This window comes from Pseudomonas sp. PDM16, assembly GCF_014851865.1.
In the GTDB taxonomy this organism is placed as follows: Bacteria; Pseudomonadota; Gammaproteobacteria; order Pseudomonadales; family Pseudomonadaceae; genus Aquipseudomonas.
Window position 1 is genome coordinate 56668 of the sequence record NZ_JACVAM010000006.1, and the last position, 56056, is coordinate 112723.

The following is a 56056-nucleotide window of genomic DNA, read 5'->3' on the forward strand; positions in this document are numbered from 1 at the left end:
GGGCAGCGCCCAGCCTGAACATCAATGATCTCGGCGCTGACGCCTTTCTCGGCCAGCACCAGACGCACGCGATGGGAATAGTGATCGGCAGGGTCGGAATAACAGGCCAGCTTATTGGTCGCGGCCATAGCGCCCCTCCTGGTTTTTTGAAATGGCAGAAACAGAAAAACGCACGCGCCCTTGAGGGGCGCGTGCGTTGACAGCGGTGACGCAGTGTATCAGTGCACGTCCTTCCAGTACTCGCGCTTCAGCAGATAGGCGAATACGAAGAAGAAGGCCAGGTACAGCAGGACGTAGGTACCGATGCGCTGGCTTTCCAGCTTGACCGGGTTGGCCGAGTAGGCGAGGAAGGTCACCAGGTTGTGTACCTTCTCGTCGAATTCGGCTTCGGTCAGCTTGCCAGTATCAGGCACGACAGTCAGCTGGTCGCAGGCTTCGTGCGTGATCGGTGCACCGGTCAGCGGGTCGTACTGCTTCTTCCCGTCCTCGACCACCTGGACCTGTTTGCAACCAACCACCTGGCGCCCCTGAAGGCCGACCAGCACGTTGGGCATACCGACGTTCGGGAATACCTTGTTGTTGGCGCCCAGCGGACGCGTCGGATCTTCATAGAAGGTGCGCAGGTAGGTGTACAGCCAGTCAGTGCCGCGTACGCGGGCAACCAAGGTCAGATCGGGCGGAGCGGCACCAAACCAGACTTTGGCGTCTTCCGGCTTCATGCCGATCTTCATGTGGTCACCGATCTTCGCGCCAGTGAAGACAAGGTTGTCCATCATCAGCTCATGCGGGATGCCGATGTCATCGGCAACACGCTCATAACGCTGGAACTTGGCACTGTGGCAACCCATGCAGTAGTTGGCAAACGTGCGCGCACCATCCTGCAGAGCAGCTTTGTCGGTCAGGTCGATATCGACCTTGTCCAGCTCAACGCCATGGCCGCCAGCGGCAAAGGTGAAGGCCGGCAGAGCAGCGAATACAAATGCAGCAAATAGCTTTTTCATCAGCCAGTCACCCTTTCCGGAACCGGTTTAGTCTTCTCCATCCGGGTGTAGAACGGCATCAGGATGAAGTAGGCGAAATACAGCGCGGTACAGATCTGCGACAGCAGGGTACGACCCGGGGTCGGCGACAGTACGCCCAGCACGCCAAGGATCACGAAGGATACGCAGAACACCAGCAGCCAGATCTTGCTCAGCCAGCCCTTGTAGCGCATGGACTTGACCGGGCTACGGTCGAGCCACGGCAGCACGAACAGCACGGCGATGGCGGCGCCCATGGCGATCACGCCCAACAGCTTGTCCGGCACGGCGCGCAGGATGGCGTAGAAGGGAGTGAAGTACCAAACAGGAGCAATGTGTTCAGGTGTCTTGAACGGGTTGGCCTGTTCGAAGTTAGGCTTCTCGAGGAAGTAACCACCCATCTCCGGGAAGAAGAACACGATGGCGCAGAACACGAACAGGAAGACCACCACGCCAACGATGTCTTTCACCGAGTAGTAAGGGTGGAAGGCAATACCGTCGAGCGGGATGCCGTTCTCGTCCTTCAGCTTCTTGATATCGACGCCGTCCGGGTTGTTCGAGCCAACTTCGTGCAGCGCCAGGATGTGCAGCACGACCAGGCCGAGCAGAACGATCGGCAACGCGATCACATGCAGAGCGAAGAAGCGGTTCAGGGTGATGCCGGAGATCAGGTAGTCACCACGGATCCACTGAGTCAGGTCATCGCCGATCACCGGAATGGCACCGAACAACGAGATGATCACCTGGGCACCCCAGTAGGACATCTGGCCCCACGGAAGCAGGTAGCCCATGAACGCCTCGGCCATCAGGGCGAGGTAGATCAGCATGCCGAAGATCCACACCAGCTCGCGCGGCTTCTGGTAGGAACCGTAGAGCAGACCGCGGAACATGTGCAGGTAGACCACCACGAAGAACGCGGAAGCACCAGTGGAGTGCAGGTAGCGGATAATCCAGCCGAACTCCACGTCGCGCATGATGTACTCGACGGAAGCGAAGGCTTCCTCGGCGGACGGGGTGAAGCTCATGGTCAGCCAGACGCCTGTAAGGATCTGGTTGACCAGCACCAGCAGCGCCAGGGAACCGAAGAAGTAGAAGAAGTTGAAGTTCTTCGGAGCGTAATACTTGCTCAGATGGTCTTCCCACATCTTGGTCGCGGGGAAGCGCGCATCGACCCATTCCATGAACTTATTCATCATGCCTTCTCCTGGTCCACGCCGATGACGATGACTTCATCGGATTCGTAGGAATGCGGCGGAACCGGCAGGTTCAGCGGCGCGGGCTGGGCCTTGTAGACACGACCGGCGAGGTCGTACTTGGAGCCGTGGCAGGGGCAGAAGTAACCGCCGACCCAGTCTGCACCGAGGTCGGCCGGCGCCACCTCCGGACGGAAGGAAGGCGAGCAACCCAAGTGAGTGCACAAGCCGACCAGCACCAGCAGCTCGGGCTTGATCGCACGGGTCTTCTTGTCGACGTACTCCGGCTGCACGGAAGCAGCAGATTCCGGGTCAGCGACGATACTCTCGAGCTTACCCAGATTGGCCAGGATCTCGTCGGTACGACGTACGATGAATACCGGCTGACCGCGCCATTCGGCGATCATCTGCTGGCCAGGTTCGACCTTGGCGATATTCACTTTCACCGGTGCCCCGGCCGCTTTGGCCTTGGCACTGGGGAACCATGACCCCACGAACGGAGTCGCAGCACCCACCGCTCCGGCAGCACCAACCACCGAAGTGGCCGCCACCAGGAAGCGACGCCGGCCTGCATTCACGCCGTCATTGCTCATTCAGTCGTCTCCCATCAGCTTTGTGGCCTGTGGTCAGGCCTCTACTAAGTAATAAATCGGGCCGCACAAAAATTTGCCGAATGGTAAAGAAAAGCCCCTTTTCTGACAAGGCAATTACCGGATACAAAATCGTCGCAGGCCTTGTAGAACGGGCTCTCCACCAATGCGACAGGTTGTCGCATAGAAAACCGATGCAATAAAAAACGCCCAGTTCCAAGAAGGAAACTGGGCGTCTTTGAACGTAGCAGCGAATTAACGCTTGGAGTACTGCGGACGCTTACGCGCTTTACGCAGACCCACTTTCTTACGCTCGACTTCACGGGCGTCGCGAGTGACGTAACCGGCTTTACGCAGCGGGCTGCGCAGGCTTTCGTCGTACTCGATCAGAGCGCGAGTGATGCCATGACGAATGGCACCAGCTTGACCGCTGACACCACCACCGAGAACGGTGACGTAGATGTCGAACTTCTCGGTGGTCTCGGTCAGCTCCAGCGGCTGACGCACGACCATGCGAGCGGTCTCGCGGCCGAAGAAGTTATCCAGGCTGCGATTGTTGATGGAGATGTTGCCAGTACCCGGGCGCAGGAAAACGCGCGCGGTTGCGGTCTTGCGACGGCCAGTGCCGTAGTTTTGAGTCGCCGACATAATGAACTATTCCGTTAAATCTTCAGTTCTTGGGGCTGCTGAGCGGCGTGCGGGTGGTTGGCACCCTTGTACACCTTCAGCTTGCGATACATGTCGCGACCCAGCGGATTCTTCGGCAGCATGCCCTTGACCGCGGTCTCGATCACGCGCTCGGGAGCTTTGGCGATCAGCTTCTCGAAGCTGATTTCCTTGATGCCGCCCGGGAAACCGGAGTGCGAGTAGTACATCTTGTCGCTGGTCTTGGCACCGGTGACACGCACCTGCTCGGCGTTGATCACGACGATGTAGTCACCGGTATCAACATGCGGGGTGTATTCCGGCTTGTGCTTGCCGCGCAGACGGCTGGCGATTTCGGTGGCCAGACGACCCAGGGTCTGACCTGCAGCGTCGACGACATACCAGTCGCGCTTAACAGTTTCCGGTTTTGCAGTAAAAGTCTTCATTCGCTATAGCCTCAGGGGCCGCCCTGAAAATAAGACGGCGGATCTTACTGAATAGTGCTTGCTTTGACAAGGTCAAAGACAGCCGGAAACAGACGCTATCGGGGGCTCGGGTCAGCGCGTCCGCTACGGCGGGGTTTCGGTGGGCTAGGCATCCCCACCTTCCTTCTCATACGGGCTAGGCATCCCCGCTGAGAAAGCCGCGGAATTATGCCGATTGCAGCGAAAATAGCAACCTGCTTTATGCTTGGTCTTTTCGCGTAAACCAAGGAATTACACATGGAATACCGTCAACTGGGTCGCAGCGACATCAAAGTCAGCGCCCTGTGCCTGGGCAGCATGACCTGGGGGGAACAGAACACCGAGGCAGAAGGTTTCGCCCAGATCGATCGGGCCAAAGCCTGCGGGATCAACTTTCTCGATACCGCGGAGATGTACCCGGTACCTCCCCGCGCAGACAGCTACGGCGCTACTGAACGCATCATCGGCAACTACTTCAAGGCACGCAGCAACCGCGCCGACTGGATTCTGGCCAGCAAGATCGCCGGCCCTGGCAATGGCATCGACTACATCCGCGGCGGCCAGCTCAAACACAACCGTGCGCACATAGCCGACGCCCTGAATGAAAGCCTGAAGCGCCTGCAGACCGACTGGATCGACCTGTACCAGCTGCACTGGCCGGAACGCAGTACCAATTTCTTTGGCCAGCTCGGCTATCGCCACCAGGAGCAGGACTTCACCCCGCTACAGGAAACCCTGGAGGCCCTAGGCGAGCAGATCAAAGCCGGCAAGATCCGCCAGATCGGCCTGTCCAATGAAACGCCCTGGGGCACCATGAAGTTCCTGCAGCTGGCCGACAGCCTGGGCCTGGCCCGCGCGGTGTCGATCCAGAATCCCTACAACCTTCTCAACCGCAGCTTCGAGGTGGGTCTGGCAGAAGTGGCGATCCGCGAGCAATGCGGCCTGCTGGCCTACTCGCCGCTGGCCTTCGGCATGCTCTCCGGCAAATACGCCAATGGTGCGCGCCCGGCCAACGCGCGCATCACTCTGTTCAGCCGCTTCTCACGCTACACCAACCCACAGGCCCAGGCCGCCTGCGACCGTTACGTGCAACTGGCCCGCGAGCATGGCCTGGACCCGGCGCAGATGGCCCTGGCCTTCGTCACCCGCCAGCCCTTCGTCACCAGCAACATCATCGGTGCAACCAGTCTTGAGCAGCTGGAGAGCAACCTCGGCAGCCTCGATCTGGCACTCAGCGACGAGCTGCTGGCCGCCATCGAGACCATCCACCGCGAGCAGCCGAACCCCGCGCCCTGAACGAAAAAGCCCGACACTCGCCGGGCTTTTCGCATCGAGCCGCTATTACAGCGAACGGCTGATGATCTCTTTCATGATCTCATTGGTGCCGGCATAGATGCGCTGCACCCGCGAGTCGGCCCAGGCGCGAGCGATCGGGTATTCCCACATGAAGCCGTAGCCACCGTGCAACTGCACGCACTCGTCAATCACCTTGCACTGCAGGTCAGTGCCCCAGTACTTGAGCATCGCTGCGGTCGGCACATCCAACTTCTTGTTCAAGTGCAGCTCCAGACAGCGATCTACGAACACCCGGCCGATCTGCACTTCGGTAGTCATCTCGGCCAGCTTGAAGCGAGTGTTCTGGAAGTCCGACACCGGCCGGCCGAAGGCCTTACGCTCGCGGGTGTAGTCGAGGGTCCACTTGATCGCGGCCTCGGCCGAGGCGATGGCGCCGACGCCAACGGTCAGGCGCTCCTGCGGTAGCTCCTGCATGAGGTAGATGAAGCCCATGCCTTCCTTGCCCAGCAGATTGCCCTTGGGCACACGCACGTCCTGGAAGAACAGCTCGGAGGTATCCTGAGCCTTCATGCCAACCTTCTCCAGGCGCTTGCCCTTGGAGAAGCCCGGAGTGCTGGCATCCACGAGGAACAAGCTGATGCCCTTGGCGCCGCCTTTCGGGTCGGTCTTGGCAACCACGATTACCATGTCAGCCAGCCAGCCGTTGGTGATGAAGGTCTTCGAGCCATTGATGACGTACTCGTCGCCATCCAACACGGCGGTGGTCTTCACGCCCTGCAGGTCGGAACCAGTGCCCGGCTCGGTCATGGCGATAGCGGTGACGACTTCGCCGCTGACCATCTTCGGCAGGTAGTGCTGCTTCTGCTCCTCCGAACCGTAGTGGAGGATGTAGGGCGCGGCGATATCCGAATGTAGAGAGAAGCCCACACCGGTCAGCCCCAGACGTGCCTGCTCCTCGATCACTACGGCACTGTAGAGGAAGTCCGCAGCCATGCCGCCATACTCTTCCGGAATGTGCGAGCAGAGCATGCCGGCCTCTCCGGCCTTGTTCCACAGGGCGCGATCGATGTGACCGTCCTTCTCCCACTGGGCATGGAAAGGCACCGCCTCCTGCTCGAAGAACTTGCGCACGGACTCGCGGAACAGCTCGTGCTCGGAGCTGAACAGGGTTCTTGGAATCATTGTTACACCTGCTTCTGAGTGATCGTTGGGTGTCCACACTCTAGGCCAGCGCCGTTGCCAGGGGCACTGGACACATGCGACAAAAAATAAGACGATCCAGCCACCTGATGACCGTTTAATCACCAACAAGAACAACAAACATGTCGCCTACACGCATCGCCATACTTGCCACCGATGGCGTCTTTGCCGCTACCCTGATGCAGGCCAGGGACTTCTTCCACATGGCTGGCCTGCGCCACGGCAAGCAGCAGGGCCTGGGCCCCACCTCAGCATTTCACATCCGCGTGGTCAGCCCGGATGGTCAGGCCGTGACCAGCTTCAGCGAAGCAGTGATCCCTGTAGATGGCAGCCTGGGCGAGGCCGAGGTAGTGATCCTGCCGGCGTTCTGGGGCGACTTCGACGCCCTATGCCAACGCTGCCCCGAGGTCCTGCCCTGGCTGCGCGAACGGCATGCCGCCGGCAGTGCCATCTGCGGCGAAGCAACCGGGGTGTTCTGGATGGCCCAGGCCGGGCTGCTCGATGGCAAGGAGGCGACCACCTACTGGCGCTTCTTCCGCGAATTCACCGAGCGCTTCCCCAAGGTACTGCTGAACCAGGACAAGCACCTGTCGGACGCCGACAACCTGTACTGCGCCGGCGGTGTCACCTCGGCCTGCGACCTGTACATCTACCTGATCGAGCGCTACTGCGGCGCCGGCATCGCCCAGGGCGTGTCGCGCGACATCCTCTACGAGACCCAGCGCAGCTACAGCCCGGGGCGCATCGGCTTCGGCGGGCAAAAACTGCACCAGGACGTGGCCATCCTGCAGGTGCAGCAGTGGCTGGAAGAGCACTTCGCCGAGAAGTTCCGCATCGAGGACGTGGCGCGCCAGCACGGCATGAGCATCCGCAACTTCATGCGCCGCTTCCAGGCGGCGACCGGCGACAAACCCCTGCACTACCTGCAGCGCCTGCGCATCGAAACGGCCAAGGGCCTGCTCAGCGCCACCCGCAAGAGCATCAAGACCATCAGCTACGAAGTCGGCTACGACGACGCCAGCTTCTTCGCACGCCTGTTCCGCCAGCATGCCGAGCTGTCACCCAATCAGTACCGTCGGCAGTTCCAGCACAAGGAAAGCGCTTGATCACAGGTCACCTGAGTGCAGGCCACCTGATCGCAGGCCGCCTGAAACGCAGAAGGGCTGCCCATGGGCAGCCCTTCTTGCTGGAGCGAATCACCGTTACGGCCTGTGCGGCCGCGACAGGAACTCGTGCGACTGCATCTCCAGCAGGCGACTCAGGGTGCGCTGGAACTCGAAGTTCAGGCGCCCTCCGGCATACAGATCCTTCAACTCCACCTCGGCCGAGATGATCAGCTTGACGTTACGGTCGTAGAACTCGTCCACCAAGTTGATGAAGCGCCGCGCCATATCGTCCTTGGCCACCCCCATCTGCTCGACGTTAGCCAGGATCACCGCGTGGAAGATCTTGCCCAGTTCGATGTAGTCGTTCTGGCTACGCGGGCCGTCGCACAACTCGCGGAACTCGAACCAGGCCACGTCCTCGCAGACCCGCACCGCGTTGATCGGGCGGTTCTCGACGGTCAGCGCCTCGTTTTCCATCGCATGGGTGCAGTCCGGTAGCAGGCTCTTGAAGCTCTGCATGAGGCTGACTTCGGCCTCGGCATCCAGCGGCCAATGGAACAGCTCCGCCTGCTCCAAGGCACGCAGGCGGTAGTCCACGCCACTGTCGACGTTGACCACCTCGGTATGCTCCTTGACCAGGGCGATCGCCGGCAGGAAGCGCGAACGCTGCAGACCATCCTTGTACAGGCCGTCCGGCACGATGTTGGAGGTGGCCACCAGGGTCACGCCGTTCTTGAACAGCTCCTCGAACAGGGTGCCCAGGATCATCGCATCGGTGATATCACTGACGAAGAACTCGTCGAAGCAGATCACCCGCGCCTCATCGGCAAAGCGTTTACCGATGATGGTCAGTGGGTTCCTCTCGCCCTTGAGGGTCTTCATTTCCTCATGGACGCGCTTCATGAAGCGGTGGAAGTGGGTGCGCATCTTCTGCTCGAAGGGCAGCGCATCGAAGAAGGTGTCGACCAGGTAGGTCTTGCCACGACCTACACCGCCCCAGAAGTAGATGCCCTTGACCGGCCCCTGACGCTTCTTGCCAAACAGCTTGCCGAGCAACCCGGAAGACGCCTGGGAATCAGCCACCAGATCGTCGTACAAGCGCTGCAGGTGGCGCACGGCATTTTCCTGCGCGGCATCGTGAAAGAAGTCCGGCCGCTTCAGATCGGCCTGATAACGCTCAAGAGGAGTCATGCTGGGAACTTCGGTAACAAAAACGGGGCGGTCACTTTAGCGACGGCCCCGTTGCTTGGCAATCACGCCGTGCGCTTACTCCTGCGGGGCAAGAGCCTCGCGCAGGCGGGCGATGGCGACATCCAGCGCGGCGGCATCGGCGAAGACCGGGCTCTCGCCGACCAATTCGCCATCCAGCCAGAGGGAGAAAGCCTGTCCTGCAGCACGCACATCCAGCGCCTCGCCGGACTGCAGGCGCTTGCTGGCCTGGCCGGCAGCCTTGCCATCGGCGAAGGATTTCGACAGCAGCAGCTGCTCGCCGGTGGCGTCCAGCAGGCGGAAGCGGAAGCTGCTGTCCTCGTCGCGGAAGCTGACGAAGCGCGCGCTCTTGGCCGCCTTCTTCTTCTCGCCACCGGCGGCCTGGACCTGCTCGCGGAAAGAGCGCAGGCCGACCGCCTCGCGCAGCTCGCCGAGGAACGGTGTGGCGATCTTGCGTGCCTTGGCTGCACCTGCCAGGAGGATGTCTTCCAGGTCGGCAGGGCGGGCGATCAGCGCGTTGTAGCGCTCGCGAGCTTCGCCCAGCTCATTCTCCAGCAGCTGATACAGGCGATTCTTCGCCTCGCCCCAGGCCAGACCACCTTCCAGCTCGGCACGGAACTCGGCTTGCTGCGCCTGGGAGGCGAACGCCTGGTACAGGGTGAACAGGTGCGAACCGTCGGCATCCTTGGGCTCGCCCGGCAGTTTGGAGTCAGTGACGATGCGCGCGACGGCGTCCTTGAGCTGCTTGGCGGTGCCGAACAGCGGGATGGTGTTGTCGTAGCTCTTGCTCATCTTGCGGCCGTCGAGGCCCGGCAAGGTCGCCACTTCTTCCTCGATCACCGCCTCAGGCAGGGTGAACAGCTCCTTGCCGGCGCCGAACAGGTGGTTGAAGCGCTGACCGATGTCGCGCGCCATCTCCACGTGCTGGATCTGGTCGCGGCCGACCGGCACCTTGTGCGCGTTGAACATCAGGATGTCCGCCGCCATCAGCACCGGGTAGCTGAACAAGCCCATGGTGATCCCGGCATCCGGGTCTTCACCGGCCTCGACGTTCTTGTCCACCGAGGCCTTGTAGGCGTGGGCGCGGTTGAGCAGACCCTTGCCGGCGACACAGGTGAGCAGCCAGCACAGCTCGGGGATCTCGGGGACGTCGGACTGGCGGTAGAAGGTCGCCTTGTCGGTATCCAGCCCCAGCGCCAGCCAGGTGGCAGCAATCTCCAGGCGCGAGCGCTGGATCCGCGCCGGGTCATCGCACTTGATCAGAGCGTGGTAGTCGGCAAGGAAATAGAAGGAATCGGCGTCGGCGGCGCGGCTGGCGACGATGGCCGGGCGAATCGCGCCGGCGTAGTTGCCCAAGTGCGGAGTGCCGGTAGTGGTGATGCCGGTAAGGATACGGGTGCTCATCTGGGTATTCGCTTCAACTTATTGGAGGCGGGGCTGGACCAGCTCTTTCAGCTCGGGCAGCTTGCCGTGAAAAAAGTGGCCGCATTCTGCCACCTTCAGCAGCTCATGAGCACGCGGCAGAGCCGCCGACCAGGCGTAGACCTCTTCAGGCTCAACCACCTCGTCCTGCTCCGGCTGCACCACCACCAGCTCGCCACCTTGCGGCAGATGCTCGGGCGCCTGCAGGCGGTGCACGGCCGGTGCGACCATGAACAGCCGGGGAATGGCGACGCCCTGGTCTTCCAGACGCCCAGCCAGGGCGCCGGCAACGAAACCGCCGAAGGAGAAACCGAGCAGGGTCAGCGGCACCTCGGGGTACTGCTGGCGCAACCAGTGCGCCACCGCCTCGGCGTCATCCACCTCGCCGCAGCCCATGTCATGGCTGCCGGCACTGGCGCCGACACCGCGGTAGTTGAAGCGCAGGGTGTGGTAGCCCATGTCGCGCACCGAGCGCTGCAAGGTGGAGACCACCTTGTTGAGCATGGTGCCGCCCTGGACCGGGTTGGGATGGCAAATCAGGGCAACGCCCTGGGCGTCCGGCACTTCACAGAACAGGGCTTCGAGCTGGCCGCAGGGGCCGTCGAGCAGCAGAGGGGTTTCGCGGATCAACAGCAGGAACTCCGTGACCCCGGGCAGGGTCGACACGTCTTGGTTAGGCACATCGCACAACAGGGCTTTGTCGCGGTATACAGCGCCGGCGAGAGCCGCTACCGTAAAACAAAGCCGCTTTCAGAGGAAGGACTCGTGGAACAATCGCTCACCCCCTGGCTGTTGCCGGCCATCGCCCTGCTGGTTGGCGTCGCCGTTGGCTTCTTGGCCGCGCGCCTTCTGCCCAACGCCGCCCCTGGCCGCACCCAGCGCCAGCTGGACGAGCTGCAGCAACGCTTCGACAGCTACCAGAGCGAGGTAGTGACCCACTTCAACACGACCGCCAGCCTGGTGAAGAAGCTCACCCAGAGCTATCAGGACGTACAGGAACACCTGTCCCACGGTGCCAACCGCCTGGCCGCCGACGAGCAGACCCGGCAGCGCCTGCTCGCCGCGCTCAACGCCGATGACAACAAGGCACCACGTGAGCGCCTCACCCCCCCGAAAAGCACCGAGGCCCCCAAGGACTATGCCCCAAAAGAGCCGGACAGCCCCGGCATGCTGGACGAGAACTTTGGCCTGAAACGCTGATTTAGCGACACATGAAAGAAGCCCCGCTCAGTGCGGGGCTTTTTATTGGGCAAGCGAGATCAGGTTAGCGCCGGCCAAAGACTTCTCCATCCCAAGGGCAGCACCCAAGGCCCATCGCCCCCAGCGCAATGCATACAGTCAGCTAAATAAAAAAGCCCCGCACCGGGCGGGGCTCCTCAAAGACGGCAGATCAGATCGCGCCGCGGCTACGCAGCACGTCCAGCACCAGCTTGACGCCCTCTTCCACCGACACGCTCTGGGTGTCGATCACCAGATCGGCATTCAGCGGGATGTCGTACGGGAAGGACTCGCCCGGGATGTTGTCGCCAGCGGCGGCATACAGGCCCTGCGGATCACGCTCAGCGCAGACCTGCGGCGAAGCCTGAACGTACACGGTGACCAGGCGATCGTTGCCGATCAGCGCCTTGGCCTGTTCGCGGCCTTCGGCATCCGGAGCGACGAATGCGGCCAGGGTCAGCAGGCCGGCTTCGTTGAACTGGCGCGCCACATGCGCGGCACGACGCCAGTTCTCGGTGCGCCCGGCGCGGTCCTGCGGCAGCCCCTTGTTCAGGTCGTGGCGCAGGTTCTGGCCATCCAGCACGTAGACGGCGCGGCCCATGTCGAACAGCTTGCGCTCGACGGCGTAGGCCAGGGTGCTCTTGCCTGCGCCGGACAGGCCGCTGAACAGCACGGTGGCCGGCTGCTGGCCGAAGCGTGCGGCACGCTCCTCGCTGCCGACATGCCCGACAGTGTCGCGATGACCATGGCCAGCCTGCGGCGCGGCGATGATCATGCCGGCGCCGACGGTGCCGTTGGTCAGGCGGTCGATGACGATGAAGGCACCGGTGGTGCGGTTCTGCCCGTAGCCGTCGAGGGCGATCGGCGCATCCAGAGCGATCTTGACCTTGGCGATCTCGTTCAGCTGCAGGCTGCTGGTGGCGGTCTCTTCCAGGGTGTTCACATCGACCTTGTGGGCGATGCTCGGAATCGAGCCCGGCACGTAGCTGGTGGCGCGCTTGATGTCGTATTTCTTGCCCGGCAGCATCGGCTCCTCGGACATCCACACCAACATGGCCTCGAAGCTGTCGGTGACCTGCGGACGGTTGTCGGCATGCACCAGCATGTCGCCACGCGATACGTCGATCTCGTCTTCCAGGGTCAGGGTGATCGCCTGGCCCGGACCAGCCTGCTCCAGCTCACCCTCGAAAGTGACGATGGACTTGACCTTGCTGCCCTTGCCCGACGGCAGGGCGATGACTTCATCGCCCTTGCGCACGATGCCACTGGCCAGGGTGCCGGCGAAGCCACGGAAGTTCAGGTTCGGGCGGTTGACGTACTGCACCGGGAAGCGCATGTCGTCGAGATTACGGTCGCCGGAGACTTCCACGGTCTCGAGGATTTCCATCAGCGACTGGCCGCTGTACCAGGGCGAGCGCTCGGACTTGTTGACCACGTTGTCACCCTTCAGCGCCGACATGGGGACGAAGTGCAGCGAATTGGTCTTCAGGTTGATCTTCTCGGCGAACTGCAGGTAGTCAGCCTTGATCTGCTCGAACACGCCCTCGTCGAAGCCCTTGAGGTCCATCTTGTTGATGGCGACGACGATGTGCTTGATGCCCAGCAGCGACGCGATGAAGCTGTGGCGCTTGGTCTGGGTCTGCACGCCGTAACGGGCGTCGATCAGGATGATGGCCAGGTCGCAGTTGGACGCGCCGGTGGCCATGTTGCGGGTGTACTGCTCATGGCCGGGGGTGTCGGCGATGATGAACTTGCGCTTGGTGGTACTGAAGTAGCGGTAGGCCACGTCGATGGTGATGCCTTGCTCGCGCTCGGCCTGCAGACCGTCGACCAGCAGCGCCAGGTCGATGTCCTCACCGGTGGTGCCGACTTTCTTCGAGTCCTTGGTGATGGCATCCAGATGGTCTTCATAGATCATCTTGGAGTCATGCAGCAGGCGGCCGATCAGCGTGCTCTTGCCGTCATCGACGTTGCCGCAGGTGAGAAAACGCAGCAGCTCTTTACGCTCGTGCTGGGCCAGATAGGCGAGGATGTCTTCGCTGATCAGTTCGGATTGGTGCGACATAATTAGAAGTACCCCTGACGTTTCTTCTCTTCCATCGAACCGGAAGAGTCATGGTCGATAACTCGGCCTTGGCGCTCAGAGGTTTTGGCCAACAGCATTTCTTGAATGATTTCCGGCAGGGTGCTGGCAGTGGACTCCACGGCGCCAGTCAGCGGGTAGCAGCCCAGAGTACGGAAGCGCACCATCTTCTTGTGGATGCTGGCTTTCTGCTCAGGGGTGAGATGCTCGAGGATGCGCTCGTCGTCGATCATGATCAGCGCGCCGTTCATCTCGATCACTTCGCGCTCTTCGGCGAAGTACAGCGGCACGATCGGGATCTGCTCCAGATAGATGTACTGCCAGATATCCAGCTCGGTCCAGTTGGACAGCGGGAAGACGCGAATCGACTCGCCTTTCTTGACGTTGCCGTTGTACACGTTCCACAGCTCGGGACGCTGGTTCTTCGGGTCCCAGCGGTGCTTGCTGTCGCGGAAGGAATAGACGCGCTCTTTGGCGCGGGATTTTTCTTCGTCGCGGCGCGCGCCACCGAAGGCGGCGTCGAAGCCGTACTTGTCCAGCGCTTGCTTGAGGCCCTCGGTCTTCATCACGTCGGTGTGCTTGGCACTGCCGTAGGTGAAGGGGTTCATGTCCTGCGCCACACCATCGGGGTTGGTGTGGGTGATCAGGTCCAGACCGTACTCTTTGACCATCTTCTCGCGGAAGCTGTACATCTCCTGGAATTTCCAGCGAGTGTCCACGTGCATGACCGGGAACGGCAGCTTGCCGGGGAAGAACGCCTTGCGCGCCAGGTGCAGCATCACGGCGGAATCTTTACCGATGGAATACAGCATCACCGGGTTGTCGAACTCGGCGGCCACTTCACGAATGATGTGGATACTCTCCGCCTCGAGCTGTTTCAGGTGCGTCAGTTTGTCGAGCATGGCTTATCACAATCAGGGATGGACGGCCGGCGGGCCGTGGACGAGGGCGCACTCTAGCACAGCGCCTTCTTCTATTCAGGAAGCCTGTTAGATCGAAACGATCTATGCATATGACCGATTTTCAGACCGGATTCGGGCAGTCGATAAACAGGTGTTCGATGGCGAAACGGCGCGCCAGATAGTCGCCCAATGCCTGCACACCGTAGCGCTCGGTGGCATGATGGCCGGCGGCAATGAAACTGATGCCATTCTCCCGCGCGCTGTGGAAAGTCTGCTCCGAGGCTTCGCCTGTCAGATACAGATCGACTCCGGCAGCGACGGCGTTGTCTATGTACCCCTGTCCGCCACCGCTGCACCAGCCAATACGGCGCACCATACCCTCACCTTCCACCAGCAGAGGTTCACGCCCCAATACCTCCTGCACACGACGAGCGAAGTCGCGCGCGCCCATTGGCTCGACCAGCGAGCCAAGCAGACCAACTACCTTCGGGCTGCTCGGGTCGAGCGGGGCTTCCACCGTGATATCCAACTGGCGAGCCAGCTGCACGTTGTTGCCAACCTCGGCATGCACATCCAGAGGCAGATGGTAGGCCAACAAACTGATGTCGTTACCCAGCAGGGTCTGCAGACGGCGGCGCTTCATTCCGGTGATGCAGGCATCCTCGCCCTTCCAGAAGTAACCGTGGTGCACCAGCACCACATCGGCCTCAGCCTCTACGGCAGCGTCCAGCAGCGCCTGGCTGGCAGTCACCCCGCTGACGATACGGCGCACCTGCGGCCGCCCTTCGACCTGCAGGCCGTTGGGACAATAATCGCTGATGCGCGCGGAATCGAGAAAGCGGTCGGCTTCCGCGACCAGAGTGGTCAGGGCGATGGCCATGGATATTCCTCATCAATCTGTTGCGGGCGCTGCCCTTCCTGCTGGCTGCACCTCTATAATGCCGCCACCTTAAGGGCCCACTCGGACCCTCGCAACCCTCAGGATTCCATATAGATGTTCAAGGCCCTGCGCTTCCTGGGCTGGCCCCTGCTGGTCGGCCTGCTGCTGGCACTGCTGCTGATCCAGCGCTACCCGCAATGGGTCGGCCTGCCTGGTAACGAAGTGCGCCTGCAGCAAGCCCCGCGCTACGGCATCGCCCAGGAAGGCCCGGTGTCCTACGCCGACGCGGTGAGCCGTGCGGCGCCAGCAGTGGCCAACCTGTACACCACCAAGATGGTCAACAAGTCGTCCACCCACCCACTGCTGGAAGACCCAGTGTTCCGCCGCTTCTTCGGCGACAACCTACCCAAGCAGCGGCGCATGGAGTCGAGCCTGGGTTCGGCGGTAATCATGAGCCCGGAAGGCTACCTGCTGACCAACAACCACGTGGTGGCGGACGCCGACCAGATCGTGGTGGCGCTCAAGGACGGCCGCGAAACCCTGGCCCGACTGATCGGCAGTGACCCGGAGACCGACCTTGCGGTCCTCAAGATCGACCTGACGAACCTGCCGGCCATCACCCTCGGCCGTTCCGACCAGATCCAGATCGGCGACGTCACCCTGGCCATCGGCAACCCCTTCGGCGTCGGCCAGACCGTGACCATGGGCATCATCAGTGCCACCGGTCGCAACCAACTAGGCCTGAACACCTACGAAGACTTCATCCAGACCGACGCGGCGATCAACCCTGGCAACTCAGGCGGCGCGCTGGTGGACGCTCATGGCAATCTGATCGGCATCAATACCGCGATCTTCTCCAAGTCCGGCGGCTCCCAAGGCATTGGCTTCGCCATTCCGGTGAAGCTGGCACGCGACGTTATGAAGGCAATCATCGAGCAGGGCCAGGTGATCCGCGGCTGGCTGGGCATTGAAGTGCAAGCGCTGACGCCGGAACTGGCCGAGTCGTTCGGCCTGCAGGGGCGCGCCGGTATTCTGGTGGCCGGCATCTATCGAGGCGGCCCGGCACAGAAGGCCGGCCTGCAGCCAGGCGACCTGATCCTCAAGATCGGCGACGAGGCTGCGATCGACGGCCGCCGCTCGATGAACCAGGTCGCGCGCACCCAACCGGGAGAAAAGATAGCCCTGGAAGTGTTGCGCGGCGGCGAGACGCTGAAGTTGACCGCAGAGATCGGTGTGAGGCCCCCAGCCGAAGTGCAGCAACCTCAGCAACCGTAAATGAAAAAGGCGCCCCACAGGGCGCCTTTTTGTTACGGCCTCTACTTAGAGCTCTTGCCCCAGGGCATCCAGCAACGCCTGGTTCTGCTCGGGGTTGCCGATGGTGATGCGCAGGAACTGGGCGATGCGCTGCTGCTTGAAGTGCCGCACGATCACGCCGTGCGCGCGCAGCGCCGCGGCCAGTTCGCCGGCATCCTTCTGCGGATGACGGGCGAAGATGAAGTTGGCCGCCGACGGCAGTACTTCGAAGCCCAGGCCGGAGAGCGCGCTAACCACCTGCTCGCGGCTGTCGATGACCTTCTGGCAGGTCTCGCGGAAATAGGCCTCGTCCTCGAAGGACGCTGCCGCACCGACGATGGCCATACGATCCAGCGGGTAGGAGTTGAAGCTGTTCTTGATCCGCTCCAGCGCCTCGATCAGGTCCGGATGGCCGACCGCAATGCCGACCCGCAGGCCGGCCAGCGAGCGCGACTTGGACAGTGTCTGGGTCACCAGCAGGTTCGGATACTTGTCCACCAGCTTGATCGCGGTCTCGCCACCGAAGTCGATATAAGCCTCATCCACCACCACCACACTGTCCGGGCTGCCCTGCAGCAGGCGCTCGACGGCTTCCAGCGGCAGCAGGCAGCCGGTCGGTGCGTTGGGGTTGGGGAAGATGATCCCGCCATTCGGCCGCGCATAGTCCTCGGTACGGATCTGGAACTGCTCGTCCAGCGCCAGCGCCTCGTAGGGAATGCCGTACAGGCCGCAATAGACCGGGTAGAAGCTGTAGGTCACATCGGGGAACAGCAGCGGCTTGCCGTTCTGGAACAGGCCATGGAAAGCGTGGGCCAGCACCTCGTCTGAGCCATTGCCGACGAACACCTGGGCGGTGCTCACGCCGTAGTAGTCGGCGACCGCCTGCTTCAGGCGGTCGCTGTTCGGGTCCGGGTACAGGCGCAGGTTGTCGCCCAGCTCGGCCTGCATGGCCGCGACAGCCTTGGGCGACGGGCCGTAGGGGTTCTCGTTGGTGTTGAGCTTGACCAGCTTGGCCAGTTTCGGCTGCTCACCCGGCACGTAGGGCACCAGGTCCTTGACGAAGGGGCTCCAGAATTTGCTCATCTGCCCTTCTCTCCTCGAATTCATTCAGTTTGCGTAGGGTGGAAAACCGCGAAGCGTTTTCCACCAGACAAAACAGCCCTCAGGGCTTGATACGGTACTCGGCGCTGCGCGCATGCGCGGTCAGCGACTCGCCACGAGCCAGCACGGACGCAACCTTGCCCAGCTCGGAGGCGCCCTCGGCCGAGCAATGGATGATCGACGAACGCTTCTGGAAGTCGTACACACCCAGCGGCGAGGAGAAGCGCGCAGTACCGGAGGTCGGCAGCACGTGGTTCGGCCCGGCGCAGTAGTCGCCCAACGCTTCCGCGGTGTAGCGGCCCATGAAGATAGCGCCGGCATGGCGGATCTGCGGCAGGTACTGCTCGGGGTTCTCTACCGACAGTTCCAAGTGCTCCGGCGCGATGCGGTTGGCCACCTCGATGGCCTGAGCCATGTCGGCGACCTGGATCAACGCGCCGCGGCCTTCCATGGAAGTACGGGCGATGGTCTCGCGCTCCAGGGTCGGCAGCAGCTTGGCGATGCTCTCGGCCACGCGGTCGAGGAAGGCGGCATCCGGGCTAACCAGGATGGCCTGGGCGTCCTCGTCGTGCTCGGCCTGGGAAAACAGGTCCATGGCGATCCAGTCCGGGTCGGTATGGCCGTCGCAGACCACCAGAATCTCCGACGGGCCGGCGATCATGTCGATGCCGACCTTGCCGAACACGTGACGCTTGGCAGTGGCCACATAGATGTTGCCCGGCCCGACTATCTTGTCCACCGGCGGCACGCTCTCGGTGCCGTAGGCCAACGCAGCTACGGCCTGGGCGCCACCGATGGTGAACACGCGGTCGACACCAGCGATGGCAGCGGCGGCGAGGACGATCTCGTTGATCTCGCCGCGCGGAGTCGGCACCACCATGACCACTTCCGGCACGCCGGCGACCTTGGCGGGAATCGCGTTCATCAGTACCGAGGACGGATACGACGCCTTGCCGCCCGGCACATACAGGCCAGCGCGGTCCAGCGGGGTGACCTTCTGACCCAGCACCGTGCCGTCGGCCTCGGTGTAGGTCCAGGAATCCTGCCTCTGACGCTCGTGGTAGATACGCACGCGCTCGGCAGCCTTCTCCAGCGCCGCGCGCTGCTCGGCGCTGATACGAGTCAGGGCCAGCTCCAGGCGCTCGCGCGGCAGGATCAGGTCAGCCATGGCGGCGACCTGCAGGCCATCGAACTTCTCGGTGAACTCGACCAGGGCGGCATCACCACGCTCGCGCACGGCCTTGATGATGTCCAGCACGCGCTGGTTGACCGCATCGTCCGACACACTTTCCCAGCTCAGCAGATGATCCAGATGTCGTGCGAAGTTCTGGTCAGCGGCATTGAGTCGGCGGATGGCGGTAGGAGCGGTCATAGCGGGCCTCTTGATTGGCTATTACTCAGGCGCCCGTAGAGTACCAGCCGCTCCGCGCGGGCACCTGAGAATTCTGGCTATGACACGGATAGGCGCGTGCGGCGCAGGGCCGCACTGGAGGTATCAGCGTTGGTGTCGGGATTCGACGGCGTTGCGCAGGGTCTCGATCAGCGCCTGGATGCGGCCATGCTGCATCTTCATCGAGGCCTTGTTGACGATCAGGCGCGAGCTGACATGGGCGATCAGCTCCTGGGGCTCCAGACCGTTAGCACGCAGGGTGTTGCCAGTGTCGACCACGTCGATGATCTTGTCGGCCAGGCCGACCAGCGGTGCCAGCTCCATGGAGCCGTACAGCTTGATCACGTCGACCTGACGGCCTTGTTCGGCATAGTACCGCTTGGCCACGTTGACGAACTTGGTGGCCACGCGCAGACGGCCTTTCGGCTCCGGCGCACCGACCTTGCCGGCGGTCATCAGCTTGCACTTGGCAATCTGCAGGTCCAGCGGCTCGTACAGGCCCTGGCCGCCGTACTCCATCAGCACGTCCTTGCCGGCCACGCCGAGGTCGGCGGCGCCGTGCTCGACATAGGTCGGCACGTCGGTGGCGCGCACAATCAGCAGTTGCACATCATCCTGAGTGGTCGGGATGATCAGCTTGCGGCTCTTTTCCGGATTCTCAGTCGGCTCGATGCCTGCCGCAGCAAGCAGCGGCAGGGTGTCGTCGAGAATGCGGCCCTTGGACAGCGCGATGGTCAGCATGAAATGCCCTTACTAGCCCGGCACGCGGCGGATCTTGGCGCCGAGCAACTGCAGTTTTTCCTCGATGCACTCGTAACCACGGTCGATGTGGTAGATGCGGTCGATCAGGGTCTCGCCCTCAGCGACCAGTGCGGCGATCACCAGACTGGCGGAAGCACGCAGGTCGGTAGCCATGACCGGTGCGCCCTTGAGTGCCGGCACGCCAGTAACGATGGCAGTGTTGCCTTCGACCAGGATCTGCGCGCCCATGCGGTTCATCTCGTAGACGTGCATGAAGCGGTTCTCGAACACCGTCTCGATGACGGTGCCGGTACCCTCGGCGATGGCGTTGAGGGAGATGAACTGGGCCTGCATGTCGGTCGGGAAGGCCGGATACGGCGCGGTGCGCACGTTGACGGCTTTCGGGCGCTTGCCCTTCATGTCCAGCTCGATCCAGTCCTTGCCGGTGGTGATCTCAGCGCCAGCTTCCTGCAACTTGGCCAGTACGGCCTCAAGGATGGTCGGATCGGTGTCTTTCAGCTTGACCCGGCCACCGGTAGCGGCCGCGGCCACCAGGTAGGTACCGGTTTCGATACGGTCGGGCATCACGCTGTAACGACCACCACCGAGGCGCTCGACGCCATCGATGACGATGGTGTCGGTGCCGGCACCACTAACCTTGCCGCCCATGGCGTTGATGAAGTTGGCCAGGTCGACTACTTCCGGCTCACGCGCGGCGTTTTCCAGCACGGTACGGCCCTTGGCCAGGGCCGCGGCCATCATGATGTTCTCGGTACCGGTCACGCTGACGATATCGAAGAAGAAGTGCGCGCCACGCAGGCCGCCTTCCGGCGCCTTGGCCTTGATGTAGCCGCCCTCGACGTCGATCTTCGCGCCCATGGCTTCCAGGCCACGGATATGCAAGTCGACCGGACGCGAACCGATGGCGCAACCGCCAGGCAGCGCCACCTCGGCTTCACCGAAGCGGGCGACCATCGGGCCGAGCACGAGGATCGAGGCGCGCATGGTCTTCACCAGTTCATACGGTGCGACCAAGGTCTTGATGCTGCTGGCGTCGACTTCGACGCTGAGCTTCTCGTCGATGATCGGCTGCACGCCCATACGGCCGAACAGCTCGATCATGGTGGTGATGTCGTGCAGGTGCGGCAGGTTGCACACGGTGACCGGGGTATCGGCCAGCAAGGTGGCAGCGAGAATCGGCAGGGCGGAGTTCTTCGCACCGGAGATACGGATTTCGCCATCGAGGCGGATACCGCCGGTAATAATCAGTTTGTCCATTCGGATCTCGATCTCGCTGCCCGCAGGCTCAGGAACGCTCGGCCCAGGCGGCCTGGCTGAAGAATTTCATGGTCACGGCGTGGATGGCGCCACTGGCAATCCACTCGTTGAGGTGGGCGTAGATCTGTTGCTGGCGCTTGACCGGGCTGAGTGCAGCCAGCTCGTCGCTGATCAGGTTCAGCTGGAAATTGCAGCCTTCACCCTCCACCTCGACAACGGTGTCGGGCAGCTTCGCCTCCAGGAGGTTCTTAACTTCTACGGCCTGCATGCTCAACCTCGATCGGCGCAAAAGGAATCAGGCGCGGGCCATGGCTCGCGGGCCGGCCATGATACAAAAAAGCCCCCCTCCTGCGAAGCCCGGCAGGACGGAGGGCTTCTCAGCCATTCAAGCAGATAGGGCGAGCAGCTCGTGCAGCCCGGAAACCCTAGCGATACCCTGCATATCCTGTGGCAGACCGCGAACAGCAAGAGTCTTACCGGCCGCCCTGGCATCGCGCATAAATGCCAGAACTAGGGACAAACCTACGCTGCTGGACTTCTCTACTGCCGAGCAATCGAGCACCAACTTCTGGGCCGAGCTCGCCTGAATCAGCTCACGGCCCTGCTCACGCAGGGCTGGACCGCTGCGATAGTCGAGAACACCAGCGAGCAACAACTCGCTACCAGCACCCTGACGAATCACGGCGTCGCTCATTGACCGCCCGCCTGCTGACCTTCGGCACTTTCCTTGGCCTTGGCCACAACCGCACCCCAGCCATCGATAGTCTTGTCGAGATCATTGCCGTTGCGCTGCATGCTGTCGGCGAACTGGTCGCGGAATAGCTTGCCGACGTTGATACCGTTGATGATCACGTTACGCAGCTTCCATTGCCCATCAATCTGCACCATGGTGTAGGAGACCGGATACACCGCACCCTTACCGTCCTTGACCTCCATGCCGACGCTGGCACGATCGGCGCCGTCGGCCTTGGCTGGCAACACACGGATGCTCTGATTGTCGTACTCAAGCAGCGCATTGCCGTAGAACTGCATCAGACCACGCTTGAAGTTTTCCTCGAAACGCTTGATCTGCGCGTCACTGGCCTTGCGCGAGTACTTGACGGTCATGATGCTGCGCGAGATGCCTTCGCTGTCGACTACCGGACCAAGAATACGCTCCAAGGAGTCGTAAAAAGTCTCCGGACTTTGCTTGTAGGCCGCCTTATTGGCTTCCAGATCGGCCAGCAACTCGTCTGTGGTGCCCTTGACCACGTCATAAGCTCCGGGGGCAGCAACAGCCGCCAGTGGCAGGCTAGCCAGCAGCACTATCAGGCCGCGGCGCAGGAGAGTGAACATGCTCATTTGCTTTCCTTATTCACCGAGTTCATCAGGAACTTGCCAATCAGGTCCTCCAGCACCAGCGACGATTGGGTGTCATGGATGGTGCTGCCATCCTTGAGCAGATCCTCCTCGCCACCGACGCTCAACCCGATGTATTTCTCGCCCAGCAGGCCCGCAGTGAGAATGGAGGCCGTCGAGTCCATCGGCAGATTGTCGACACGCTTCTCGATCTCCATGGTCACGCGACCGGTATAACTGTCGCGATCCAGATCGATGGCCGTCACCTTACCAATGGTCACTCCCGCCATGGTCACCTTGGCCCTAGTGGTAAGACCGGCGATGTTGTCGAAGTTCGCATAAAGCTTGTAGGTATCGCCGGCATTACCGGCCGAAAGGCCGCTGACCCGCAGGGCGAGCAGCAGCAGGGCCAGCAATCCGGCCAGCAGGAACAGGCCGACGCCGATTTCCAGGGAGCGGCTTTGCATCAGAGATCTCCAAACATCAGGGCGGTCAGAATAAAGTCGAGGCCGAGTACGGCGAGGGACGCATACACCACGGTCTTGGTCGTGGCACGACTGATCCCCTCGGAGGTTGGCTCGCAGTCGTAGCCCTGGAACACGGCGATCCAGGTAACGACGAAGGCGAACACCATGCTCTTGATCACGCCGTTGAGCACATCCTCGGTGAATTGCACGCTGTTCTGCATGTTCGACCAGAACGAGCCTTCATATACACCCAGCCAGTCGACAGCGACCATGGCGCCACCCCAGATGCCGACCACGCTGAAGATCGCGGCCAGCAGCGGCATGGAGATGAAGCCGGCCCACAGGCGTGGCGCGATGATGTACTTCAGGGGATCGACACCGATCATTTCCAGGCTGGACAGCTGCTCGGTCGACTTCATGTTGCCAATCTCGGCAGTCAACGCCGAACCCGCTCGCCCTGCGAACAGCAGGCCGGTAACCACCGGACCGAGTTCACGCAGCAGAGTCAGCGCAACCATCTGCCCCACTGCCTGCTCGGAACCATAGCTGGTCAGGATGTTGTATCCCTGCAGAGCCAGCACCATGCCGATGAACAGACCGGCCACCACGATAATCGGCAGCGACAGCACACCTACCGAGTAAAGTTGGCGAATCAACAACTGGCCGCCGTTGCGCAACCCACCCTGACCGAACAGGGAACTGATCAGGAACAGGGTAGAGCGCCCCATGGACTGGACCACGTCGATACCGGCACGACCGAGCAAAGCGATGCGTTCGAGAGGGGACTTCCTACGCATCAGCGAGCTCCCAGCAGATCGTCGAGATAATTCGGGGCCGGGTAGTGGAAAGGAACCGGACCATCTGGAATTCCTTTCATGAACTGCTGGATACGCGGGTTATCCGAACTCATCAGCTCTGCAGGAGTACCCTGACCCAGTACCTGTCCATCGCCCACCACACAGAGGTAGTCGGCAATGCTGGCGGTCTCGGCCAGATCATGGGAAACCACGATGCTGGTGATGCCAAGGGCATCGTTGAGCAGCCGGATCAGGCGTACCAGAACCCCCATGGCGATGGGATCCTGACCGACGAACGGCTCGTCATACATGAGAATCTGCGGATCCAGCGCAATGGCCCGAGCCAAAGCCACCCGCCGTTTCATGCCACCCGACAGCTCGTCCGGCATCAACTCCACCGCACCGCGCAGGCCTACGGCCTGCAGCTTCATCAGCACAATGTCCCGAATCATCTCGTCCGGCAGGCGGGTATGCACGCGCAAGGGAAAAGCTACGTTCTCGAACACGTCGAGGTCGGTAAACAAAGCGCCACTCTGAAACAGAACGCCGAACTGCTTGCGCATGTCGAACAGGTCGGCGCGCGAGAGCGTAGGCAGGTTCTGCCCGTTGACCCAGACTTCGCCACGAGCGGGCCTCAACTGAGCAGCAATAAGGCGCAGCAACGTAGTCTTGCCGCAGCCTGAAGGCCCCATGATGCCGGTGACCTTGCCACGGGGAATACGAATATCGACGTTATCAAAGATGTTGCGCGCACCGCGCTTGAAGGTGAGCCCCTTCAACTCGACGGCATAGGCATTATCGGCGCTCATCCAAACTCCTTGAGATGCGGCCCTCCCTGGACAGACGCAAGCTCCTACGGCAGAGACACTTCGCCGCGGCTAGGCCAAACAGGGCGCGGAATATATCACCGGCACCATTACACACCCAAGGTACTGCAACTTTTTCATAACAATTGGTCACAAGATACGCTCGCTGCCGACTGAGCCACGTGAGCAACAACGCCTTTGCCGTTATACTCCTCGCCTTTTAAGCCGAGTAACACGATCTCTACATGAACCAGACCCGCGATCTGATCCAGTCAGCACAGCGCACCATCCGTCTCGAGGCAGACGCGGTGGAGAGCCTGCTCGAGCGTATCGATGCAGACTTTGTTAGCGCCTGCGAAATGATCCTGAATTGCACGGGGCGCGTGGTCGTGGTCGGCATGGGCAAGTCTGGGCATATCGGCAACAAGATCGCCGCGACGCTGGCCAGCACAGGCACCCCATCCTTCTTCGTACATCCGGCCGAGGCCAGCCACGGCGACATGGGCATGATCACCAAGGATGACGTAGTACTGGCTCTGTCCAACTCAGGCTCCACCGCCGAGATCGTCACCCTGCTGCCCCTGATCAAGCGCCTCGGCATCCGTTTGATCAGCATGACCGGCAACCCCGAATCGCCGCTGGCCAAGGCCGCCGAAGTCAACCTAGACGCCCGTGTAGCCCAGGAGGCCTGCCCGCTGAACCTGGCACCGACCTCCTCCACCACTGTCTCTCTGGTGATTGGAGATGCCCTGGCTATCGCCCTACTGGAAGCCCGCGGCTTTACCGCCGAAGACTTCGCCTTCTCCCATCCAGGCGGAGCTCTCGGCCGCCGCCTTCTGCTCAAGGTCGAGAACGTGATGCACTCGGGCGAGCGCTTGCCCCTCGTAGCGCGCGGCACCTCACTGCGCGACGCGCTGCTTGAAATGACCCGGAAGGGACTGGGCATGACCGTGATCGTCGAGGCCGATGGCAAGCTGGCTGGGATATTCACCGACGGCGACCTGCGCCGCACCCTGGACAAGGGCGTCGATGTACGCGAGGCGAGCATCGACCAAGTGATGACCGTTCACGGCAAGACCGCCCGCGCCGAGATGCTCGCGGCCGAGGCGCTGAAGATCATGGAGGATCACAAGATCAATGCGCTGGTGGTGGTGAATGGCGAGGACAAGCCAGTCGGCGCCCTCAACATGCACGATCTGCTGCGCGCCGGAGTCCTGTAAATGACCACCGATCTGCTGCAACGCACCAAAGCTATCAAACTAGCCATCTTCGACGTCGACGGCGTGCTCACCGACGGCAAGCTGTACTTCCTAGTCGACGGCAGCGAGTTCAAGACCTTCAACACCCTGGACGGTCATGGCATCAAGATGTTGATCAACTCGGGGGTACGCACTGCCATCATCAGTGGACGCAAGACCCCAGTAGTCGAGCGCCGCGCGCAGAACCTCGGCATTCAGCATCTGTACCAGGGACGCGAGGATAAACTCGTCGTGCTGGACGAGCTGCTCGGCGAACTGGGCCTGAGCTATGAGCAGGTCGCCTACCTGGGCGACGACCTACCCGACCTACCGGTGATTCGCCGCGTCGGCCTCGGGATGGCCGTAGCCAGTGCCGACGGCTTCGTCCGCCAGCACGCCCATGGCGTGACCAGCGCGCGCGGGGGCGAAGGCGCGGCACGCGAGTTCTGCGAACTGATCATGCGCGGCCAAGGCACGCTCGAAGCGGCCCAGGCGGCCTATCTCTAGGACTTCCCATGAACGGAAAGCTGCGCAACTACGTCATGGCCCTGGTGGCGATTGCCCTAATCGGCGCTCTCGGCTACTGGAATATCCAGCCTGAGAGTTTTCTTGATAAAAAAGCGGCGACCGAGGCCGAGAACACCATCGATTTCTATGTTGTCGGTGCGAGCACACGGCAATTCCAGGAAGACGGCAAGCTGCGCTACGAGATGACGTCCTCCAAGGTCGAGCATATCAAGGCGACAGATGTGACCCTTCTGGACAAGCCAGACCTGCAGCTCTACCGGGGCACTCAATTTCCTTGGCACGTGCGCAGCGACAAGGGTGAAGTAGCCCCTGCCGGCAAGCAGGTCGAACTCATAGATAACGTGCGGATAGCGCGCACCGATGCCAAGAACCGGCCAACGGTAATCACCAGCAGCCGAGTTACAGTGTTTCCCGACGAAGAATATGCTCAGACCCAGCAAGCCGTTAGAATCGAGGCTGCCAACGGGGTGACCACGGCACAGGGAATGAAAGCGTACATGAACGACGGCAAGATCGACTTGCTGTCCAACGTAAGAGGCCAGCATGAGGTTCGTTAAAACCTTCCCCCTACTGCTCAGCCTGGGCGCCGCGCTCGGAAGCGCCAGCGCCTGGGCCCTGCCCAGCGACCGCGACCAACCGATCCGGGTGCAGGCGGACAGCGCTGAACTGGACGACAAGCAAGGTGTGGCCGTCTATCGCGGTGGAGTGGTGATCACTCAGGGCACCCTGAAGATCACCGGCGACACCGTAACCATCACCCAGGATGCCAACGGCGAGATCGACGTATTCACCTCGGTGGGCCATCCGGCCTACTACGAGCAGAAGCCATCCGTGGATAAGGACATCGTCAAGGCCTACGGCAAGACCATCCAGTATTTCGCGACCAATGAGCGCATCGTATTGATCGATCAGGCCAAGGTGATCCAGCAGGGCAATACCTTCGAAGGCGAGAAGATCGTCTACGACACCCAGCGTCAGATCGTCAACGCCGGCCGAGCCACAGGTAGCAACGTATCGATGCCGCGACCACGTATCGACATGATCCTGCAGCCCCGCAAGAAAGGCGACCAGCCGGGGCAGGCGCAGTAATGGCAACACTCAAAGCTCAGCACCTGGCCAAGAGCTACAAGGGTCGTCAGGTGGTTCGTGATGTAAGCCTGTCCATCGACAGCGGCCAGATCGTCGGCCTGCTCGGCCCCAACGGCGCAGGCAAGACCACCTGCTTCTACATGATCGTCGGCCTGGTCCAGGCCGATCAGGGCCGCGTACTGATCGACAGCCAAGACATCAGCCACCAGCCCATGCATGGTCGAGCGCGCTCCGGCATCGGCTACCTGCCCCAGGAAGCCTCGATCTTCCGCAAGCTGAGCGTCGCCGACAACATCATGGCCATTCTCGAGACTCGCAAGGACCTCGACCGGGCCGGCCGGCAGGGCGCCCTGGAGTCCCTGCTGCAGGAATTCCACATCAACCATATCCGCGATAGCCTCGGCATGAGCCTGTCCGGCGGCGAACGTCGCCGCGTGGAGATCGCCCGCGCCCTGGCCACCGAGCCGAAGTTCATCCTGCTCGACGAACCTTTCGCCGGCGTGGACCCGATATCGGTCGGCGACATCAAGCAGATCATCCACCACCTCAAGGCCAAGGGCATCGGCGTACTGATCACCGATCACAACGTACGGGAGACCCTGGACATCTGCGAGACCGCCTACATCGTCAATGACGGGCAGCTGATCGCCGAGGGCGATGCCGAGGCCATCCTGGCCAACCAACTGGTCAAAGAAGTCTATCTCGGACACGAATTCCGCCTCTGAACCCGAGCCCCACCCAAGGGCTTGCGCAAAGGGCTAGAATCATTCAAGGTCAGGCATATAATTTGCTTCCTAGGGCGGCTCGCCGCCCTGCAGTGGATGGCGCCACGCGCCGGCAAGTGAACAAGGTATCCAGCCCCACACCATGAAACCGTCGCTAGTCCTCAAAATGGGCCAGCAGCTGACGATGACACCGCAGCTGCAACAAGCCATTCGCCTCCTCCAGCTCTCAACCCTGGATCTTCAGCAGGAAATCCAGGAAGCGCTGGAGTCCAATCCCATGCTGGAGCGCCAGGAGGAAGGCGAAGACTTCGACAATTCCGATCCCATGGCCGATGCCGCCGAACAGGCCGGCCCACCCCAGCAGGACAGCTCCAACTTCCAGGACAGCACCGTTGCGGTAAACAACAACGAGAGTGCGGAAGACGGCGAGTGGCACGACCGCATTCCTAGCGAACTGCCCGTCGACACCGCCTGGGAAGACGTCTACCAGACAAGTGCCAGCAGCCTGCCAAGCAACGATGATGACGAGTGGGACTTCACCACGCGCACTTCTGCTGGCGAGAGCTTGCAGAGCCACCTACTGTGGCAGCTCAACCTGGTACCCATGTCCGATACCGACAAACTGATCGGCGTCACCATCATCGACTGCATCAACAATCAGGGTTACCTGGAAGAAACGATCGATGAGATCGTCGAATCCTTCGACCCGGAATTGGAGATCGAGGCCGACGAGGTCGAGGCTGTACTGCGTCGTATCCAGCATTTCGAACCCGCTGGAATCGGAGCGCGGGATCTGCGCGAATGCCTGCTTCTGCAGTTGCGCCAGATGCCACCCAGCACCCCGTGGCTGGGCGAAGCCCAGAAACTCGCCGGCGAGTATCTCGACCTACTCGGCGGTCGAGACTACAGCCAGCTGATGCGCCGTATGAAGCTCAAGGAAGATGAGCTGCGCCAGGTAATCGAGCTGATCCAGAGCCTCAACCCGCGCCCAGGCTCGCAGATCGAGGCCAGCGAACCAGAGTACGTGGTGCCCGACGTGATCGTGCGCAAGCACAACGAGCGGTGGCTGGTGGAGCTGAACCAGGAGGCGGTACCGCGCCTACGCGTCAACCCGCAGTACGCCGGCTTCGTCCGCCGCGCCGACTCCAGTGCCGACAACACCTTCATGCGCAACCAGCTGCAGGAGGCACGCTGGTTCATCAAGAGCCTGCAGAGCCGCAACGAGACCCTGATGAAGGTGGCGACGCAGATCGTCGAGCACCAGCGCGGTTTCCTCGACTACGGTGACGAGGCCATGAAGCCCCTGGTCCTGCATGACATCGCCGAGGCGGTGGGTATGCATGAGTCGACCATCTCGCGTGTCACCACGCAGAAGTTCATGCATACCCCACGTGGCATCTACGAGCTGAAGTACTTCTTCTCCAGCCACGTCAGCACGTCGGAAGGCGGCGAATGCTCGTCCACCGCAATCCGCGCCATCATCAAAAAACTGGTGGCGGCGGAAAACGCGAAAAAGCCGTTGAGCGACAGCAAGATCGCTGGTTTACTGGAGGCACAGGGCATTCAGGTAGCCCGCCGCACCGTCGCCAAGTACCGCGAATCGCTCGGCATCGCGCCGTCCAGTGAACGCAAGCGACTGATGTAAGCGGCCCTGAGCGGAAGGTTTTCTGCACACCGATCGAGCGCCGGATACCCTGCCATGGGGAAGCCACGGCCCGCAGTGCAGCAACCTCCAAGCCAGCGTGTTTCGGCGGCAGGTACGACAGCCTGTCTCTTACACAAGGCAACAAGGAGATGCGTTATGCAAGTCAACATCAGTGGACATCAACTGGATGTGACCGACGCCCTGCGTGACTACGTCGGCGAGAAGTTGAGCCGGCTGGAACGCCATTTCGACAAGATCACCAACGTGCAGGTCATCATGGAGGTCGAGAAGCTGAAGCAGAAGATCGAAGCTACCCTGCACATTGCCGGCGGCGAAATCGTGGCCAACGCCGAACACGAAGACATGTACGCCGCCATTGACCTGCTGACCGACAAACTCGACCGCCAACTGATCAAGCACAAGGAAAAGCAGCTGGGTCGCCTGCAAGGCGCCACCGCTCGCTGATAGCCCCTCTCAGATGATCCGACTCGAAACCATTCTGACTCCCGCACGTTCCCTGGTGAGCGTGCCGGGAGGCAGCAAGAAACGTGTACTCGAACAGATTGCCAATCTGGTCGCCCGCGATCTCACCGATCTGGACGCCCAGGACATCTTCGAAAACCTGATCGCCCGCGAGAAGCTCGGCTCCACCGGCTTCGGCAACGGCATCGCCATTCCCCATTGCCGCCTGGCTGGATGTAACGCACCGATCAGCGCAGTTCTGCATCTGGATGCGGCAGTGGATTTCGACGCCATCGACGGTGCTCCGGTAGACCTGCTGTTCGTGCTGCTGGTCCCGGAAGCCGCGACCGACGAACACCTGGAGCTGCTGCGCCAGATTGCCAGCATGCTCGACCGCAGCGAAGTCCGTGAGCGTCTGCGCCAGGCGCAGAGCAACGAGAGCCTGTACCAGGTTGTGGTCGACGTACAGAACGGCCATTGAGCATGGGGGCGGCATGCGTCTGATCATCGTCAGCGGACGTTCCGGCTCGGGCAAGAGCACCGCCCTCGATGTGCTGGAAGACAACGGTTTCTATTGCATCGACAACCTTCCTGCGGGCCTGCTGCCAGACCTGGCCGAGCGAGCCCTGCTGCAGACAGAGCTGCTGCACCCCCAGGTTGCCGTTTCCGTGGATGCACGCAACCTGCCGAGCCAGCTCAAGCGTTTTCCAGAGCTGCTCGATGAGGTCCGTGCACGCCATATCCGCTGCGATGTGCTTTACCTCGACGCCGATGAAGAGACGCTGCTCAAGCGCTTCTCGGAGACCCGCCGACGCCACCCACTGACCAATGAAGATCGCGCCCTGGCCGAGGCCATTCGTGACGAGGCGCAGTTGCTCGCGCCCATCATCGATCTCGCCGACCTGAAGATCGACACCACTCACCTGAACCTCTACCAGCTGCGCGACATCATCAAGCTGCGCCTGCTCAACCAGCCGGAACCGGGTACCGCCTTCTTGGTCGAATCGTTCGGCTTCAAGCGGGGCATGCCGGTGGACGCCGACCTTGTGTTCGACGTGCGCTGCCTGCCCAACCCGTACTGGAAACCGGACCTGCGAGACATGTCCGGGCTTGAAGCGCCAGTAGCCGAATACCTGGCTGCGCAAGCGGATGTAGAGGAGATGTATCAGGACATTTACGCCTACCTGAACAAGTGGCTACCGCGCTTCGCCGCCAGCAATCGCTCCTACGTGACTATCGCTATCGGCTGCACCGGCGGCCACCACCGCTCGGTGTACCTGGCCAATCGCCTGGGCGAAGCCCTGAAACCCGTATTGAAGAATGTCCAGGTTCGCCACCGCGACCTTGGCTAAGGACCGCAATGCCCTCTCGCGAGATCACCATCGTCAACAAGCTCGGCCTGCATGCCCGCGCCGCTGCCAAATTCGTCGGCGTGGCCAGTGCCTTCCCCTGCCAGATTCGAGTCGGCCGGACCGCGGAAAGCCAGGTGGATGGCAAGAGCATAATGTCAGTGATGATGTTGGCAGCCGGCAAGGGCACCATCCTGCTCCTGTCCAGTGAAGGTGAGCGAGACGAAGAAGCTCTGGATGCCCTCGTCGCCCTGATCGACAACAAGTTCGACGAGGGCGAATAGCGCTTCAGCCCAGCGCAGTATCCAGCACCATCATCAGGCAGAAGCCTGCTGCCAGCCCCATGCTGGCCTCCGTGGCGTATCCCTTGCGGTGAGACTCGGGAATGATCTCGTGAACCACGGCGAACAGCATGGCACCAGCCGCCAGCGCCAGCCCCCACGGCAGCAACAACGCAGAAACGCCCACCAGCCAGGCACAGAGCACCGCGAACAGCGGCTCGACAAGGCCAGACGCCGCGCCTATCAACAGTGCCTTACCCCGCCCCATCCCTCCGCCGACCAGCACCAAGGCGATGATCAGCCCCTCGGGCAGATCCTGCAGGGCGATACCCATGGCCAGGGAGTCCGCCCCGTCCAGCCCGGCACCAGCAGACACACCGACTGCCATGCCTTCCGGGATGTTGTGTAGAACGATAGCCACCACGAACAGCAGGATATTCGGCGCCAATACCTGCAGCTCCCCATTGGCCGCACGCATCTGCACTTCAGGCAGGCAACGTCCCAGGCCGAACAGCGCACCGGCACCGATCAGCAGACCGAGGCTGGCGAGAAACCCGGCACCCCACTTGGAGAAGCCTAGGCTTTCGGCCGCGCCCAACGCAGGGATCAGCAAGGAGAATACAGTAGCGGCCAGCATCACACCGCCGCCGAAACCCAGCAGGGTATCGGCGAATCGGGTCGAGATGCTGCGCATGAACAGCACCGGCAATGCTCCCAGCGCCGTGCCCAAGGCGCACAGCAAGCCACCTTGCAGCGCTCGCCAGATCTGCGGCTCGATCACCTGCTCGGCCACCGTACTGGCCTGCAGCAGCAGGCTGCAGCCGAGCAGCACCAGCGAGAAGCCGATCAGATAGCGCAAGGTCCGACCTCCGGTCGAAGAAGAGCTCTGCAACATGCCGTTCACGCTCCGCTCATCCGGCCGACAGGGCATCGCGGTAGCGGCGCGCCACCTCATGCCAATCGACCACGTTGTAGAAGGCGCCGATGTATTCCGGTCGGCGGTTCTGATAGCGCAGGTAGTAGGCGTGCTCCCACACATCCAGCCCGAGGATCGGCGTATTGCCGTGCATCAGAGGGCTGTCTTGGTTGGCACTGCTTTCCACCACCAGATGTTTGTCCGGGGTAACGCTGAGCCATGCCCAACCACTGCCGAAGCGGCTCAGCGCAGCCTTGGTGAAGGCCTCCTTGAACGCCGCAAAACCACCTAACTGCGCCTCGATCGCCCCAGCCAGCTCGCCTCTCGGCTCACCGCCACCGGAGGGTGCCATTACCGTCCAGAACAGGGTGTGGTTAGCATGCCCACCGCCTTGGTTTATCACTGCGGCGTGCAGCGCCTGCGGCAGCTCGGCCAGGCGCGCCAGTAGCTGTTCCACCGGCCACTCGACATAGGACGACCCTTCGAGCGCGGCGTTCAGGTTGTTGATGTAGGTCTGGTGGTGCTTGCTGTGATGGATTTCCATGGTTTGCGCATCAATGTGCGGCTCCAGAGCATCGTAGGCATAGGGCAACGCTGGCAGGCTATGAGGCATGTGGTTCTCCTTAGTGATAATGGCGGCCGGGATCGGCTGCACCCGCAGAGCGTCGTTGCCCGGCATGACGTTGTGGCGCTCCGAGTAGCCGATCAGTACGCGGAAAAGCGCCGTGCTCGGCAATGAACTGCAGGAGCTCCAGATAGGTGCGCCGGCTGTGGTGCATCGCAGCGGTGCGCAACTCCTCAACCAATGACGCATCAGCCAGGGCCTGCAGCAGGCGCTCATGGCTGGCGCAAAGGTTTTCGGCAGCCTCCTCCGGCTGGCCGAGCATCAGGTGCAGGTCTGCCAGGTTGTGATGGGAGATGACGAAGGCGGCGACCGCCATGTCGTGGTCGGCCCAGCGTCCGAACAGCACCTGAGCCTCGGCCAGCGCCTGCAGGTAGAGTTCGCGCGCCTGTACCCAGTCGCCCTCGACGTAACAGCGATTGCCTGCCTCAATGGTTCTTTTCCAGTGCTCCATTGCCTGACCTCCTCGCACACGGCGGATGGTGGCGACCTTAAAGGCCGCCTTCGGTGAGCTTCTCCGGATTGAGCAGTTGTTCCAGCTGCTGCCGCGACAGATCGGTGTTCTCCAGAGCAACCTCGATGATCGGTCGCCCCTCGCGGTAAGCCTGCTTGGCAATATCGGCGGCCTTGAGGTAACCGATGATCGGATTGAGCGCAGTGACCAGGATCGGGTTGCGATCCAACGCCTCCTTGAGCTTCGGCTGATTGACTTTGAAAGTGGCGATGGCGCGATCAGCCAACAAATGGCTGACATTGCTCAGCAGCTGGATGCTATGCAGCAGGTTGTCGGCCACCAGCGGCAGCATCACGTTCAGCTCGAAGTTGCCGGACTGCCCAGCGATGGCGATAGCAGCGTCGTTGCCGATCACCTGAGCAGCGACCATCGCCGCCGCCTCCGGGATCACCGGGTTGACCTTGCCCGGCATGATCGAGGAGCCCGGCTGCAACGCTTCCAGCTCGATCTCGGCGAGACCGGCGAGCGGACCCGAGTTCATCCAGCGCAGGTCATTGGAAATCTTCATCAGCGACACCGCCACGGTCTTCAGTTGACCGGAGATGGCTACAGCGGTGTCCTGCGAACCAATCAGCGCGAAGAAGTTGGTGCCGGTGCTGAAGGTCACTCCGCTCAGCGCACTCAGCTCGCGGCAGAAATGCTCGGCGAAGCGCGGGTGGGCATTGACACCCGTACCCACGGCGGTGCCGCCCTGCGCCAGCGCCTGCAAGCTCGGCTGCAGGGCGCGCAGGTGCTGGATATTGGCCTGGATCTGTTGGCCCCAGCCATCCAGCACCTGGCTCATGCGCACCGGCATGGCGTCCATCAGGTGGGTACGCCCGGTCTTCACGAAGGGCTGCACTTCCAGCGACTTGTCGCAGAGCACAGTCAGCAGATGGCCCAGCGCCGGAAGCAGACGCTCGTTCAGCTCGATGGCGGCGCTGACGTGGATGGTGGTGGGAATGATGTCATTGCTGCTCTGCCCGCAGTTGACGTGGTCGTTGGCGCCGACCTTGTCGCCGAGGATGCGGCTGGCCAGGGTGGCGATCACCTCGTTGGCGTTCATGTTGGAACTGGTGCCGGAACCGGTCTGAAAAACGTCGACCGGGAAGTGCGCCATGAAGTCGCCCTCAAGCAGCTGCTGGCAGGCCGCGACGATGGCATCGCCCTGGGCTGGCGAAAGTTGTTCCAGCTCGACGTTGGCCCGCGCCGCGGCAGCCTTGGCCAGGATCAGCGCACGGATGAAGGCTGCCGGCATACGTTGCCCGGACACCGGGAAGTTGTTCACCGCACGCTGAGTCTGCGCGCCATACAGCGCCGTCGCCGGCACTTCCAGCTCGCCCATGCTGTCGCGTTCGATGCGGGTGTCATTCATAGGGATGTCCTTCTAATGGCTCGTTGAATGAGAGAGATGGCGACAGGTTCAGGGTCGCTAGCCGGTTGCGCAGGCGGATGTGCGTGCGCTGCTGTTCGAGGTCGTGGGCGAGATACTGCAGGCCATGGAGTGGTCGCCAGGCGCGGTCGAGGCAGAGGTTGCGCCAGTGCCAGGGCAGCGCCACATCGCTGGCCGTGTCCAGCAGCAACTCCAGGGTCAGTACAGATAGCTGCCAGGGCTCTATCCGCCCCTGGGCGGCCAGTTGATGGCCGTGGAACTCGTGCTGGTCGAGCAGGCGCGGCTCGTCTGGTAGCAGCGCGCAGCGAATGCGGAAACCTTGCCAGTGCCAGCAATCGAGACAGGGGGTGAAAAATGGAAAGGACATGGGCGTCCACTCTGACCGAATAATGATATTTATTCTCGATTGAGAAGAATAATCAATACACAAAGAGTAGGGACTAACCTTTCGACGGGCATGAAAAAGCCCGGCGTCCTAGGGCAGAGCGCCGGGCCTGGCTGGGCGGCAGCGGTGATCAGCTACCGGCGACGGTCATCCGCTCAATCAGCACCGAGCCGGTGCGGATGTTGCCGCGCGACTCAAGATCGCTGCCAACGGCGACGATCTGGCGGAACATCTCGCGCAGGTTGCCGGCAATGGTCACCTCCTGCACCGGGAACTGGATCTCGCCGTTTTCCACCCAGAAGCCGGCGGCACCGCGCGAGTAGTCGCCGGTCACCATGTTGAGGCCTTGCCCCATCAGCTCGGTGACCAGCAGGCCGCGTCCCATGCGACGCAACAGCGCCTTCTGGTCCTCCGCGCCATGGCTGACGAACAGGTTATGTACACCGCCAGCGTTGGCTGTGCTGGGCAGGCCCAGCTTGCGCCCGGAGTAGGTACCCAGGATGTAGGACACCAGCTCGCCGCCGGCTACGAACGGCTTGGCGTAGGTGGCCAGGCCATCGCCGTCGAAGGTGGCGCTACCCATGGCTCTTGGGATGTGCGGGCGCTCGTCGAGGTTCAACCATTCGGGGAACAGACGCTGACCCAGCGCGCCCTCCAGGAACGAGGAGTGGCGATACAGGTTGCCGCCGGAAACGGCGGCGAGGAAGTGGCCAAACAGGCCGGTGGCCAGTTCCGGCGCAAACAGCACCGGCACCTCGCAGGTTGGCACCGGGCGCGCGCCGAGGCGCGCCACGCTGCGTTCGGCGGCCAGGCGGCCGATCTTCGCCGGGTCGGCCAGCAGCTCGCCTTGACGATTGACGTCGTACCAGTAGTCGCGCTGCATCTGCCCGTCGCCCTCGGCGATCATCACGCAGCTCAGGCTGTGGCGGGTACTGGCGTAGCCGCCGACGAAGCCGTGGCTGTTGCCGTAAACCCGGCAGCCCTGGTGGGTACTGAGGCTGGTGCCATCGGCGTTGCTGATGCGTTTGTCGGTGGCGAAGGCCGCCGCCTCGCAGGCCAGGGCCAACTCCACCGCCTGCTCCGGCGCAATCGCCCAGGGGTGGTAGAGATCCAGTTCGGGAAGTTCACGGGCCATCAGTGCGGCATCGGCCAGGCCGGCGCAGCTGTCTTCCGATGCATGCTTGGCGATGGCCAGGGCCGCCGCCACCGTCTCGTGAATCGCCGCCTCACCGCTGGCCGACGTGCTGGCCGAGCCCTTACGCTGGCCGACATACAGGGTGATGCCGAAGCCCTGGTCGCGGTTGAACTCGACCGTTTCCACCTCGCCCTGGCGCACCGTGGTGGAAAGGCCCTGCTCCATCGACACCGCCACTTCGCAGGCGCTGGCGCCCTGGCGGCGCGCCTCGGCGATGATCTGTTCGACCTGCGCCTGCAGGTCCGGCAGGGCCTGCGGGCCCACTGCTTGTGCTGAACTCATGTTGCACTCCAACGACGGGCGGCCGGTCCGCTGCGGACAGGCCCTCCCTGACTGGTTATCATGGCGGCGTTTCCATTCGGACCGCCCCCATGGCTGATTCATACGACGAAGACTTCTCCGGCGAGAAGAGCAAGACACAGATCAAGCGCGAGCTGCATGCCCTGCAGGATCTCGGTGCTCGCCTGACCACCCTCAAGCCCGACCTGGTCGCCAAGCTGCCGATCACCGACGGCCTGCGCAAAGCCCTGGCCGAGGCCCCGAAACACACGGCCAATGCCGCCAAGAAACGCCACGTCCAGTTCATCGGCAAGCTCATGCGCGACCAAGACATCGAGGGCATCCTTGCCCTGATCGACCAGGTCGACAGTTCCACCCGCGAGTACAACGAACGCTTCCACGCCCTCGAGCGCTGGCGCGATCGCCTGATCACCGGTGACGACACCACACTGGAAAGCTTCGTCGCCGACTACCCGGAAGCCGACCGCCAGCACCTGCGCAGCCTGATCCGTCATGCCCAGCACGAGGCGGCGCGGAACAAACCGCCAGCCGCTGCGCGCAAGGTCTTCAAGTACATCCGCGACCTGGACGAAGTCCAGCGCGGCCTGCGTTAAACCTTCCCTCCGGCCCGGATCACCGGGCGCGTACCGCGCCGGCGCCTCAGGCGCCGGTGCCACCCACGGTGATCGCGTCGATCTTCAGGGTCGGCTGGCCGACGCCCACTGGCACCGACTGACCGTCCTTGCCGCAGGTGCCCACACCGCTGTCCAGGGCCAGGTCGTTGCCGACCATGGACACCTTGCTCATCGCTTCCGGGCCGTTGCCGATCAGGGTCGCGCCCTTGACCGGCGCGGTGATCTTGCCGTCCTCGATCAGGTAGGCCTCGCTGGTGGAGAACACGAACTTGCCGCTGGTGATATCCACCTGGCCACCGCCGAGGTTGGCGCAGTAGATTCCGCGCTTCACCGAGCGGATGATCTCTTCCGGATCGCTCTCGCCGGCCAGCATGTAGGTGTTGGTCATGCGCGGCATCGGCAGGTGCGAGTAGGACTCGCGGCGGCCATTGCCGGTCGGCGCCACACCCATCAGACGTGCGTTGAGTTTGTCCTGCATGTAGCCCTTGAGCACGCCGTTCTCGATCAGCGTGGTGCACTGGGTCGGCGTGCCTTCGTCGTCCAGGCTCAGCGAACCGCGACGACCGGCCAGGGTGCCGTCATCGACTATGGTGCACAGCTTGGACGCCACCGACTGGCCAACGCGGCCGCTGTAGGCCGAGCTGCCCTTGCGGTTGAAGTCGCCTTCCAGGCCGTGACCGACCGCCTCGTGCAGCAGCACGCCGGACCAGCCGGCGCCCATCACCACCGGCAGGGTGCCGGCTGGCGCGGGGACCGCTTCCAGATTGATCAGGGCCTGGCGCAGCGCCTCACGCGCGTAGCCCATGGCGCGCTCTTCGCCGTTGCCGTCCTGTTCAAGGAAGTAGCGGTAGTCGCTACGCCCGCCGCCACCGTGGCCGCCACGCTCGCGGCGGCCATTCTGCTCGACGATGACGCTGACGTTGAAGCGCACCAGCGGACGGATGTCGGCCCCCAGGCTGCCATCGCTGGCGGCCACCAGCACGTGGTCCCAGACACCGGCCAGGCTGACGGTGACCTGCTTGATGCGCGGGTCGAGGGTGCGGGTGAATACGTCGATGCGCTTGAGCAGCTCGACCTTCTCGGCGCGCTCCAGCACCTCCAGGGGGTTGTCCTGACCATACAGAGCGATCACCGCCGGGCTGGCGAAGGCCTGCACGCGGCCCTGCTGGCCGGCGCGGGCGATCGAACGGGCGGCGCGGGCCGCCTGGCTCAGGGCCTCGGCATGGATAGCGTTGCTGTAGGCGAAACCAGTCTTCTCGCCGGACTGGGCGCGCACACCCACGCCCTGGTCGAGGTTGAAGCTGCCTTCCTTGACGATGCCGTCCTCCAGCACCCAGGACTCGGAGACCTGGCTCTGGAAGTACAGATCGGCCGCGTCGATGCCAGGGCCGGCCAGTTCGCCGAGAATTGCCGGCAACTGCTCGATGGTCAGGTTGCCGGGGGCCAGCAGGTGGCCGCTGACGCGGCCGAGGATGTCGCTCATAACTGCTCCGTGGGCGCCGGACCGGGCTCGGCCGGCGCAATGAATCGTCTGTGTCGTGCCACCGGCATGCGCTGGCGCACGGCCGCCTGCTCGGCGGCATCGCGTTCGGCGAGCAGTACCGCTTCGCCTTGTGTCTGTTCGGCCAGTACCCGCCCCCAGGGATCGATGATCGCCGAGTGGCCGAAGGTCTCGCGGCCGCCCGGGTGCGTACCGCCCTGTCCCGCCGCCAGCAGGTAGCACTGGGTCTCGATGGCTCGGGCGCGGGTCAGCACCTGCCAGTGGGCGGCACCAGTGACGGCGGTGAAGGCCGCCGGCGCGCTGATCAGTTCGGCGCCAGCCTCGCGCAGCCGGCTGTACAGCTCGGGGAAGCGCAGGTCGTAGCACACGCTCAGGCCCAGGCGCCCCACGGGCGTCTCGGCCACCACCACCTGCTCGCCGAAGGCGTAGTCGTCGGACTCGCGGTAACGACCGCGGCTGTCGGCCACATCCACGTCGAACAGGTGCAGCTTGTCGTAGCGCGCCACCCGCTCGCCATGCTCGTCGACCAGCAGCGAGCAGGCATGCGCCTTGGCCTCAGGCCGGGCGTCCGGTGGCAGGGGAATGGTGCCAGCGACTATCCACAACCTGAGGTCGCGGGCGGTCTGTTTCAACCAGGGCAAGATCGGGCCGGTGCCGGCGGCCTCGGCACGACCGAGGTCAGCCTGGTCGCGGCGGCCCATGGCGGCGAAGTTTTCCGGCAGTACGGCGAGGCGCGCACCGCGCTCGGCCGCCTCTGCGAGCAGGCAACGGGCGGCGGCGAGATTGGCCAGGACATCGTCCTGGCTGACCATCTGGATTACGGCGAGGGACATGAACGCCTCCTTGCCTGCATGCTACCGCAAGTCGTCCGAGCTGGCCTCACCGAGGTTTCTCGAACGGCTTGTCGAAGCTGATCTCGGGCTCGTGCCAAGGCCCTTTGACCGTGTACTGCACGCTGGCGAAGCGGGCCACACGATCACCCAGCAACTTGTCGACCACGAACAGCGCGCCACCTACCGCCGGCGCGCCGACGATCAGCGCCGCCAGCGGCAGATTGTTGGTCACCGGCAGGGTCACCAGCAGCTTGGCATCAATCTGGTCGCGGGCCATGTCCAGCGTGCCGTCCAGCTCCAGGGTGCTGGACGGCCCGACCACCCGCAGCGGCTCGCGGGTCACGAACACGCCGCTCTTGCCGACCAGTAGAGTCTTGGTGGTGTCGTAGCTGAAGCCCTTGCCAAGCAGATCGGAGAAATCCAGGCGCAAGCGGCGGCTGATGGAGTTGAAGTTGAGCAGGCCGAATACGCGCAGAGCCGAAGCCGAGCCCTGTACCTCGACGAACTGCCCCTTGCGCAGGCTGGCGTCGAGGCGACCGGACAGGCGCTTCATGCTGAACCATGCCGGTGAGCCGGGCCATGTGGCATCCACATCCAGACGGAAGCGCTCACTGGTGGCGCTGGGGGCATAGCCCCAGGCGCTGAGTACATCGGCCAGGTCCTTGCCTTCCAGCCGGCCCTTGTACCAGCTGCTGCTGGCACCAGGCGCCCCCTCCCATCCGGCACTGCCGCCGAGCTTCAGGCCCTTGAGCTGCAACGACAGGTCGCTGAACTGCGCGCCGTTGGCCGTGGGCCGGGACTTGAGCGACCAGGCGCCGACCAGGTCATCGCCCTGCATGACTTTGGCAATGCGCACATCAAGGGCAGGAATCTGCCGTGGATCGACGGCGCCCAGCAGGTCCGGCTTGTCCGGTTCGTCGGCGGCCTCCTCGCGGCGCGGCTCGGCGGGCGGGAAGCTCAGTCGTGCCAGATCGAGGACGATGGGCGCATCCTTGCCGTCCGGCAGTAGCACCTGACCCTCCAACAGGGCGCTGTTCAGCCCCAATTGCCAGCCGGTATCGGCCCGCGCCAACTGAACACCGAGATTGTCGACCTGAGTGCCGAAGCCGTTGAAGCGGCCGATGGCCAGGTCGGCGCCACGGAACAGTCGGCGATTCTGCCCGTCACCGGCCAGCCCGACATATGGCTGAGCCGCAGCCTGCCAGGAGTTCCAGTCGAGCTCGGCGATGCGCCCGACGACCCGTACTCCCTGACCGGACGGAAGCGTCGCAGGCTCACCACCCAGGCGCAGTTCTCCGCGGCCCTGGAACGCCTGCCCCGTCGGGGCGGCGAAGGCCAGGCTGGCGACATCGGCATAGTCGAACCAATAGCGGCGCTCGCTCCCTTGCAGAGTCATGCGCCAGGTGGCGTTGTGCGACTCGACGGCTGCCTTCGCGAAGGGGGCAGGCAACTCCACAGCCAGCCCCTTAAGATCGGATTCGATGCGCAACTGACTGTCATCCCCCCCCAGCGCCAGATCGAGTCTGTAGGGGATTTCACCCTTGAGCGGCAAGGGCTGAGCCAGACCGAGCCAACCGGTGAGCTGGGGCAGAGGAATCTTGCCGCTGGCCTCTATGCGGGTGCGCGCATTGCCACGCGAACCCTCGGCCAGGGCACGGCCGCGCACGGCGTGGCCCAGCGCATGGGCGCGGATGTCCGGGGCGCTAAGACCGCTAGCCGTATTGAAGCGGAACGCACCCTTGATCTGGCTCAGGGCCAGCTTGGGCGTACTGATCTGCAGCTGCGCGCCCTCGGTGGCAAAATCCACCTGTACCTGGGGATTCTGCTGCCCCTTGGCCAGTGGTATGTCCAGCTTCAGCCTACCGCTCAGCGGACCCGTGCCCTGCCAGCCCGCGAAGATATCGGCAGTACCGATCGGTGCTTCCTGCAGAATTTTCAAGGCATCCGGCAGGCTGCTCTCCAGCTCACCATCCAGTGCCAGGCGTGGGGGCTGCCCCGGCGGCGCCCTAGGCACATTGACCAGCACGTCATGGACGCGGCTGTCGAGGATACGCGCCTCGGGAACCCGTACATCGACGCCATCGTCCTCGATCAGTACTTCGCCGCGTGCATCGCGCAATACCGGCCAGCCAGGCTGGAAGGCCAGTTCGGCACCGTCGACCAGGAAGTACAGGCTGATGCTGCGGGAGGTATCCGGCGCTCCCTTGGCCAGCGAGCCCTGGTATTGGAACCAGCCATCGTCGATGTGGCCAGCACGAATGGACTCGTTCAACCACTCACCCAGGGCCGGGCTGAGGCCCGGAGAGCGGGTCGGCAGGTATTTCTTGGCTTTGAGCGCGTCGCCGTCCTGCAGGCCTACGCGCAGGTCCATGTAGTCTTCCAGCGCCGGATCTTTCAAAAGCCGGACCATGAAGTCGCCGGCGATACGCCCCTCCTCCCCCACCACCTGCAGATAGGGGCTGTACAGGGTGAAACCCTCGTCGCTCAGTTTCCAGCGCAACGTGGCGCCTGCCTGGCGGTAGTGCCACATCTCCGGGAACAGGGTGGGGAAGTGCAGGCCGAAGTTCTCGCTGGCGGCCAGCCCCTCGCCGCCACCCAGGTCGCCGCGCACACTACCGCTGGCATTCTCCACCGCAGGCACGCCATGCCAGGCACCAATGCTGACCCGGTCAAGGTTGCTGGAGAACTGCACTCGGCTGGTATCGGTCAGCTGCGGCAGGTAGTCCAGTTGCAGGTTACGCAGCACACCGCGTGGCCGCAGCTCGGTAACCGCCTCCGCGGCAATCTCTGAGAGAGGCGCCAATGCCAGGATCACCGGGGTCAGCGGCGTCAAATCAAGGTGGTCGGCGGTCAACTTCCAGCGTTCAACCTGCCCCCCAGCATCAAGCTGCTGGGTCAGCGCCAACTGAACCTCACCCCAGCGGGTCTCCCCCAGGCTCATGGCCAGGGCATCGACCAGCAGATCGAAGCCATCGGCACGTCGCTCGAAATAGGCGCTCAAACCCAGGTCGCGGACCTGCACGGCCTGGTGCGTGGCAAGGGCGCCCTGAATCTCTGGCGCATGCATACGTGCAGCACCGCGTTGTACCTGCCCCTGAGCCCACTGCAGCCAGAATTCGCCGCCAGCCTGGGCCTTGCTCAGTTTCCAGTCACGGGTCAGCCCTCTGGGCAACCACGCCGCCCAGTCGCTCTGCGGAAGGCTGAGGTAGACGTCGGCGCTGCTGGCACGCCAATCCTGGCGATCGAGGCGTACGCGCAGATTGAACGCCAATGGCTGGCCGTCCGGCAGCCGCAGGCGTCCATCCAGACGCTGGCGCACGCTGCCGCTGCGCAGAGTCAGATCGATGTAGGTAAGGCTCTGCGGTGGCTGATCGAAGGGTTCGAAGGTCAACTGGCTGCCCAGCAGGGAGACCTTGTCGAGCATGCCCAGAGCATCGATCAACTTCTGCGGATCGATTGGCTTGGCTGGCTCTCGCCTCGGCAGGCCCTCGACCGCCCAGCGCCCTTCGGCATCCTGGCGCAGGCTCAGCTGCAAGCCCTCGACCTGGAGGTTGGCAATGCGCGGCGCGCGCGCCAGCAGGCTGGCCAATACGTCCGGCACCAGCCGCACCTGGTCCAGGCGCACAACACTGGCGCCTTCGCCGACCAGCACGTCGTGGGCGGTGAGTACAGGTGCCAGGCCACGCAAGTTGCCTTCCAGGCTGCCGATGGCGAGCGGCATATTCAGCGCAGCAGCGGCCTTGGCCTCGACTTCGTCACGGTACTCGGCCACCAGCGGCACCAGCTCGCGCCCCAGGCTGACATAGAGCGCGGCCAGCACCAGAACCAGTGCGCACAGGCCCAGGCCCCAGCGCAGCAACCTGGCCAGCAGGCTAAGCAGGAAGTTCATTCAACGCGCCGAATCAAAGCAGCACCACATCGTACTGTTCCTGGGAATACATGCTCTCCACCTGGAACTTGATAGTACGACCGATAAAGGCCTCCAGATCGGCGACGTTGCCCGATTCCTCGTCGAGCAGGCGGTCGACCACCTTCTGCTCGGCCAGCACCAGATAGCCTTCGGCCTGGTAGGCGCGGGCCTCGCGCAGGATCTCGCGGAAGATTTCGTAGCAGATGGTTTCCGGAGTCTTCAGCTTGCCGCGGCCCTGGCAGCAGCTGCACGGCTCGCACAGCACCTGTTCGAGGCTTTCACGGGTACGCTTGCGGGTCATCTGCACCAGGCCCAGCTCGGTGATACCGATGATGTTGGTCTTGGCGTGATCGCGCTCCAGCTGCTTCTCCAGGGTGCGCAGCACCTGGCGCTGGTGCTCTTCATCTTCCATGTCGATGAAGTCGATGATGATGATCCCGCCCAGGTTGCGCAGACGCAGCTGGCGGGCAATGGCGGTGGCCGCTTCGAGGTTGGTCTTGAAGATGGTCTCTTCGAGGGTGCGGTGGCCGACGAAGGCGCCGGTGTTGACGTCGATGGTGGTCATCGCCTCCGCGGGATCGACGATCAGGTAACCGCCGGACTTCAGTGGCACCTTGCGCTCCAGGGCGCGCTGGATCTCGTCCTCGACGCCGTACAGGTCGAAGATCGGCCGCTCGCCGGGGTAGTGTTCCAGGCGGTCGGCAACCTCCGGCATCAGCTCGTCGACGAACTGGGTGATCTTGCCGAAGGTTTCCCGCGAATCGATGCGAATCTTCTCGATCTTCGGGTTGACCAGATCACGCAGGGTGCGCAAGGCCAGGGACAGGTCTTCGTAGATCACCGTAGGCGTCGCTGCGGTCTTCATCTGCGCGGCAATCTGTTCCCACAGGCGCCGCAGGTAGCGAATGTCAGCGAGGATCTCGTCGGCCCCGGCGCCATCGGCGGCGGTTCTGAGGATAAAGCCGCCGGCTTCCTCAATGCCTTCGGCGGCAACGCAGTCGGCCACCACCTGCTTGAGGCGCTCGCGCTCGGCTTCGTCTTCGATCTTCAGGGATATACCGACATGCGAGGTACGAGGCATGTAGACCAGATAGCGCGAGGGAATGGACAGGTGGGTTGTCAGGCGCGCGCCCTTGGTGCCGATCGGGTCCTTGGTCACCTGCACCACCAGGCTCTGGCCCTCGTGGACCAGAGCGCCAATGGACTCCACGGCACTGCCTTCCCGGGTCGATATCTCGGCCGCATGAATGAAGGCCGCTCGCTCCAGGCCGATGTCGACGAAGGCTGCCTGCATACCCGGCAGCACCCGCACCACCTTGCCTTTGTAGATATTGCCGACGATGCCACGCTTCTGGGTGCGCTCGACATGCACCTCCTGCAGCACACCGTTTTCCACCACCGCCACGCGCGACTCCATCGGCGTGATGTTGATCAGGATCTCTTCGCTCATGCGTCCTACTCTGCGCGTCGCGGCGGCTGGCCCGGGGCTGCGCCACTCTCTCTGTTGTAGGCTGGCAGGTCAGGCCTGCCAGCACGGAATTCCGAACTCCTCCAGCAACTGCGCGGTCTCGCACAGCGGCAGGCCGACCACGGCCGAATAACTACCTTCGAGCTGACTGACGAACACCGAGGCCAGCCCCTGAATACCATAGCTGCCTGCCTTGTCGCGCGGCTCACCAGTGTCCCAGTATGCCTCGGCTTCCCCATGGCGCAGCCTGCGAAAGCTCACCCGGCTGATTACCACCAGCGACTCGATCCGATCACCACTGGCCAGCGCCACGGCGGTGAGCACCCGATGTTCACGACCGGACAACGCAGCCAGCGTAGACAAGGCATCGTCGCGGTCGTTCGGCTTGCCGAGAATACGGCCGTCGAGCACCACCGCCGTATCGGCACCGAGCACCACGGCACCCGCCGACGGCTCCAGCGCCGCCAGACCGGCCATGGCCTTCTCCCTGGCCAGGCGCTCTACATAGCGCTCCGCCGGCTCTGCGGGCAATGGTGTTTCATCAATGGAGGCGATTAGCGTGACGAAGGGCACACCAATCTGCGCCAGCAGCTCGCGCCGGCGGGGGGAGCCCGAGGCTAGGTGAAGCGTGGCCATGCGAGCATCTCCTGTCAGATGGTGGTGGGGATTGGCGGGCGGTGCAGATAGCGGAAGCCGGCCAGAACCCTCGCGGCGATGCGCCGCTCACATGAGGGGCAGAAACGAGAGAGACCGTCAGGCCGGAGCCGCCCTCAATGCACGGAAAAGCGCTGCTGCAGTGCTCTCAGGATGGCGAACACCCAGGGCCAGAGCAAGGCGCTGATCAGTGCCGGCAGGACGAAGGCCAGGGTTGGCGGCCGATTGCCCGCCAATGCATTGAGCCAGAGCTGCACCAGCTGGGCGATGCCGAAGACGACCAGCAATACCAAGCTCTGCTGCCACATGGGGAACATTTGCAGCCGCCGGTGCAGAGACAGCACCAGGAAGGTGATCAGAGTCAGGATCAGCGCGTTCTGCCCCAGCAGCGAGCCAAACAGCACATCCTCGACCAGCCCGAGACACCAGGCACTGATCATTCCTATGCGATGCGGCAGCGCCAGCACCCAGAAAGAGAGAAACAGGGCAAGCCAGAGCGGGCGGCCGATCTCCATGAATTGCGGAACAGGAGCGACGCCAAGCAGAAGCGCCAATATCAGCGTGGCCCATACCACCCAGCCATTGCGAGCCCTTGCCAACGCCATCACTGCGCCTCCCGTTCTGTTGTCGGCGCGGCAGTTGCCGCTGGTGGCGTAGCGCCAGGCTGCACAGGCGTAGAAGGCGCGGGAGCGACTCCGGACTGCCGGGCTGTATCGGTAGCCTGGCGATCAACGGCCTCTTGAGCTTCCGCCGCCTCGGTAGCACGCTCCTCCGGAGTTCGTTCATCGGTAAACACCAGCAGCATGTAGCGGCTGCGGTTGAGCGCGGCCGTGGGTACGGCACGGACGATGGCAAAGGGCTGACCGGAATCGTGGATGACGTCGCTTACCGTGGCCACCGGGTAACCCGCCGGGAAGCGCTGCCCCATGCCGGAGCTGACCAGCAGATCGCCCTCTTTTATATCAGCCGTGTCTGCCACATGGCGCAGCTCCAGGCGCTCAGGGTTGCCGCCACCGGCGGCGATGGCCCGCAGGCCATTGCGGTTTACCTGCACGGGAATACTGTGATTGGTATCGGTGAGCAACAGGACTCGAGCGGTGTAAGGCATTACCTCGACCACCTGGCCCATCAGCCCGCGGGCGTCGAGCACCGGCTGGCCGATGAACACGCCATCCTTCTCGCCTTTGTCGATCAAGATGCGATGGGTAAAGGGATTGGGGTCGACGCCGATCAGCTCGGTAACCAGCACCCGTTCGTCCACCAGCGCCGCGGAGTTGAGCAGCTCACGCAGACGCACGTTCTGTTCGGTGAGGGTGGCCAGTTTCTGCAGGCGTCCCTGCATCAGCAGCGCCTCGGCCTTGAGCTTCTCGTTCTCCGCCGCCAGTTCGCTGCGGCTGGTGAACTGCTGGGTAGCCGCCTCCCACAGGGTAAGAGGCATGCGGGCGATGCGATAGGCAGGCTCGGTGATGACACCAACCTGTGAGCGCAGCGGATGAAGCACCTGGAAACGCGCATCCACCACCATCAACACGACCGAGAGCACGACCAGCACCAGCAGTCGCACGCCCAGCGAGGGTCCTTTGGCAAATAGCGGTTTGATGGCAGCTATCCTCTGCTGGCAGCTAGAAAACACAAAGCCGGAAGGACCAGCTTCCGGCTTCGGCTCACATCGGGAAAGATCACTCGGTGGACAGCAAGTCCATGGAGTGACGATCCATCATTTCCAGTGCACGGCCACCACCACGCGCCACGCAGGTCAGCGGGTCTTCGGCGACGATCACCGGCAGGCCGGTTTCCTGTGCCAGCAGCTTGTCCAAGTCGCGCAACAGCGCGCCGCCACCGGTCAGTACCAGGCCGCGCTCGGCGATATCCGACGCCAGCTCCGGCGGGGACTGCTCCAGGGCGCTCTTGACCGCCTGCACGATGGTCGCCAGGGACTCCTGCAGAGCCTCCAGCACCTCGTTGGAGTTCAAGGTGAAGCTGCGCGGCACGCCTTCGGCCAGGTTGCGACCACGGACATCGACTTCACGCACATCGCCACCGGCGTAGGCAGTACCGATTTCCTGCTTGATACGCTCGGCGGTGGATTCGCCGATCAGCGAGCCGTAGTTGCGGCGCACGTAGGTGATGATGGCTTCGTCGAAGCGATCACCGCCAACACGCACGGATTCGGCGTAAACCACACCGTTCAGAGAAATCAGGGCGATTTCAGTGGTACCACCACCGATATCGACAACCATCGAACCACGGGCCTCTTCGACCGGCAGGCCGGCACCGATGGCAGCAGCCATCGGCTCTTCGATCAGGAACACTTCACGCGCACCGGCACCAAGGGCAGATTCGCGGATGGCACGGCGCTCCACCTGGGTAGACTTGCACGGCACGCAGATGAGCACGCGCGGCGACGGCTGCAGGAAGCTGTTCTCGTGAACCTTGTTGATGAAGTACTGCAGCATCTTCTCGCAGACGCTGAAGTCGGCGATCACGCCGTCTTTCATCGGACGAATGGCAGAGATGTTGCCCGGAGTACGACCCAGCATGCGCTTGGCCTCGGTACCGACGGCCACCACGGATTTCTGGTTGCCACTGCTACGAATGGCGACCACGGAGGGTTCATTGAGGACGATGCCACGCTCGCGGACATAGATCAGGGTATTGGCAGTGCCCAGGTCGATCGACAGATCGCTGGAAAACATGCCACGCAGTTTCTTGAACATGAGAAAGAAGCCCTAGACAGAGCGCGATGAAAACGCTGGGTAAAAAAGTGCGGCAAACTCTAACAACGAGCGACCTTTTGGGCAAGGCGCGTCATGTGCTAAATTGCCCGCTTTTCCGGGCCTTTAGGCCCTCAAAACGCGGCATCTGACCGCCTAGTGCGGCGTCCGTTCCCTGCCCGGTTTCCGCTTGGTCACCGCCCGCTTCCTGGAGAATCACGATGGCGCTCGAGCGCTCCGACGTGGAAAAAATCGCCCATCTGGCCCGCCTCGGCCTGACCGAGGACGAGATTCCACAAACCACCGCGACCCTCAACAACATCCTCGGCCTGGTCGATGCCATGCAGTCAGTCGACACCACCGACGTCGAGCCACTGGCCCACCCGTTGGAAGCCACCCAGCGCCTGCGCGCCGACGCCGTGAGCGAACAGAATCAGCGTGATGCCTACCAGGCGATCGCTCCGGCCGTGGAAAACGGCCTGTACCTCGTGCCGAAAGTCATCGAATAAAAGGAAAGGGTTTCCCCATGCATCAACTGACCCTGGCCGAGATCGCCCGCGGCCTGAAGGACAAGACCTTCTCCTCCGCCGAGCTGACCGGCGCCCTGCTGGCCCGCATCCAGCAGCTCGACCCGCAACTGAACAGTTTCATCACCGTCACCGAGGAGCTGGCCCTGAGCCAGGCCCAGGCCGCCGACGCCCGTCGCGCCAGTGGTGAAGACGCCGCCCTGCTCGGCGCGCCGATCGGCCACAAGGATCTGTTCTGCACCAAGGGTGTGCTGACCAGCTGCGGCTCGAAGATCCTCACCGGCTTCAAGGCGCCCTACGACGCCACCGTGGTCGACAAACTGGCCGCCGCCGGCACCGTGACCCTCGGCAAGCTGAACATGGACGAGTTCGCCATGGGCTCGGCCAACGAATCCAGCCACTATGGCGCGGTGAAGAACCCCTGGGACCTGACCCGCGTACCGGGCGGTTCCTCCGGCGGTAGCGCCGCCGCCGTGGCCGCGCGCCTGCTACCGGCCGCCACCGGCACCGACACCGGCGGCTCGATCCGCCAGCCGGCCGCGCTAACCAACCTCACCGGGATCAAGCCGACATACGGCCGCGTCTCCCGCTGGGGCATGATCGCCTACGCCTCCAGCCTCGACCAGGGCGGCCCGCTGGCTCGCACTGCCGAGGACTGCGCGTTGCTGCTCGGCGCCATGGCCGGCTTCGACCCGAAGGACTCGACCAGCGTCGACCAGTCCGTCGATAACTATGTCGCCGCCCTCAGCCAACCACTGGCCGGCCTGCGCATCGGCCTGCCCAAGGAATACTTCGGCGCCGGCCTCGACGCCCGCATCGGCGAGAAGGTGATGGCAGTGGTCGAGGAGCTGAAGAAGCTCGGCGCCACGGTCAAGGACATCAGCTTGCCGAACATGCAGCACGCCATCCCGGCCTATTACGTGATCGCCCCGGCGGAAGCCAGCTCCAACCTGTCGCGCTTCGACGGCGTACGCTTCGGCTACCGCTGCGAAGACCCGAAAGACCTGCAGGATCTGTACAAGCGCTCCCGTGGCGAAGGCTTCGGCGCAGAGGTCAAACGCCGCATCATGGTCGGCACCTACGCCCTGTCCGCCGGCTACTACGACGCCTACTACATCAAGGCCCAGCAGATTCGCCGCCTGATCAAGAACGACTTCGTCGCCGCCTTCAAGGATGTCGACGTGATCCTCGGCCCAACCACGCCGAACCTGGCCTGGAAGCTCGGCGAGAAGAATGCCGATCCGGTTTCCGCCTATCTGGAAGACATCTACACCATCACCGCCAACCTGGCCGGCATCCCCGGCCTGTCGATGCCCGCCGGCTTCGTCGACGGTCTGCCGGTCGGCGTACAGTTGCTCGGCAACTACTTCCAGGAAGGTCGTCTGCTCAATGTCGCGCACCAGTACCAGCAGGTCAGCGACTGGCATAAACAAGCACCGAGCGGATTCTGAGGAAGGATTACGACATGCAATGGGAAACCGTGATCGGGCTTGAGATCCACGCTCAGCTCAGCACCCAATCGAAGATATTCTCCGGCAGCGCCACCACCTTCGGCGCCGAGCCCAACACCCAGGCCAGCCTAGTCGACCTCGGCATGCCCGGCACCCTGCCGGTGCTGAACGCCGAAGCCGTGCGCATGGCTTGCCAGTTCGGCCTGGCCATCGACGCCGAAATCGCGCCGACCAACGTCTTCGCGCGCAAGAACTACTTCTACCCGGACCTGCCGAAGGGCTACCAGACCAGCCAGATGGACCACCCCATCGTCGGCAAGGGCTTCCTCGACATCACCCTGGAAGACGGCACCGTCAAGCGCATCGGCATCACCCGCGCACACCTGGAAGAGGACGCTGGCAAGAGCCTGCACGAAGACTTCCAGGGCATGAGCGGCATCGACCTGAACCGCGCCGGCACGCCGTTACTGGAAATCGTCTCCGAGCCGGACATCCGTTCCGCCAAGGAAGCCGTGGCCTACGTGAAAGCCATCCACGCCCTGGTGCGCTACCTCGGCATCTGCGACGGCAACATGGCCGAAGGCTCGCTGCGCTGCGACTGCAACGTTTCGGTACGCCCCAAGGGCCAGGCCGAGTTCGGCACCCGTGCCGAGATCAAGAACGTCAACTCGTTCCGCTTCATCGAGAAAGCCATCAACCATGAAGTGCAGCGGCAGATCGAGCTGATCGAAGACGGCGGCAAGGTGGTCCAGGAAACCCGCCTGTACGACCCGAACAAGGACCAGACGCGTTCCATGCGCAGCAAGGAAGAAGCCAACGACTACCGTTACTTCCCCTGCCCCGACCTGCTGCCAGTGGTGATCGAACAGAGCTTCCTCGACGACCTGCGCGGCAAGCTGCCCGAGCTGCCACCGCAGAAGCGCGAGCGCTTCGAGAGCCAGTTCGGCCTGTCCACCTACGACGCCAGCGTATTGAGCGCGAGCCGTGAGCTGGCCGACTACTTCGAAGCGGTCGAAAAAACCTGCGGCGACGCCAAGCTGGCCGCCAACTGGGTAATGGGCGAGCTGTCCAGCCTGCTCAACAAGGACAATCTGGAGATCGAGCAGTCGCCGGTATCAGCCGAACAACTGGGCGGCATGATTCTGCGCATCAAGGACAACACCATCAGCGGCAAGATCGCCAAGATGGTCTTCGAAGCCCTGGCCGCCGGTGAAGGCGCCAGCGCCGACGAAGTGATCGAGAAGAAAGGCCTCAAGCAGGTCACCGACTCCGGTGCCATCGAGGCCATGCTGGACGAGATGCTGGCGGCCAACGCCGAGCAGGTTGAACAGTATCGCGCCGCCGACGAGGCCAAGCGCGGCAAGATGTTCGGCTTCTTCGTCGGCCAGGCTATGAAGGCCTCCAAGGGCAAGGCCAACCCCGGCCAGGTCAACGAGTTGCTGAAGAAGAAGCTCGAGGGCTGAGCCCTCCTGAGCTGAACCGATCAACGCCGGGCTTGCCCGGCGTTGGTTTATTCGCAGAGCGGATGACCACCCGCGAAACGACGCCCCGCGTTTCCACCAAAGCAGGTGGATGTGCTTCGACATCCACCCCACAAGAGAGTTCGCATGCCTAAAAGCGTTCTGCTACTCGCCGGCCTCATCCTGATACTCGCCGGCTGCGCCAGCCAGGGCGTCGTCGACCCGCATGGCTATCGCGCTGAAGGCCAGGCCTCCTGGTATGGCGCCAAGCACCAGGGACGCAAGACCGCCAGCGGTGAACGCTTTGATCAGAATGCGCTGACGGCCGCCCACCGAGAACTACCATTCGGTACCCGGGTACGGGTGACCAACCTGAACAACGACAAGCGTGTCATCGTCCGCATCAACGACCGCGGCCCGACCTCACGCAAGCGAGTGATCGATGTGTCCCGGCAAGCCGCCGAACAGCTCGATATGCTGCGTAGCGGCGTGGCGCCAGTACGCCTCGAAACCCTCGAATAATGCGCGGCACCATCGGAGAGCAAGCATGAACGAAGAGAAGAAAAGTGGCCTGCAGGTACGTCGCGAGGTGATGGGCGATGCATTCGTCGACCGTGCTCTGAACAACGCCACCGACTTCACCCAGCCCCTGCAGGAGTTCGTCAACGAACACGCCTGGGGCGGCGTCTGGACCCGTGAAGGTCTGGACCGCAAGACCCGCAGCCTGATCACTCTCGCCGCCCTCACCGCGCTGAAGTGCCCACAGGAGCTGAAAGGCCACGTACGTGGCGCGCTGAACAACGGCTGTACAGTGGAAGAAATCCGCGAAGCCTTGCTGCACTGCGCCGTGTATGCAGGCGTGCCAGCGGCCATCGATGCCTTCCGGGCTGCCCAGGAAGTGCTCGCCGAGCAAGCGTGACGCAGCGCACAAAGCGCTCGAATTTCACCAAACTGAACCGCTCGCCAGTGTGGCGGGCAGGCGCATAATTCCGACCCTCGACAGGCAGTGCTGTCGGCGCCGCGGACGCAATGTCCGTACCTTCATAAGCAGGGATGTTTATGCTCGCCTCGCTCAAGTCGGCCACGCGCCGCACCTTCTCCATATTCGCCTTCGTTATTTTCGGTGTGCTGCGCCTGGCGCACTGGCTGCTTTCTGCCCTGGTCGGCAGCTGGCATCCACCGCTGTGGCTACGCAAGCTGTGGCAGGGGCTGTGCTCCTGCGGCCGCTGGCTGCGCGCACGCCCCGGCAAGACTGCCGCCGGCCTGGCCGTGCTGGCCCTGCTCGGCGCCGCCGGTGCCTACGCCTGGCACTGGTACAAGAACCTGCCGGTGCCGCACACCGTGGCCTACTCGGTGCACGCACCGAACCTGACCGGTTACCAGCACGAACCGATCAGCATCGACACCCTGCGCGTCGACTTCCACGAATCCGCCGCACCGCTGGAAGCAATCGGCAAGGAAGTCCACGAGGGCATCAGCCTGCAGCCGGCCGTCAAAGGTGCCTGGCACTGGGCCAACGACCGCAGCCTGGTATTCACCCCGGCCGGCGACTGGCCGATCGACCAGGCTTATCAGGTCACCCTGAATGAAGAAGGCCTGCTGGCCGATGGCGTACTGCTCGACCAGTACCAGTTCGATCTGCGCACCAAGCCGTTCACCGCCAACGTAGCTGGTCGCGAGCTGTACCAGGACCCGGTGGTACCGAGCCTTAAGAAGCTGGTGGCGACCATCAACTTCTCCCACCCGGTCAATGAAGAATCCTTCCGCCAGCGCGTCTCGATCAGCCTGGACCGAGGCCTGGAATACCGGGACAAGGACGTGGCACCGACGCCGGAGATCAGCTTCGCCAAGAACAAACTGGCGGCCTACGTGCACTCCGCACCACTGGCCACCCCGCTGGAAACAGCCAACGTCAGCCTGCAGGTGGAAAAAGGCATCCAGGCCCGCGATGGCGGCAACGCCAGCAGCCAGCAACTGCACACTTCCGTCAGCGTGCCGGGGCGCTATCGCCTGACCTTCAGCGCCAGCAATATCCAGTTCGTCGACAACGACCGTGGCGAACCGGAGCCGGTACTGATGTTCAGCAGCTCCAGCGCGGTGAGCGACGAGGCCATCGCCAAGCATGTGCAGGTCTGGCTGCTGCCCAAGAAAGACGATCAAGGTCGCGAATACTGGGATGAGTCGCGCGTCGACGAACAAACGCTGGCCAGCGCCGAACGCGTGAAGCTGACCCATGTACCCAGCGTCGAGCCGCTGAACAGCCTGCACGCCTTCAAGTTCAAGGCCGAGCCGGGTCGCTACCTCTATGTGAAAGTGGCAGCCAAGGTCGAGGCGGTCGGTGGCTACCTGGCCAAGGACCCGACCTTCAGCCTGCTGCAGATGCCCAAATATCCGCGCGCCCTGGCCTTCCTTTCCGAGGGGGCGCTGCTCAGCCTGAACGGCGAGAAGCAACTGGGCATCCTCGGTCGCGGCGTACCCGGCGCCCAGGTGGAGATTTCGCGCCTGCTGCCCGGCCAGCTGCATCACCTGGTGGACCAGAACTACGGCAACTTCGCCCGCCCCGAAGTCAGCAACAGCTACTTCGACCGCCTGGTGGAACGCATGGAGGTCAAGCTGTCGCTGGACGCCAGCGATCCTTCGAAGACCCAATACAGCCATGTCGACCTGGCGCCCTACCTGAGCGCCGAAGGCGGCCGGCGCGGCATCTTCGTGATCAAGCTCAGCTCCGAGGATGACCCGAGCCAGGACACCTTCGATTACTACTACGATGACAACCCGACCCGCGACCTGCGCTTCGTGGTGGTCACCGACCTCGGCATCATCGCCAAACGCAGCAGCGACGGCAGCCACGACCTGTTCGTCCAATCGATCAGCCAGGGTGGTCCGGTAGCCGGTGCCGAGGTGCAGATCCTCGGCCGCAACGGCCTGCCGGTGGCCAGTGCCTACACCGATGGCAATGGCCAGGCGCACTTCGCCAAGCTCGACGAGTTGCGCCGCGAGAAGACCCCGCTGATGTACGTGGTCAACCATGGCAACGACCAGTCCTTCCTGCCGGTAGCGACCAGCCAGTACCGCCTCGACCTGTCGCGCTTCGAGGTCGGCGGCCAGTACGAGAATGGCGAGCCGGACCGCCTCGGCGCCTACCTGTTCAGCGACCGCGGCCTGTATCGCCCGGGCGAGACCGCACATCTGGGCATGATCGTCCGCACCGCCAACTGGAGCGGCCAGCTGCAGGGCCTGCCGGTGGAACTGGACGTGCGCGACCCGCGCGGCCAGAGCGTGCTGCGTCAGCAGCTGAAGCTCTCTGCCAGCGGCTTCGAGAGCCTCGACTTCCACAGCAGCGAGGCGGCACCAGCCGGCACTTACACCGCCAGCCTGAGCCTGATCGACGAAGACGAGCGGCGCACCGTGCTGGGCAATGTCGACTTCAAGATGCGCGACTTCGAGCCGGACCGCATGAAGGTCACCGCCACCCTGGCAAAAGCACCGGTGAAGGGCTGGATCGCCCCCGAGCAGGTCGAGGCCAAGGTCAAGGCCATGCACCTGTTCGGCGCGCCAGCCTCCGCCCGCCGGGTCACCGCCGAGATGACCCTGTCGCCGGCCTACGCGGCCTTCGATCAGTACGCCGACTACCGCTTCCGCATCACCAACTCGCTGAATGACAGCAGCACCGAGGAACTGGCCGAGGGCCAGACCGACGACAACGGCGAAACCAGCCTCGACCTGCGCCTGGACCGCTACGCCGCCAGCACCTATCGCCTGAGCCTGCTGGCCCGGGTGTTCGAGGCCGAGGGTGGGCGCAACGTTGCCGCCCAGAGCAGCCTGATGGTGTCTTCCGCACCCTGGCTGGCGGGGGTCAAGAGCG

At 63.1% G+C, this 56056-nt stretch carries 58 protein-coding genes (2 of these 58 running past the window's edge); 21 read left to right on the forward strand and 37 right to left on the reverse strand.

Annotation, left to right across the window (positions count from 1 at the left end; all coding sequences use genetic code 11):
* From IB234_RS19690 to rplM, 6 genes are all read right to left on the reverse strand, one after another.
* Positions 1-128: the 5' end (the start) of a glutathione S-transferase N-terminal domain-containing protein gene (locus IB234_RS19690; protein ID WP_192321147.1), read on the reverse strand. 490 nt of this gene lie to the left of the window's left edge; only the first 128 of its 618 coding nucleotides appear in the window; it begins with the start codon at positions 126-128; its stop codon lies off the left edge, out of view.
* 90 nt (positions 129-218) lie between these two features.
* A complete protein-coding gene (locus IB234_RS19695; protein WP_192321149.1) occupies positions 219-1001 on the reverse strand; it encodes a cytochrome c1 in 783 nt (260 codons plus the stop codon).
* The gene (locus IB234_RS19700; protein WP_192321152.1) at positions 1001-2212 is read right to left on the reverse strand and encodes a cytochrome b; all 1212 of its coding nucleotides are present in this window, start codon (positions 2210-2212) and stop codon (positions 1001-1003) included. Before IB234_RS19700 ends, IB234_RS19695 begins: the two co-directional genes overlap by 1 nt.
* Positions 2212-2805: a ubiquinol-cytochrome c reductase iron-sulfur subunit gene (gene petA, locus IB234_RS19705; RefSeq protein WP_192321154.1), complete on the reverse strand. Its 594-nt coding sequence runs from the start codon at positions 2803-2805 to the stop codon at positions 2212-2214. Before petA ends, IB234_RS19700 begins: the two co-directional genes overlap by 1 nt.
* Positions 2806-3057: 252 nt before the next feature.
* Positions 3058-3450, reverse strand: a complete 393-nt coding sequence (gene rpsI, locus IB234_RS19710; RefSeq protein ID WP_076428183.1) for a 30S ribosomal protein S9 — start codon at positions 3448-3450, stop codon at positions 3058-3060.
* A 14-nt stretch (positions 3451-3464) separates the two neighbouring features.
* On the reverse strand, positions 3465-3893 hold the full coding sequence (gene rplM / locus IB234_RS19715; protein ID WP_043309119.1) for a 50S ribosomal protein L13: 429 nt from the start codon (positions 3891-3893) through the stop codon (positions 3465-3467).
* A 276-nt stretch (positions 3894-4169) separates the two neighbouring features.
* Between rplM and IB234_RS19720 the strand changes: the two genes are divergently transcribed.
* Positions 4170-5207 carry an NADP(H)-dependent aldo-keto reductase gene (locus IB234_RS19720; protein ID WP_192321157.1) on the forward strand — a complete coding sequence of 346 codons (1038 nt, stop codon included), beginning with the start codon at positions 4170-4172 and terminating at the stop codon, positions 5205-5207.
* Positions 5208-5252: 45 nt separating this feature from the next.
* Here the strand turns inward: IB234_RS19720 and IB234_RS19725 are convergent, their stop codons facing one another.
* Positions 5253-6389, reverse strand: coding sequence for an acyl-CoA dehydrogenase family protein (locus IB234_RS19725; RefSeq protein ID WP_192321159.1), 1137 nt, complete (start codon positions 6387-6389; stop codon positions 5253-5255).
* A 221-nt stretch (positions 6390-6610) separates the two neighbouring features.
* On the opposite strand from IB234_RS19725, the gene IB234_RS19730 reads away from it, so the two are divergent.
* Entirely contained in the window at positions 6611-7513 is a 903-nt protein-coding gene (locus tag IB234_RS19730; RefSeq protein WP_192321535.1) for a GlxA family transcriptional regulator, read from the forward strand.
* A 96-nt stretch (positions 7514-7609) separates the two neighbouring features.
* On the opposite strand, the gene zapE is transcribed toward IB234_RS19730, so the two are convergent.
* From zapE to IB234_RS19745, 3 genes are all read right to left on the reverse strand, one after another.
* On the reverse strand, positions 7610-8704 hold the full coding sequence (gene zapE, locus IB234_RS19735; RefSeq protein ID WP_192321161.1) for a cell division protein ZapE: 1095 nt from the start codon (positions 8702-8704) through the stop codon (positions 7610-7612).
* 75 nt (positions 8705-8779) lie between these two features.
* Positions 8780-10126, reverse strand: coding sequence for a tryptophan--tRNA ligase (locus IB234_RS19740; protein WP_192321163.1), 1347 nt, complete (start codon positions 10124-10126; stop codon positions 8780-8782).
* Positions 10127-10144: 18 nt separating this feature from the next.
* Positions 10145-10777 carry an alpha/beta hydrolase gene (locus tag IB234_RS19745; RefSeq protein WP_192321537.1) on the reverse strand — a complete coding sequence of 211 codons (633 nt, stop codon included), beginning with the start codon at positions 10775-10777 and terminating at the stop codon, positions 10145-10147.
* A 132-nt stretch (positions 10778-10909) separates the two neighbouring features.
* Between IB234_RS19745 and IB234_RS19750 the strand changes: the two genes are divergently transcribed.
* The gene (locus IB234_RS19750) at positions 10910-11344 is read left to right on the forward strand and encodes a YhcB family protein (RefSeq protein WP_192321165.1); all 435 of its coding nucleotides are present in this window, start codon (positions 10910-10912) and stop codon (positions 11342-11344) included.
* Positions 11345-11534: 190 nt separating this feature from the next.
* On the opposite strand, the gene cysN is transcribed toward IB234_RS19750, so the two are convergent.
* The 3 genes from cysN to IB234_RS19765 all read right to left on the reverse strand — a co-directional run bounded on the left by cysN (position 11535) and on the right by IB234_RS19765 (position 15227).
* Entirely contained in the window at positions 11535-13427 is a 1893-nt protein-coding gene (cysN, locus tag IB234_RS19755; RefSeq protein ID WP_192321168.1) for a sulfate adenylyltransferase subunit CysN, read from the reverse strand.
* Between the two features lie 2 nt (positions 13428-13429).
* Entirely contained in the window at positions 13430-14347 is a 918-nt protein-coding gene (gene cysD / locus IB234_RS19760) for a sulfate adenylyltransferase subunit CysD (RefSeq protein ID WP_043309127.1), read from the reverse strand.
* Positions 14348-14468: 121 nt separating this feature from the next.
* Entirely contained in the window at positions 14469-15227 is a 759-nt protein-coding gene (locus IB234_RS19765; RefSeq protein WP_192321170.1) for a Nif3-like dinuclear metal center hexameric protein, read from the reverse strand.
* A 114-nt stretch (positions 15228-15341) separates the two neighbouring features.
* Here IB234_RS19765 and algW point away from each other — a divergent pair, with 114 nt between their 5' ends.
* The gene (algW, locus tag IB234_RS19770; protein WP_192321172.1) at positions 15342-16502 is read left to right on the forward strand and encodes a Do family serine endopeptidase AlgW; all 1161 of its coding nucleotides are present in this window, start codon (positions 15342-15344) and stop codon (positions 16500-16502) included.
* A 45-nt stretch (positions 16503-16547) separates the two neighbouring features.
* Here algW and hisC read toward each other — a convergent pair whose 3' ends face one another.
* From hisC to IB234_RS19820, 10 genes are all read right to left on the reverse strand, one after another.
* A complete protein-coding gene (hisC, locus tag IB234_RS19775) occupies positions 16548-17603 on the reverse strand; it encodes a histidinol-phosphate transaminase (RefSeq protein WP_192321174.1) in 1056 nt (351 codons plus the stop codon).
* Positions 17604-17682: 79 nt separating this feature from the next.
* On the reverse strand, positions 17683-18993 hold the full coding sequence (gene hisD / locus IB234_RS19780; protein WP_192321176.1) for a histidinol dehydrogenase: 1311 nt from the start codon (positions 18991-18993) through the stop codon (positions 17683-17685).
* A 123-nt stretch (positions 18994-19116) separates the two neighbouring features.
* Positions 19117-19752: an ATP phosphoribosyltransferase gene (hisG, locus tag IB234_RS19785; RefSeq protein WP_192321178.1), complete on the reverse strand. Its 636-nt coding sequence runs from the start codon at positions 19750-19752 to the stop codon at positions 19117-19119.
* 12 nt (positions 19753-19764) lie between these two features.
* Positions 19765-21030: a UDP-N-acetylglucosamine 1-carboxyvinyltransferase gene (murA, locus tag IB234_RS19790; RefSeq protein ID WP_137974936.1), complete on the reverse strand. Its 1266-nt coding sequence runs from the start codon at positions 21028-21030 to the stop codon at positions 19765-19767.
* Positions 21031-21058: 28 nt separating this feature from the next.
* Positions 21059-21298 (reverse strand): BolA family protein, encoded by a 240-nt coding sequence (locus IB234_RS19795; RefSeq protein ID WP_192321180.1) that lies wholly within the window; start codon positions 21296-21298, stop codon positions 21059-21061.
* Positions 21299-21415: 117 nt separating this feature from the next.
* A complete protein-coding gene (locus tag IB234_RS19800; RefSeq protein WP_192321182.1) occupies positions 21416-21724 on the reverse strand; it encodes a lipid asymmetry maintenance protein MlaB in 309 nt (102 codons plus the stop codon).
* Positions 21721-22365: a phospholipid-binding protein MlaC gene (locus IB234_RS19805; protein ID WP_192321539.1), complete on the reverse strand. Its 645-nt coding sequence runs from the start codon at positions 22363-22365 to the stop codon at positions 21721-21723. Before IB234_RS19805 ends, IB234_RS19800 begins: the two co-directional genes overlap by 4 nt.
* A gap of 2 nt (positions 22366-22367) precedes the next feature.
* Positions 22368-22835: an outer membrane lipid asymmetry maintenance protein MlaD gene (gene mlaD, locus IB234_RS19810; protein ID WP_192321186.1), complete on the reverse strand. Its 468-nt coding sequence runs from the start codon at positions 22833-22835 to the stop codon at positions 22368-22370.
* The gene (gene mlaE / locus IB234_RS19815) at positions 22835-23632 is read right to left on the reverse strand and encodes a lipid asymmetry maintenance ABC transporter permease subunit MlaE (RefSeq protein ID WP_192321188.1); all 798 of its coding nucleotides are present in this window, start codon (positions 23630-23632) and stop codon (positions 22835-22837) included. The genes mlaD and mlaE overlap by 1 nt, the downstream gene beginning before the upstream one ends.
* Positions 23632-24441: an ABC transporter ATP-binding protein gene (locus IB234_RS19820; RefSeq protein ID WP_192321190.1), complete on the reverse strand. Its 810-nt coding sequence runs from the start codon at positions 24439-24441 to the stop codon at positions 23632-23634. Before IB234_RS19820 ends, mlaE begins: the two co-directional genes overlap by 1 nt.
* A gap of 242 nt (positions 24442-24683) precedes the next feature.
* Between IB234_RS19820 and IB234_RS19825 the strand changes: the two genes are divergently transcribed.
* From IB234_RS19825 to IB234_RS19870, 10 genes are all read left to right on the forward strand, one after another.
* Positions 24684-25658 (forward strand): KpsF/GutQ family sugar-phosphate isomerase, encoded by a 975-nt coding sequence (locus IB234_RS19825; protein WP_192321192.1) that lies wholly within the window; start codon positions 24684-24686, stop codon positions 25656-25658.
* Positions 25659-26183, forward strand: a complete 525-nt coding sequence (locus tag IB234_RS19830; RefSeq protein WP_192321195.1) for a KdsC family phosphatase — start codon at positions 25659-25661, stop codon at positions 26181-26183.
* An 8-nt stretch (positions 26184-26191) separates the two neighbouring features.
* Positions 26192-26761, forward strand: a complete 570-nt coding sequence (gene lptC / locus IB234_RS19835) for an LPS export ABC transporter periplasmic protein LptC (RefSeq protein ID WP_192321197.1) — start codon at positions 26192-26194, stop codon at positions 26759-26761.
* Positions 26748-27293, forward strand: coding sequence for a lipopolysaccharide transport periplasmic protein LptA (gene lptA / locus IB234_RS19840; protein ID WP_192321200.1), 546 nt, complete (start codon positions 26748-26750; stop codon positions 27291-27293). The genes lptC and lptA overlap by 14 nt, the downstream gene beginning before the upstream one ends.
* The gene (lptB, locus tag IB234_RS19845; protein ID WP_192321202.1) at positions 27293-28018 is read left to right on the forward strand and encodes an LPS export ABC transporter ATP-binding protein; all 726 of its coding nucleotides are present in this window, start codon (positions 27293-27295) and stop codon (positions 28016-28018) included. Before lptA ends, lptB begins: the two co-directional genes overlap by 1 nt.
* A 142-nt stretch (positions 28019-28160) precedes the next feature.
* Positions 28161-29663 carry an RNA polymerase factor sigma-54 gene (locus IB234_RS19850; RefSeq protein WP_192321204.1) on the forward strand — a complete coding sequence of 501 codons (1503 nt, stop codon included), beginning with the start codon at positions 28161-28163 and terminating at the stop codon, positions 29661-29663.
* 156 nt (positions 29664-29819) lie between these two features.
* A complete protein-coding gene (gene hpf / locus IB234_RS19855) occupies positions 29820-30128 on the forward strand; it encodes a ribosome hibernation-promoting factor, HPF/YfiA family (protein WP_021701305.1) in 309 nt (102 codons plus the stop codon).
* Between the two features lie 13 nt (positions 30129-30141).
* Positions 30142-30606 carry a PTS IIA-like nitrogen regulatory protein PtsN gene (ptsN, locus tag IB234_RS19860; RefSeq protein ID WP_192321206.1) on the forward strand — a complete coding sequence of 155 codons (465 nt, stop codon included), beginning with the start codon at positions 30142-30144 and terminating at the stop codon, positions 30604-30606.
* Between the two features lie 13 nt (positions 30607-30619).
* Positions 30620-31477 (forward strand): RNase adapter RapZ, encoded by an 858-nt coding sequence (gene rapZ, locus IB234_RS19865; protein ID WP_192321208.1) that lies wholly within the window; start codon positions 30620-30622, stop codon positions 31475-31477.
* 8 nt (positions 31478-31485) lie between these two features.
* On the forward strand, positions 31486-31758 hold the full coding sequence (locus tag IB234_RS19870) for an HPr family phosphocarrier protein (RefSeq protein ID WP_192321210.1): 273 nt from the start codon (positions 31486-31488) through the stop codon (positions 31756-31758).
* Positions 31759-31762: 4 nt separating this feature from the next.
* Here IB234_RS19870 and IB234_RS19875 read toward each other — a convergent pair whose 3' ends face one another.
* The 6 genes from IB234_RS19875 to pmbA all read right to left on the reverse strand — a co-directional run bounded on the left by IB234_RS19875 (position 31763) and on the right by pmbA (position 37041).
* A complete protein-coding gene (locus tag IB234_RS19875; protein ID WP_192321541.1) occupies positions 31763-32650 on the reverse strand; it encodes a ZIP family metal transporter in 888 nt (295 codons plus the stop codon).
* Positions 32651-32666: 16 nt separating this feature from the next.
* Positions 32667-33284 carry a superoxide dismutase gene (locus IB234_RS19880; protein WP_192321212.1) on the reverse strand — a complete coding sequence of 206 codons (618 nt, stop codon included), beginning with the start codon at positions 33282-33284 and terminating at the stop codon, positions 32667-32669.
* Between the two features lie 10 nt (positions 33285-33294).
* A complete protein-coding gene (locus IB234_RS19885; RefSeq protein WP_225580715.1) occupies positions 33295-33747 on the reverse strand; it encodes a hypothetical protein in 453 nt (150 codons plus the stop codon).
* Positions 33748-33784: 37 nt separating this feature from the next.
* The gene (locus IB234_RS19890; RefSeq protein ID WP_192321214.1) at positions 33785-35161 is read right to left on the reverse strand and encodes a class II fumarate hydratase; all 1377 of its coding nucleotides are present in this window, start codon (positions 35159-35161) and stop codon (positions 33785-33787) included.
* Entirely contained in the window at positions 35154-35546 is a 393-nt protein-coding gene (locus IB234_RS19895) for a FagA protein (RefSeq protein ID WP_192321216.1), read from the reverse strand. Before IB234_RS19895 ends, IB234_RS19890 begins: the two co-directional genes overlap by 8 nt.
* Before the next feature lie 148 nt (positions 35547-35694).
* Positions 35695-37041: a metalloprotease PmbA gene (gene pmbA, locus IB234_RS19900; RefSeq protein WP_192321218.1), complete on the reverse strand. Its 1347-nt coding sequence runs from the start codon at positions 37039-37041 to the stop codon at positions 35695-35697.
* An 89-nt stretch (positions 37042-37130) separates the two neighbouring features.
* On the opposite strand from pmbA, the gene yjgA reads away from it, so the two are divergent.
* Complete coding sequence (yjgA, locus tag IB234_RS19905) at positions 37131-37652, forward strand: ribosome biogenesis factor YjgA (RefSeq protein ID WP_192321220.1); 522 nt, start codon at positions 37131-37133, stop codon at positions 37650-37652.
* Positions 37653-37698: 46 nt separating this feature from the next.
* Here yjgA and tldD read toward each other — a convergent pair whose 3' ends face one another.
* From tldD to mreB, 8 genes are all read right to left on the reverse strand, one after another.
* Positions 37699-39156 carry a metalloprotease TldD gene (gene tldD / locus IB234_RS19910; protein ID WP_192321222.1) on the reverse strand — a complete coding sequence of 486 codons (1458 nt, stop codon included), beginning with the start codon at positions 39154-39156 and terminating at the stop codon, positions 37699-37701.
* Positions 39153-40007 carry a carbon-nitrogen hydrolase family protein gene (locus IB234_RS19915; RefSeq protein ID WP_192321224.1) on the reverse strand — a complete coding sequence of 285 codons (855 nt, stop codon included), beginning with the start codon at positions 40005-40007 and terminating at the stop codon, positions 39153-39155. The genes tldD and IB234_RS19915 overlap by 4 nt, the downstream gene beginning before the upstream one ends.
* 46 nt (positions 40008-40053) lie before the next feature.
* Positions 40054-43896: a YhdP family protein gene (locus tag IB234_RS19920; protein ID WP_192321227.1), complete on the reverse strand. Its 3843-nt coding sequence runs from the start codon at positions 43894-43896 to the stop codon at positions 40054-40056.
* A 13-nt stretch (positions 43897-43909) separates the two neighbouring features.
* Positions 43910-45367 carry a ribonuclease G gene (gene rng / locus IB234_RS19925; protein ID WP_192321229.1) on the reverse strand — a complete coding sequence of 486 codons (1458 nt, stop codon included), beginning with the start codon at positions 45365-45367 and terminating at the stop codon, positions 43910-43912.
* A 69-nt stretch (positions 45368-45436) separates the two neighbouring features.
* Positions 45437-46021 carry a Maf family protein gene (locus IB234_RS19930; RefSeq protein ID WP_192321231.1) on the reverse strand — a complete coding sequence of 195 codons (585 nt, stop codon included), beginning with the start codon at positions 46019-46021 and terminating at the stop codon, positions 45437-45439.
* Positions 46022-46155: 134 nt separating this feature from the next.
* Positions 46156-46644 (reverse strand): rod shape-determining protein MreD, encoded by a 489-nt coding sequence (mreD, locus tag IB234_RS19935; RefSeq protein ID WP_192321233.1) that lies wholly within the window; start codon positions 46642-46644, stop codon positions 46156-46158.
* Positions 46644-47591: a rod shape-determining protein MreC gene (gene mreC, locus IB234_RS19940; protein ID WP_412547938.1), complete on the reverse strand. Its 948-nt coding sequence runs from the start codon at positions 47589-47591 to the stop codon at positions 46644-46646. The genes mreD and mreC overlap by 1 nt, the downstream gene beginning before the upstream one ends.
* 127 nt (positions 47592-47718) lie before the next feature.
* A complete protein-coding gene (gene mreB, locus IB234_RS19945; RefSeq protein WP_021701292.1) occupies positions 47719-48756 on the reverse strand; it encodes a rod shape-determining protein MreB in 1038 nt (345 codons plus the stop codon).
* Between the two features lie 218 nt (positions 48757-48974).
* Between mreB and gatC the strand changes: the two genes are divergently transcribed.
* From gatC to IB234_RS19975, 6 genes are all read left to right on the forward strand, one after another.
* Positions 48975-49262 carry an Asp-tRNA(Asn)/Glu-tRNA(Gln) amidotransferase subunit GatC gene (gatC, locus tag IB234_RS19950; RefSeq protein WP_192321235.1) on the forward strand — a complete coding sequence of 96 codons (288 nt, stop codon included), beginning with the start codon at positions 48975-48977 and terminating at the stop codon, positions 49260-49262.
* Positions 49263-49279: 17 nt separating this feature from the next.
* Complete coding sequence (gene gatA, locus IB234_RS19955) at positions 49280-50731, forward strand: Asp-tRNA(Asn)/Glu-tRNA(Gln) amidotransferase subunit GatA (protein ID WP_192321237.1); 1452 nt, start codon at positions 49280-49282, stop codon at positions 50729-50731.
* A gap of 14 nt (positions 50732-50745) precedes the next feature.
* The gene (gatB, locus tag IB234_RS19960; protein WP_192321239.1) at positions 50746-52194 is read left to right on the forward strand and encodes an Asp-tRNA(Asn)/Glu-tRNA(Gln) amidotransferase subunit GatB; all 1449 of its coding nucleotides are present in this window, start codon (positions 50746-50748) and stop codon (positions 52192-52194) included.
* Positions 52195-52338: 144 nt separating this feature from the next.
* A complete protein-coding gene (locus tag IB234_RS19965) occupies positions 52339-52713 on the forward strand; it encodes a septal ring lytic transglycosylase RlpA family protein (RefSeq protein WP_192321241.1) in 375 nt (124 codons plus the stop codon).
* A 25-nt stretch (positions 52714-52738) separates the two neighbouring features.
* Positions 52739-53110, forward strand: coding sequence for a 4-carboxymuconolactone decarboxylase (pcaC, locus tag IB234_RS19970; protein ID WP_192321243.1), 372 nt, complete (start codon positions 52739-52741; stop codon positions 53108-53110).
* 140 nt (positions 53111-53250) lie between these two features.
* Positions 53251-56056, forward strand: partial view of an alpha-2-macroglobulin family protein gene (locus IB234_RS19975; protein WP_192321245.1) — the beginning only. The gene runs 3032 nt beyond the window's last position; only the first 2806 of its 5838 coding nucleotides appear in the window; the start codon lies at positions 53251-53253; its stop codon lies off the right edge, out of view.

Excerpts from the sequence above, each read along its gene's own strand:
- IB234_RS19695 (WP_192321149.1), bottom strand. The coding sequence starts at position 1,001 with ATGAAAAAGCTATTTGCTGCATTTGTATTCGCTGCTCTGCCGGCCTTC.
- IB234_RS19700 (WP_192321152.1), bottom strand. The coding sequence starts at position 2,212 with ATGAATAAGTTCATGGAATGGGTCGATGCGCGCTTCCCCGCGACCAAG.
- petA (WP_192321154.1), bottom strand. The coding sequence starts at position 2,805 with ATGAGCAATGACGGCGTGAATGCAGGCCGGCGTCGCTTCCTGGTGGCG.
- rpsI (WP_076428183.1), bottom strand. The coding sequence starts at position 3,450 with ATGTCGGCGACTCAAAACTACGGCACTGGCCGTCGCAAGACCGCAACC.
- rplM (WP_043309119.1), bottom strand. The coding sequence starts at position 3,893 with ATGAAGACTTTTACTGCAAAACCGGAAACTGTTAAGCGCGACTGGTAT.
- IB234_RS19720 (WP_192321157.1), top strand. The coding sequence starts at position 4,170 with ATGGAATACCGTCAACTGGGTCGCAGCGACATCAAAGTCAGCGCCCTG.
- IB234_RS19725 (WP_192321159.1), bottom strand. The coding sequence starts at position 6,389 with ATGATTCCAAGAACCCTGTTCAGCTCCGAGCACGAGCTGTTCCGCGAG.
- IB234_RS19730 (WP_192321535.1), top strand. The coding sequence starts at position 6,611 with ATGGCTGGCCTGCGCCACGGCAAGCAGCAGGGCCTGGGCCCCACCTCA.
- zapE (WP_192321161.1), bottom strand. The coding sequence starts at position 8,704 with ATGACTCCTCTTGAGCGTTATCAGGCCGATCTGAAGCGGCCGGACTTC.
- IB234_RS19740 (WP_192321163.1), bottom strand. The coding sequence starts at position 10,126 with ATGAGCACCCGTATCCTTACCGGCATCACCACTACCGGCACTCCGCAC.
- cysN (WP_192321168.1), bottom strand. The coding sequence starts at position 13,427 with ATGTCGCACCAATCCGAACTGATCAGCGAAGACATCCTCGCCTATCTG.
- cysD (WP_043309127.1), bottom strand. The coding sequence starts at position 14,347 with ATGCTCGACAAACTGACGCACCTGAAACAGCTCGAGGCGGAGAGTATC.
- IB234_RS19765 (WP_192321170.1), bottom strand. The coding sequence starts at position 15,227 with ATGGCCATCGCCCTGACCACTCTGGTCGCGGAAGCCGACCGCTTTCTC.
- algW (WP_192321172.1), top strand. The coding sequence starts at position 15,342 with ATGTTCAAGGCCCTGCGCTTCCTGGGCTGGCCCCTGCTGGTCGGCCTG.
- hisC (WP_192321174.1), bottom strand. The coding sequence starts at position 17,603 with ATGAGCAAATTCTGGAGCCCCTTCGTCAAGGACCTGGTGCCCTACGTG.
- hisD (WP_192321176.1), bottom strand. The coding sequence starts at position 18,993 with ATGACCGCTCCTACCGCCATCCGCCGACTCAATGCCGCTGACCAGAAC.
- hisG (WP_192321178.1), bottom strand. The coding sequence starts at position 19,752 with ATGCTGACCATCGCGCTGTCCAAGGGCCGCATTCTCGACGACACCCTG.
- murA (WP_137974936.1), bottom strand. The coding sequence starts at position 21,030 with ATGGACAAACTGATTATTACCGGCGGTATCCGCCTCGATGGCGAAATC.
- IB234_RS19795 (WP_192321180.1), bottom strand. The coding sequence starts at position 21,298 with ATGCAGGCCGTAGAAGTTAAGAACCTCCTGGAGGCGAAGCTGCCCGAC.
- IB234_RS19800 (WP_192321182.1), bottom strand. The coding sequence starts at position 21,724 with ATGAGCGACGCCGTGATTCGTCAGGGTGCTGGTAGCGAGTTGTTGCTC.
- IB234_RS19805 (WP_192321539.1), bottom strand. The coding sequence starts at position 22,365 with ATGTTCACTCTCCTGCGCCGCGGCCTGATAGTGCTGCTGGCTAGCCTG.
- mlaD (WP_192321186.1), bottom strand. The coding sequence starts at position 22,835 with ATGCAAAGCCGCTCCCTGGAAATCGGCGTCGGCCTGTTCCTGCTGGCC.
- mlaE (WP_192321188.1), bottom strand. The coding sequence starts at position 23,632 with ATGCGTAGGAAGTCCCCTCTCGAACGCATCGCTTTGCTCGGTCGTGCC.
- IB234_RS19820 (WP_192321190.1), bottom strand. The coding sequence starts at position 24,441 with ATGAGCGCCGATAATGCCTATGCCGTCGAGTTGAAGGGGCTCACCTTC.
- IB234_RS19825 (WP_192321192.1), top strand. The coding sequence starts at position 24,684 with ATGAACCAGACCCGCGATCTGATCCAGTCAGCACAGCGCACCATCCGT.
- IB234_RS19830 (WP_192321195.1), top strand. The coding sequence starts at position 25,659 with ATGACCACCGATCTGCTGCAACGCACCAAAGCTATCAAACTAGCCATC.
- lptC (WP_192321197.1), top strand. The coding sequence starts at position 26,192 with ATGAACGGAAAGCTGCGCAACTACGTCATGGCCCTGGTGGCGATTGCC.
- lptA (WP_192321200.1), top strand. The coding sequence starts at position 26,748 with ATGAGGTTCGTTAAAACCTTCCCCCTACTGCTCAGCCTGGGCGCCGCG.
- lptB (WP_192321202.1), top strand. The coding sequence starts at position 27,293 with ATGGCAACACTCAAAGCTCAGCACCTGGCCAAGAGCTACAAGGGTCGT.
- IB234_RS19850 (WP_192321204.1), top strand. The coding sequence starts at position 28,161 with ATGAAACCGTCGCTAGTCCTCAAAATGGGCCAGCAGCTGACGATGACA.
- hpf (WP_021701305.1), top strand. The coding sequence starts at position 29,820 with ATGCAAGTCAACATCAGTGGACATCAACTGGATGTGACCGACGCCCTG.
- ptsN (WP_192321206.1), top strand. The coding sequence starts at position 30,142 with ATGATCCGACTCGAAACCATTCTGACTCCCGCACGTTCCCTGGTGAGC.
- rapZ (WP_192321208.1), top strand. The coding sequence starts at position 30,620 with ATGCGTCTGATCATCGTCAGCGGACGTTCCGGCTCGGGCAAGAGCACC.
- IB234_RS19870 (WP_192321210.1), top strand. The coding sequence starts at position 31,486 with ATGCCCTCTCGCGAGATCACCATCGTCAACAAGCTCGGCCTGCATGCC.
- IB234_RS19875 (WP_192321541.1), bottom strand. The coding sequence starts at position 32,650 with ATGTTGCAGAGCTCTTCTTCGACCGGAGGTCGGACCTTGCGCTATCTG.
- IB234_RS19880 (WP_192321212.1), bottom strand. The coding sequence starts at position 33,284 with ATGCCTCATAGCCTGCCAGCGTTGCCCTATGCCTACGATGCTCTGGAG.
- IB234_RS19885 (WP_225580715.1), bottom strand. The coding sequence starts at position 33,747 with ATGGAGCACTGGAAAAGAACCATTGAGGCAGGCAATCGCTGTTACGTC.
- IB234_RS19890 (WP_192321214.1), bottom strand. The coding sequence starts at position 35,161 with ATGAATGACACCCGCATCGAACGCGACAGCATGGGCGAGCTGGAAGTG.
- IB234_RS19895 (WP_192321216.1), bottom strand. The coding sequence starts at position 35,546 with ATGTCCTTTCCATTTTTCACCCCCTGTCTCGATTGCTGGCACTGGCAA.
- pmbA (WP_192321218.1), bottom strand. The coding sequence starts at position 37,041 with ATGAGTTCAGCACAAGCAGTGGGCCCGCAGGCCCTGCCGGACCTGCAG.
- yjgA (WP_192321220.1), top strand. The coding sequence starts at position 37,131 with ATGGCTGATTCATACGACGAAGACTTCTCCGGCGAGAAGAGCAAGACA.
- tldD (WP_192321222.1), bottom strand. The coding sequence starts at position 39,156 with ATGAGCGACATCCTCGGCCGCGTCAGCGGCCACCTGCTGGCCCCCGGC.
- IB234_RS19915 (WP_192321224.1), bottom strand. The coding sequence starts at position 40,007 with ATGTCCCTCGCCGTAATCCAGATGGTCAGCCAGGACGATGTCCTGGCC.
- IB234_RS19920 (WP_192321227.1), bottom strand. The coding sequence starts at position 43,896 with ATGAACTTCCTGCTTAGCCTGCTGGCCAGGTTGCTGCGCTGGGGCCTG.
- rng (WP_192321229.1), bottom strand. The coding sequence starts at position 45,367 with ATGAGCGAAGAGATCCTGATCAACATCACGCCGATGGAGTCGCGCGTG.
- IB234_RS19930 (WP_192321231.1), bottom strand. The coding sequence starts at position 46,021 with ATGGCCACGCTTCACCTAGCCTCGGGCTCCCCCCGCCGGCGCGAGCTG.
- mreD (WP_192321233.1), bottom strand. The coding sequence starts at position 46,644 with ATGGCGTTGGCAAGGGCTCGCAATGGCTGGGTGGTATGGGCCACGCTG.
- mreB (WP_021701292.1), bottom strand. The coding sequence starts at position 48,756 with ATGTTCAAGAAACTGCGTGGCATGTTTTCCAGCGATCTGTCGATCGAC.
- gatC (WP_192321235.1), top strand. The coding sequence starts at position 48,975 with ATGGCGCTCGAGCGCTCCGACGTGGAAAAAATCGCCCATCTGGCCCGC.
- gatA (WP_192321237.1), top strand. The coding sequence starts at position 49,280 with ATGCATCAACTGACCCTGGCCGAGATCGCCCGCGGCCTGAAGGACAAG.
- gatB (WP_192321239.1), top strand. The coding sequence starts at position 50,746 with ATGCAATGGGAAACCGTGATCGGGCTTGAGATCCACGCTCAGCTCAGC.
- IB234_RS19965 (WP_192321241.1), top strand. The coding sequence starts at position 52,339 with ATGCCTAAAAGCGTTCTGCTACTCGCCGGCCTCATCCTGATACTCGCC.
- pcaC (WP_192321243.1), top strand. The coding sequence starts at position 52,739 with ATGAACGAAGAGAAGAAAAGTGGCCTGCAGGTACGTCGCGAGGTGATG.